Origin of the sequence: Bradyrhizobium sp. HKCCYLRH3099 (assembly GCF_051167855.1) — a bacterium.
Classification (GTDB): domain Bacteria; phylum Pseudomonadota; class Alphaproteobacteria; order Rhizobiales; family Xanthobacteraceae; genus Bradyrhizobium.
This window is the reverse complement of the sequence record NZ_JBNPTW010000017.1, coordinates 110,697-167,222: the sequence shown is the minus strand read 5'-3', so window position 1 is coordinate 167,222 and position 56,526 is coordinate 110,697. Positions and strand designations below refer to the sequence as shown.

The following is a 56,526-nucleotide window of genomic DNA, read 5'->3' as shown; positions in this document are numbered from 1 at the left end:
GCCCACTGCAGCGTCACCGGATCCGGCAGTAGCTCGACCTGCATGCGATGGGCGGCTTCGAGCTCCCGCGAGATGCGCTCGCGATAGTCGCGCAACTCGCGCAGCGAATTCCAGCGTTCGAGATGCACGACGACGCGGGCGATCAGCTCCGACGGATTGAGCGGCTTGGACAGGAAATCCGAGGCGCCCGCGGAGAACAGCTCCCCCATCTTCTTGCGGTCGACCGTCGCGGTCTGGACCAGGATCGGCACGTCGGCGAATTCAGGCTTGGCGCGGAGCCGGCGGCAGACGTCGAGGCCGCTGATGTCCGGCATCTGCATGTCCAGCAGCATCAGGTCGGGCCGAAAGCTGTGCACCTGCTCCATCGCCGACAAGCCGCCTTCGGCAAACTCGATGTTGGTGAATTTCTGCGCGCGCAGCACGCCGGCGACCAGGCGCCGACACAGCGGATCGTCGTCGGCAATCAGGATCCGCGCATTGGCAAGTCCCTCCGGCACGGCTCTCTCGTCGGCCGCGGGTTCGACCATCGTCATGACCGGACTCATCGGAGGAACTCCAGCCGCACCGCCGTTCCGCGATCGAGCACCGTCACGGCATCGGAGAACACCTGGAGAATCTCGAGACCGCGACCCGACGCGCCATCCTCCGCGGCCGGCCGGACGTTGCTGTAGTCGTAGCCACGACCGCTGTCACGGACCGTGACCTGCAGGGCGGCATCGGTCCACGACGCGGTCAGCCGAATCGGGGCGCATCCGACATCGCGGGAGTTCAGCCTGTCCTCGATCACGGTCTGAGCGGCGACGAGGCCGTCGAGACTGCCGCGCATCCGGCCATCGATCTGAAGGTTGCCGTGAAGCACCGCATTCATCAGCGCTTCCTGCACGGCGCTGCACACCCTGATCCGCAGATCCTCAGACAGCTCGATCCGGGATCGAATGGCCTGGACGAAGATCCTCACGACCGAATGACGGTAGGCCGCCCGCGTCGTGATGAGCAGATCGAGCCGGTCTGCGGCGGCGCCGTCGAGCACCACGTCCGCGTCTCCGGGCACAGGCAGGCCGGCCTGAACGCAAAGTGTCGCAGGCCGCGCCAAGGCGGCCGCCAGCGTCTCCTCCGAGATGCCGTCCCAACTCGCGCTTCCGGCGATCTCCACATCGGCCGAGACGGACATCGCGGATCACTCCTCGACGGTGAACAGCGCGTTGAACTTGGTGACGGAGAACATGCGCTTCACCTGCCCGATCGGCTTGCGCAGGATCAGCTCGCGATGATTCTTCTTCGCTTCGTCGCGCGCCAGGAGCAGCATTCCAAGCCCCGCGGAATCGATGAAATCCAGCTTCGAGAGGTCGATGACCACCGATTTGCCGGGCACGGCGAAGAGTTCCGTGACCATCTCCTTGAAGGGAACGTGGTCGGTGAAGGTGAACTCGCCGCTCATCGCAATCTGGCCGCCCGCGCGGTCGATCTGTATCTGCATGATGTCCTCCTAGAACAATTCGACGGTGCCGGTGTCCAACGGCGCGACCGCGGTTTCACCGGGATCAGCGGGCTGCCTGCCCTCCAGGATCTGCGCAACGAAGCGCGAGCGCATTTCCCCGAGCGTGAAGCGGTCCAGCATGGCCTTGACCCATTCATTGTCGGTCGACAGCTCGGCCACCGGCACGTCGAGCGTCTGCTCCGTCGTCGTCTTCAACTCGTCGAGGGCCTCATCGACCACACGCAGCGTGTCCACCACATGCTCGAGCCGCTGCCGCGTCCGGTCCTGGAACTGAATCCCGGTCACCATGCCCGCGACATCGGCGGAAATGGTCTCGGCCTCCTTCATCGCTTCGGCGACGACCTCGTTCAGGTTGCTGCTGCGCTGGATCAGCGCGTTCATCAGCAATTCGAGACGGTCCTTGGCCATCAGGTTCTGCGACATGTCGATGGTCGCGACGCGCTGCAGCGTCGCATGGCCGTTGGCAATGCCTTCGGTGACGGCCTTGAGCTCGGTATCCATGTCGACCGACAGCCGCTGCGTCGCGCCCGACAATTCGCGCACCTCGCCGGCGACCACACGGAAGGCCGCACCGGCCGCACCGGCCCGTTCCGCCTCGATGCGGGCGTTGAGCGCGAGCATGTTGGTTACGCGGTTGATCTTGTTGAGCTCCTCCATGCAGCTGTCGACGCGGTTGACGTTCGCGTTGAGCTCGCTCAGCGCATAGACCATCGACATCGCGTCCTTGGACAACAGCAGGATCTTCTCGACGACGTCGCTCAACGTCTCCTCGAGCAGGCCGGCGATCCGGTCGATCGCGACCGCCTCGCCATCGACCTCGATGCCAATCGCAAGCCGGCTCAGGCTTTCGACGCGCTCGGTCTGCTGTCCGGCGCACACGGCGAGCCGCTGGAAACGGCCGCTGAGGCTGTCCGCCTCGGTCTCGACGATCGCCGACGTCTGCTGGATTTCGCCGACCAATGTTCTGATCACGCGCTGCTGCATGCCGGCAAACGCGATCCAGCGGCGCAGCAGATCGTCCTGCTTGGATTGCTCATCCGGCGCGAGCGGCTGCGACGGCTCCGGATCCGGCGGCCTCGTCGCGGCTGCGCTGCTCTGCTTCCAACCAAACATGCGCTACACCCTGACGCCACGCGCCGCGAGGGTTTCGCACCGCTTGAGAACGTGTTCTGCAATCTTGTTGAGCGGCATTTCGGCTTCGACCGCGCCGCATTCCTTGGCGGCCTTGGGCATGCCGTAGACCACGCAGCTCGCCTCGTCCTGGCCAATGGTCGGCGCTCCCGCCGAGCGCATCTCCAGCAGGCCCATCGCGCCGTCGCGGCCCATGCCGGTCAGGATCACGCCGATCGCATTGGGGCCGGCCGCATGCGCGACGGAGCGGAACAGAACGTCCACCGAAGGGCGATGGCCCGAGACGGCCGGCTCGTCGTGAACGCGGCAGACGTAGTTCGCGCCGTTGCGCGCCAGCTCCATGTGGAAACCGCCGGGTGCGATGTAGACATGGCCCGGCAGCACGCGCTCACCGCTGACCGCCTGCTTCACCGTGACCGCGCAGAGCTGATTGAGACGGCTCGCGAACGACGCCGTGAACATCGCCGGCATATGCTGCGTGACGACCGCGGCCGGCGCGTCCGACGGAAACGCCATCACGAGTTCCTGCAGCGCCTCCACCCCGCCGGTCGACGCGCCGATCGCGATGATCTTCTCGGACGAATTATACGAGACACCCGGCCGCTGGATCGGCCGCACCTGCTCGCCGGACCGCGCGCGAATCTTTGCCGTCGAAGCCGCCTTCACCTTGCTGACGATCTCGTCGCGCATCGCCGGCAGGCCTTCGACCAGCCCGATCACCGGCTTTGCCACGCAATCGAACGCGCCCATCTCCAGCGCGCGCACCGCCGTATCGGCCCCCTTCTGGGTCAGCGACGAGATCATCAGCACGGGCATCGGCCGCAGCGCCATGATCTTGTCGAGAAACGCCAGGCCGTCCATGCGCGGCATCTCGATGTCGAGCGTGAGGACGTCGGGATTGAGGCTCTTGATCATGTCGCGCGCGACGATCGGGTTCGGAGCGGCGCCCACGACCTCGATTCCGGGATCGCTCGACAGGATCTCGGTCAGAACCTGGCGCACGAAGGCTGAGTCGTCGACGATCAGAACGCGAATGGCACTCATGTCTACTGCCTCAAAAGAGCTCGACGGATCCGGCGACAGGCTCGACCTGGATCTTGGATTTGTAGGATGTCTCGTTGCGGACCAGCGCCTCCTGCTCGATGCGCGGCAGCTCGAGCAGCATCACGCGGCCGGTCGCGGGGAAGTAGTGGACGCGGCGCGGCGATGAGCCACGCAGATGGCTTGCCGCGATCGGCAGATTTTCCGCCGCGAGATACTCCTCGACGAAATCCGCGTTGCGGTGGCCGACCTTGGCGACGCCGTTGAGGACGTTGGCGCCGCCAAACACCTTGATCTCGAGCCGGCGGCGCGCGCCACCGCGCGCGAGCACGTCGTTGATCAGCCGCTCCATCGCGACATTGCCGTAGCGCATGCTGTCGGACGCACTGCCCCAGGCGCCGAAATTCTCCGGCAGCATGAAGTGATTCATGCCGCCGACCTTGGTCTTGGGATCGCGGATGCAGGCCGCCACGCAGGAGCCGAGCACGGTGACCAGCATCTCGTCATCGGCATCGGTGACATAGTGCTCGCCAGGAAACACCTTGATGGCGACCGCGTCGAAACGGCTGTCGCGATAGCGCCGGCTGCCGGTGGAGACCTCATCTGTCGCCGCCCCCGCCGCCATTGTCCGCCGTCTTGTCCTGGTCTCGGTCATCGGATCCTCCGGTAGATCGTTCGGCCGACCAGTTCGAAACGGTCGGTGACGCCGAGCAGGTTCTCCGAATGGCCAATGATCAGCCAGCCGTCCGGCTTGAGGATATCCGCGTAGCGGTCGAACAGCCGCATCTGGGTCGGCTTGTCGAAGTAGATGACCACGTTGCGGCAGAAGATGACGTCGAACGGCCCCGACATCGGCCAGGGGCCGAGCAGATTGAGGTGCGCGAAGGTGATGAGATCGCAGAGCTCGTCGTTCATCACGACGTTGCCGTCCCGCATCCGCGTGAAGCGCTTGCGGTGGGTCTCGGGAATGCTCGTTGTCCGGTCCAGCTCATAGACACCCTCTGCGGCATGGGCCGTCACGTTGGTGTCGAGATCGGTGGCGAGGATCTTCAGGTCCCAGTCCATCAGGACCCGCGGGCCGGCCGCGACCGTCATCGCGATGCTGTAGGGCTCCTCACCCGTCGAGCAGCCGGCCGACCAGATACGCACGCGCTCGGTCTGCGCATTGCGGGTGACCAGGGCGGGAAGGATCACCTGCGACAGATAGTCGAAATGGTGGGCCTCGCGAAAGAAGTTGGTGTGGTTGGTGGTGACCGCGTTGATGAAATTGCGCAGCTCGTCGTCGCCCTTGGTGCTCTCGAGCAGACGGCAATATTGCGAGAAATTGGACATGCCGAGCGCGCGCAGCCGCCGCCCGAGCCGACCATGGATGAAGGCACGCTTGCGCTCACTCAGCACGATGCCGGCCGTGTCCATCACAAGCTTCGACAGCTTGCGAAAGTCCTTGTCCTCGAGCGCGTACTGTTCCTGCACCATGATCTCCCTGGCCTTCGGGGAGACGCCCCCGCGTGAACGGGGGCGTCTCTACGGCTCAGAATTCCTTCCAGTCCACATCGCCCGCCCCGACCACACGCCGGCGCGCGGTCTCGCCGTCAGAACTGCGAGGCGGAGGAGACGGCGCTCGCACGGGCGCCGGCTTGGCGGTCGCGCTGCGCATCGTTGCGAGCTTGTCCTTCCCGGCGCCGAGCGAGCGGTCGACCACCGGATTGCCGGTCTTGGCCGCGTAGGGCCGGCCGCGATCGAATTCGGGCAGCATCACGAAGCGATTGACCATCTCGGCCATCGTCTCGGTCTGCTCTTCCATCGACTTGGCGGCGGCGGCGGCTTCCTCGACCAGCGCGGCGTTCTGCTGCGTGACCTTGTCCATCTGGGTCACGGCGTTGTTGACCTGCTCGATGCCACCGCGCTGCTCCTGCGACGCCGCCGAGATCTCGGCCATGATGTCGGTGACGCGCTTCACCGACTGCACGATGTCCTCCATCGTCTTGCCGGCGGTGTCGACCAGGCGCGAACCGGACTCCACCTTGGACACCGAGTCGGAGATCAGTCCCTTGATCTCCTTGGCCGCATTGGCGCTGCGCTGGGCGAGGTTGCGCACCTCGGCTGCGACCACGGCGAAGCCGCGTCCCTGGTCGCCGGCACGCGCGGCCTCGACCGCCGCATTGAGCGCAAGGATGTTGGTCTGGAATGCGATCTCGTCGATGACGCCGATGATGTCGGCGATCTTGCGGCTCGCATGCGTGATGCCTTCCATGGTCTGTACGACCTCGGCGACCACGGTGCCCCCCTTGATCGCGACGTCCGACGCCGAGGACGCCAGCTTGTTCGCCTGCTGGGCATTCTCGGCGTTCTGCCGAACGGTCGAGGTGAGCTGCTCCATGCTGGCCGCGGTCTCTTCGAGGCTGGCTGCCTGCTCTTCGGTCCGCTGTGACAGATCGGTGTTGCCGTTGGCGATCTCGCGTGCAGCACTCGACAGCGTGTGGGAGCTCTCGGACACTTCGGCGAGCACGGCGGACATCGCGTCGAGCAGCCCGTTCACGCCTTCGCAGAGCTGGGCGATCTCGCCGCTCTTGCCCTCCATCGGGATGCGCTCACGCAGATCGTTGTTCTTGGCCGCATCGACGACGGCCTGCGTCTGCCGCACCGCGGCCTGCAGCGATTCCGACGCCCTCACCTGATCGGTGATGTCGGCGGCGTATTTGACCACCTTGAACGGCTTGCCGGATTGATCGAGAATCGGGTTGTAGCTCGCCTGGATCCAGATCTCGCGTCCGCCCTTGCCGAGCCGCTTGAACTGGCCGGCCTCATATTCACCGCGGCCAAGCTTGTCCCAGAACAGGCGGTATTCCGCGCTCTGACGGTGGGCCGGCTCGACGAACATCGAGTGATGATGGCCCTTGATCTCGGCCAGCGAGTACCCCATCGACGTGAGGAAGTTGTCGTTGGCGTCCAGGATCGTTCCGTCCAGCGCGAACATGATCATCGCCTGCGAGCGATCGATCGCGGCAAGCTGCGAGGCCTGGCTGCGGATGTCGGTCACATCGGCCCATTCGAGCATGAAGCCGTGGCTGCCCTGGGCGCCCCGCATCGCATTGACGCTCAGCGAGATCTTGAGCGGGCCGACCGAGATGTCGGTCTTGAATGGCAGATTGGCTGGGTTGGCCAGCATCGTCCGCTGGTGCGCCGGGTTGCGATGGAAGATGTCGATGCAGGTTCCGAGCATCCCGTTCGGATCGAAGCTTGGCCAGACCTTGCGGAACTCCGCGAGATGCTGGTTGAACAGCTGCTTCGAGGCGTGGTTGAGGTAGGTGATCTTGAGGTCGTTGTCGACCAGCATCACGGCGCTGGTGACGCGTTCGGCGACCATGGTCATCAGGTCGTCACGCGGGGCAGCGGGTTGCCTGGGAGCGGACGGCTTGGCGGCGGGCTGCGGCCGGCTGCTGCGCGAGCGCGAGCGCGCCTTCGGCTTTGCGCTGTCTTCGCCCGGAGCGCCGTCGGCTGTGAAGTCCTGCATGATGTTGTCCTCGTAAGTGTCGCTCATGACGATCTCGCAAAAATGTCCTGTGATGGGTTCAGGCGGCGGCCGCCGCATCGGCCGGAGCGGCCTTACGCTTGACTGACTCTGCCGACATTCCGAACAGGCCGGACAGCGACACCAACGTCACCATCCGCTCCTGAATCGCGACCAACCCCTCCAGGAACTGATCCTCGACCGGCATGCCCATCTCGGGCACGTCGCGGATCTCCTTGGGATCGACCGAGATGATGTCGGAGACGGTATCGACCAGGAGGCCGACGGTGCGCGTTCCCGCCGCAACGATGATGACCACGTGCATGCTGGTCGGCACGGTCACGCCGGTGCCGAACCGCGCGCGCAGATCAAAGATCGGCACGATGATGCCGCGCAGATTGATCACGCCGCGCACATGTGGCGGCGCGTTGGGGATCATAGTCGTTTCGGTCCAGCCCTTGATCTCGCGGACCACCATGATGTCGATGCCGTACTCCTCCGCGCCAAGCGTGAAGGTGATGAATTGCTGCACGTTCTCGCCGACGGCCGCGTCCAGGCCGAAACCGACGGCCGGCTTGTTGTCAGGCTGCATGGGTGAGGTCCTTTGCGAGTTCAGCTATCAATGGCTCCGGCGCGGGCAGCCGTCCCGGCGTGCCGCGGACGTCGATCTCGTGCAGCCGGGCGACGTCGAGGATCAGCGCAACGCGGCCGTTGCCGAGAATGGTGGCGCCGCTGATGCCCTCGACCGGCTCGTAGTTGGCCTCCAGGCTCTTGACGACGACCTGCTGCTGTCCGAGCAGCTCGTCGACGACGATGCCGACGCGGCCGGCGCTTTCGCTCTGCACGATGATCACGATGCCGCGGCAGGGATCGCCGATGGCATCGCCGATCGAGAACACGCGATGCAGATAGACCAGCGGCAGATATTCCCCTCGCAAGGCGAGGACGTGCCCGCGGCCGACCACGGGATGGATGTCGGCGGCCAGCGGCCGCAGGTTCTCGACGATCGCCACCAGCGGAATGATGAACGTCTCGCGCCCGACCGAAACCACCATGCCGTCGACCACCGCGAGCGTGAGCGGGAGCGACAAGATGAATGAGGAGCCCTGCCCGAAGCGCGAGCGCACCGAGATGCGGCCGCCGAGCGCCTGCACGTTGCGCTTGACCACGTCCATGCCGACGCCGCGGCCAGAGATGTTCGAGATCACGTCGGCGGTCGAGAATGCCGGCAGGAAGATCAGATTGTCGATCTCGTCGTCGCTCAGATTGGCGCCGGCCGGCACGAGATCGCGCGCCCTGGCCTTGGCCAGGATCTTCTCGCGGTTGATGCCGCGGCCGTCATCCGACACCTCGATAACGATGCGGCCGCTGCGCTGCGCGGCGGACAAATGGATCGTTCCCTGCCGAGACTTGCCCGCGGCGAGCCGCTCGGCCGGCGGCTCGATGCCGTGATCGAGCGCGTTGCGGATCATGTGGGTCAGCGGATCGTTGAGCTGCTCGATGACCGTCTTGTCGATCTCGGTCATCTCGCCGGAGGTGATGATGCGCACCTCCTTGCCGAGCGTGGCGGCGAGCTCGCGCACGATCCGCGGCATGCGCGCGAACACCGACTTCACCGGCTGCGCACGGATCGCCATCACGCTTTCCTGCAACTCGCGCGCGCTCTGGGCGAGCGCTTCGATACCCTGGATGAGCTGCGGATACTTGTCGGCAGGCAGCGAAAGGCCCTGCTCCGTCAGCATCGCCTGGCTGATCACGAGCTCGCCGACGAGATTGACCAGGCGGTCGACCTTGTCGACGTCGACGCGGATCGATTGCGCGACGCTGACGGCCGAAACGGCGGGAGCCGGTGCTCCGCCGGGCTCACCGGCCACCGTCTCGACCGCGCTTGCGGCCGATTCGAGCTGCTCGATCTCCAGATCGCAATCATCCTCGACGAATTCGAAGACATCCTGGATGGCGCCGCGCGGGACGGCCGTCTCCAACGTGAACGTCCAATTGAAGTAGGCCGCCTCGGGATCGAGCTGACCCAGCGCCGGAAGGCTGGAGCTGTCAACCACGGTCGTCAGCGTGCCGAGCTTGCGCAGCTGACGGATCAGCAGCAGCGGCTCGTTGGCCTTCTTCAGCATCTCCGTGTGCGGCCGGAACTTGATGCGATATCTCTGTTCGCCGAGCGACTTCGTCTCGACGGCGACATGGGCCGGAGCTGCACCAGAGGCCTGCCCGGCGCCCTGGAGCGCGTCCTGCATGGCCACGCTGATGTCGCTGGCGAAGTTCGGCGGCAGCTGCTGCTCCAGCCGCGCTGCCGTCACGATGTCCGCCAGCGCATCGCTGGCGCGCAGCAACAGCTGCCGGATCTCCTGGGACGCGGCGATCTTGTGGTCGCGCAGGGCGTCGAGCAGGCTCTCAAACGTGTGCGAGAACGCGACCAGGTCGGTACAGCCGAACGCGCCCGCGCCGCCCTTGATCGAGTGCACCGAGCGGAAGATCGCATGCAGCGTCTCGTCGTCCTCCTGCCCGGAGGACAGCAGCTCAAGATTGGACTGCAGCGCGTCCAGCAGCTCCGCACATTCCTCGAAATAGGTCTTGCGGAACTGCGCGACGGGATACGCTTCTTGGTCTGACGTTACGGACATACGCGGTTGACCGTCGCGATCAGTTGCTCGGGATTGAACGGCTTCACCAGCCATCCCGTCGCGCCCGCCGCCTTGCCGTCGGCCTTCTTGGCGCCATCGCTCTCGGTCGTCAGGATCAGGATCGGCACCGCACGATGCTGGCTGCCGGCCCTCACATTCTTGATCAGCGTGATGCCGTCCATGTTCGGCATGTTCAGGTCGGTGATGATCAGATCGAACTTGCCGCCGCCCAGAACGTTGAGCGCCGCCTTGCCGTCCTCGGCTTCCGCCACGTCGAAGCCAGCCTTCTTCAACGTGAAGGAGACCATGTCGCGCATGGTCTTCGAGTCGTCGACTGCGAGAATTCGCTTGGTCATGTCACTCCATCCAATGATCTAATTCGTCGCCAAGTCCCAGCTCGGTCACCGCCGTTCGGAACAGCTCGGATGCCTGCGTGATCTTGAAAGATTTGTGGGCCGCGCCCGCACCGCGTGCGGCGGCGAGCAGGATCTGCACGCAGGGCGTGGACATCCGCTCGACGCCGCTCGCGTCGAGCACGATATCGCCAGCGCTCGCGAGCCGGACCATCTCGTCGCGCAGCTGGGAGGCTTGCGTGAGATCCAGCATCTGCGGCAGCACGTAGGCGCCGTCGGCTACGTGGTTGGTCAAGCCAAGGGCTGTCGAGTTCGCGTCCGTCATGCTCGAAATTCCATGGAGCTTTTGAGCTCCGGCCGCGGCGCCAACGCGTCACGGACTAAAAAACGATCTTTGAGTTCACCCGACAGACACAGCCCTTGCGCGTCAACTCGTTCAAACTTCGCGGAAAGCGATTGTTGGATTGTTAAATATGAGAGCCGTATTAGTACGGCTCATCTACCCTGGCGTGTTTCTCTTTCCCGAAGTGAGGTGGAACACGCGCCACCCTCGCGACGGCACAAATGCTTCCGAACGTGCGCAGCAGCCGTCGGCGCTGCGTTGAAATGGGTGAAGAGTGAGACATGCGTGATCGCCCCGGCCGTTTCGCCAAGCGTTAGCAACGCGGGTGTTAATGGAATCCGTGCTGATTGCTGAACGGATGGTCCGGACGATTACGGGTCCGGCGCAGCAATGACCGGGATCTTACGGGCCGGCGACGGATGCACGCTGATGTGCAAAAGGCCAGCGTCGGTGACGCTGGCCTTTTTACGTCTCTCGTGATCGCCGAAACGGAAGCGTCGGCGCGGTGCGTTGGCCGTTATCGGCGCTGGTTGTAGACGTCGATGCAGACGGCGCCGAGCAGCACCAGGCCCTTGATGACCTGCTGATAGTCGATGCCGATGCCGAGGATGGACATGCCGTTGTTCATCACACCCATGATCATGGCGCCGATGACCGCGCCGCCGACCCGGCCGACGCCGCCATAGGCCGAGGCGCCGCCGATAAAGCAGGCCGCGATGACGTCGAGCTCGAAGCCGAGACCCGCCTTCGGGGTTGCGGTATTGAGCCGCGCCGCGAAGATCAGGCCGGCCAGCGCCGCCAGCACGCCCATGTTGACGAAGGTCAGGAACACCAGCCGCTCGGTCTTGATGCCGGACAGCTTGGCGGCCTTGGCATTGCCGCCGACCGCGTAGATCTGCCGGCCGACCACGGTGCGGCGGGTCATGAAGCCGTACAGCGCGATCAAGGCGACCATGATCACCAGCACGTTGGGCAGGCCCCGATGCGAAGCGATCAGGTAGGTGAAGTACATCAGTACGCCGGCGAGCACGACGTTCTTGGCGGCGAACACGCCGAACGGCTCGACGTCGATGCCGTGCTCGACCTCGCGCGCGCGACCCTTGACGCTGGCATAGACCAGGATGAGCGTGAGCACCGCGCCGATCGCGAGCGACGTCGGATTGAGATTGCCGGCGCCGGAGATCAGCTCCGGAATGAAACCGGACGACAGCTTCTGAAAGGTCGCGGGGAACGGACCGACCGACTGGCCCTGCAGCAGCGCCAGCGCCAGGCCCTTGAACACCAGCATGCCGGCGAGCGTCACGATGAAGGACGGAATGCCGAAATACGCCACCCAATAGCCCTGCGCCGCACCGATCGCCGCGCCGACGATCAGGCAGGCGATGATGGCGAGCGGGAAATCGATGTGGTAGCGCACCATCAGCACGGCCGCGACGGCGCCGACGAAGCCGGCGACCGAGCCGACCGAGAGGTCGATATGCCCGGTGACGATCACCAGCAGCATGCCCAGCGCCATGATGACGATGTAGCTGTTCTGCAGCACCAGATTGGTGAGGTTGAGCGGCTGCAGCAGGGTGCCGTCGGTCATGATCTGGAAGAACAGCATGATGACGAACAGCGACATCAGCATGCCGTAGCTGCGCAGATTGTTCTTCAGGAAGCCGGCGTGGGGCTTCTCTTCCGGGAGTGAAACCGTCTTGTCGGTCATGGCTGGTGTCCTCCCGGCCGCTTAGGCGGCCGTCTCCTGGTTCTTAAGGGCTTCGTTGCGCATGATGGCGCGCATGATCTTTTCCTGCGTCGCGTCCGGGCCCGCGAACTCGCCGACGAAGGCGCCGTCGTTCATCACGCAGATCCGGTCACAGATACCCAGCAGCTCGGGCATCTCCGACGAGATCACCACCACACCCCGGCCGGCGTCCGCAAGCTCCTGGATGATACAGTAGATCTCATATTTGGCGCCGACGTCGATGCCGCGGGTCGGTTCGTCTAGGATCAACACCTTGGGATCGGTCATCAGCCATTTCGACAGCACCACCTTCTGCTGGTTGCCGCCGGAGAGCTGGCCCGCTTCCTGATAGACGTCCGAGCAGCGGATGCGCATGCGACCGCGGTAACCGGAGGCCGCCTTGAGCTCGGCGATGTCGTCGATCACGCCCTTCGGCGCGACTTGGGAGAGGCTGGCGAGCGTGATATTCTTGCGGACGTCGTCGGCCAGGATCAGGCCGAGCTGCTTGCGGTCCTCGGTGACATAAGCGAGGCCGGCATCGATCGCAGCGGGCACGCTGGTGAGGTTGACATCCTTGCCCTCGAGCCGGGCGCGGCCCGAGATGTTCACGCCCCAGGAGCGGCCGAACAGGCTCATCGCGAACTCGGTGCGGCCGGCGCCCATCAGCCCGGCGATGCCGACGATCTCGCCGCGGCGCACCTGGAAGTCGACGTTCTTGATGACGCGGCGGTCCGAGTGCTGCGGATGGAACACCGTCCAGTTCTCGACCGTGAACACCGGCTCGCCGATCTTCGGCTGGCGCTCCGGGAAGCGGTGCGCCATGTCGCGGTTGACCATGCTCTTGATGATGCGGTCCTCGAGCACCGGCTCGGCGCGGCAGTCGATGCCGTCGACGCTGCGGCCGTCGCGCAGCACGGTGATGCGGTCGGCGACGCGGGAGACCTCGTTGAGCTTGTGGGTGATCAGGATCGAGGAGATGCCCTGCTCGCGGAAGGCGACGAGGCGGTCGAGCAGCGCGGCGCTGTCGGCCTCGTTGAGGCTGGCGGTCGGCTCGTCCAGGATGAGAAGCTTGACTCGCTTGGACAGCGCCTTGGCGATCTCGACCAGCTGCTGCTTGCCGACGCCGAGATCGGTGATCAGGGTGTCCGGGGATTCCTTCAGGCCGACCTGCGCGAGCAATTGCTGCGTCCGGCGATAGACCTCGTCGCGGTCGATGACGCCGAAGCGCGACGGCGCGTGCGACAGGAAGATGTTCTCCGCGATCGACATCAGCGGGATCAGCGCAAGCTCCTGGTGGATGATGATGATGCCGAGCGCCTCGGAATCATTGATGTCGCGGAACTTGCGTTCCTCGCCCTCGAAGATGATCTGGCCCTCGTAGCGGCCGTGCGGATAGACGCCGCTCAGCACCTTCATCAGGGTCGACTTGCCGGCGCCATTCTCGCCGACCAGCGCGTGGATTTCGCCGGGCTCGACGGCAAAGCTGACGTCGCGCAGAGCCTGCACGTTGCCGAAGCTCTTGCTGACGTTGCGCATTTCCAGGATTGCGGTCATCGTGTCATGTCTCTGTTCTGACGCCACTCAGTTCTAGCGCCACTCGCCCCCGCCGCGCGAGCTCCAATAAGATGTCCCTCCCCCCGGAAGACCGGGGAGAGGGCTGCTTGTCTGTTAGACCGAGATCACTCGAACTGCGACTTCTTGTAGTAGCCGCTCTCGACCAGGACCTTCTCCCAGTTGCTCTTGTCGACCACGACCGGCTTGAGCAGGTAGGACGGCACGACCTTGACACCGTTGTTGTAGGTCTTGGTGTCGTTGACCGGGACTTCCTTGCCGGCCAGCGAGGCGTCGACCATGTCGGCGGTCACCTTGGCGAGATCGCGGGTGTCCTTGAAGATGGTCGAGTACTGGTCGCCGCGCAGCATCGCCTTGATCGACGGCACCTCGGCATCCTGGCCGGAGATCACCGGCATCGGCTGATCGGCGCTGCCATAGCCCACGCCCTTCAGCGAGGAGATGATGCCGATCGAGAGGCCGTCATAGGGCGACAGCACCGCGTCGACGCGCTTCTTGCCGTAGAAGGCGCTCAGCAAATTGTCCATGCGGGCCTGGGCGGTGGCGCCGTCCCAGCGCAGGGTCGCGACCTTGTCCATGCCCTTCTGGCCGGACCCGATCACCAGCTTGCCGGAGTCGAGATAGGGCTGCAGCACCGACATCGCGCCGTTGTAGAAGAAGTAGGCGTTGTTGTCGTCGGGCGAACCGCCGAACAGCTCGATGTTGAACGGACCCTTGCCGTCCTTCAGCCCGAGCTTGTCGACGATCGACTGCGCCTGCAGCACGCCGACCTGGAAGTTGTCGAAGGTCGCGTAGTAGTCGAGGTTCGGCGTGTCGCGGATCAGGCGGTCATAGGCGATCACGGTGATGCCCTTGGCCTTGGCCTGCTTCAGCACGTCCGACAGCGTGGTGCCGTCGATCGCGGCGATGACCAGCACCTTGGCGCCCTTGGTCACCATGTTTTCGATCTGCGAGAGCTGGTTCGGAATGTCGTCCTCGGCATATTGCAGGTCGGTGGCGTAGCCGCGATCCTTCAGCACCTTGACGATGTTGTTGCCGTCGTCGATCCAGCGCGCCGAGGACTTGGTCGGCATCGCGATGCCGACGGTGCCCTTGCTCTGCGCCATGGCGGCGCTGGACAGCGCCAGGGCGCCGAGGCCGGCCAACGCGGCAGCCATGATGGTCTTGAAATTCAGCATGCTTCACTCCCTCTTGGATTTTCGAACTCTTGAACTTTTCGAACTCTTGGATTTTCGATTTTCAACGAGACTACGCGATTGCGTATCGTGATACCAGTTAGCTGTTAGGCTGAACGACGCTCGACTGATTGTTCCTCCTCTCAGATCGACAGCACGACGTCGGGCTCGGCGCGTCCCCTTGCGCCGACATCGAGAAGAAAGGTCTGGCCGTGGCCGGGGTCGGCCGCCTTGGCCGCCGTGTCCATGTCCTGCCAGGCCGATGTGACCAGCAGGCGCGACAGATCGGGGCCAACGAAGGCGGGACAACTGGCCTGGCTGGCGGGAACCGCGACGCTGCGCAGATGCTCGCCCTGCGGGCTGTAGACGTCGACACAACCGCCGCCCCAGCGCGCGTTCCAGATCCGCCCCTCGGCATCGACCACCGCGCCGTCGAGCCCACCGATCCCGGTATGGCGCAGCAGCACCTCCGGCTCGCCACGTGGCAGCCCGGTCTGTGGATCGAGCGCGACGCGGTAGAGCACGTTCTCGTCGGTGTCGGCGAAATAGCCGGTCGCGCCATCAGCGGTGAAGCAGATTGCGTTCGGGATGGTGACGTTCGGAAAGAGACGGACGATCTCGCCGCGATGCAGCGCATAGATCGCGCCCAGCCCGCGCTCGGCCTTGCGGCCCATGGTGCCGATCCAGAACGTGCCCGAGGGATGCACGCGCGAGTCGTTCGACCGCGTCGCCGGATTGTCGGCCTCGAGCGGGAGATACAGCGACAGCGCGCCGTCGGCGATGGTTCGGATAAAGAGCCCGTCCTCGGCCACGATCAGTTGCCGCTTCGCATCGATCCGGCCGAGCGCGCTCGCCATCTTGCCCAGGACATGACGGCGAACCTCGCCGCCGCCGATCTTGGCCTCGAACAGCAGGCCTTCGCGGATGTCGAACCACCAGGCGGTGTCGGTCGCGCGATCGTAGGTCGGTCCCTCGCCGAGATGGCAATGCTCGGCGCAGAGGATCGTGGTCGGCACCTGCTCCATCATCATGTCGACGCTCCCGTGGTCGAGAAGCGATAGATGGTCTCGTGCTTGTAGACCTCGTCGGGCGCCAGCCGCGCGCTTGGAAAATCCGGACGGTTCGGCGTGTCCGGCCAGACCTGCGGCTCCAGGCAGAGCGCATCGGACTGCCGGAACACCCTGCCCTTGCCGCTGACGGTCGCGTCGATGTAGTTGCCCGAATAGACCTGCAAGCCGGGCTGATCGGTGTGCAGCTCCATGACGCGCCCCGAGCGCGGCGACTCCAGCCGGGCCGCGAAGCGCACGCCGTCGCCCGCGCGCAGGCAGAAATTGTGGTCGTAGCCGCGGCCGCATTTGATCTGCGCATCGTCGGCGCGGATGCGCGCGCCGATCGCCTGCGCGTCGCGGAAATCGAACGGCGTGCCGGCAACGTCGTGCGGCGGTCCCGGCAGCGGAATCGCCGTCTCGTCGATCGCGAGATAGTGGTCGGCCGCCAAGGTCAGTCGATGATCGAGAATGCCGGTGCCGGCCGCGAGGCCATCAAGATTGAAGAAGCTGTGGTTGGTCAGGTTGACGATCGTGGTGCGGGTCGTCCGCGCCGCGAAGGTCACCGACAATTCCATCGGCCCAGTGAGCTGATAGGTGACGCGGACGTCGAGCCGTCCCGGATAGTTCGCCTCGCCGTCCGGGCTGACATAGAGCAGCGTCACCGAGGGCTGCTCGCCGTCCTCGATGGCGACGATCTGCCAGAGCTTGCGGTCGAAACCGTCGGGCCCGCCATGCAGCGCATGCGCGCCGTCATTGGCCTCCAGGCGCACGTCGTCGCCATCCAGCGTGAAGCGCGCGCCGGCGATGCGGTTGGCGTAGCGTCCGACCGTGGCGCCGAAGAACTTGCGGAGCTTGACGTAGCTCAAGAGGTCGTCATGGCCGAGCACGACATCGTCGACGGCGCCGTTCGCGTCCGGCACCAGCAGCGCCTGCAGCGCGGCGCCGAAGGTGATGATCCGCGCCTCGAAGCCGCCGGCGCCACGCAAGGTGACGCGCTCGACCTCGCGGCCATCAGGCAGGCTGCCAAACACATCCCTGGTGATCCGGGTCTCGGCCATGGCTTAGTCCTCGAACGGCTCGACGATGTTGCGGCGGCCGAGCAGGAAGGAATCGGCCACCAGTCGGAGCGGCGCCAGATCGACGTCGCTGGCGCCAGTCTTGGTCAGTTCGACGAAGCGGCGATAGAGGCCGGGATATTCCCGCTCCTTCTCGTCGATCATCACCTGATCATCCGCGGTCATGCGCGCGCCGCCGAGCGACAGCTTCAGCTGCCCTGCATCGGTCTCGATGCGGATGTCCCAGCTCTGCGGCCCGGTCTGACGGAAGTCGAACTCGGCCGCGATCGGCAGTTCGCTCGCCGTGGACATCGAGAGATTGGCCGCGATCGGCGCCTGGCAGTTCGACGGGAACGACAACTCGGCCTCGGTGACGAACACCGGCTCCGGCAGGATGCGCGTCAGGATCGACAGCGCGTTGATCCCTGGATCGAACACGCCGAGCCCGCCCGGCTCCCAGATCCAGGCCTGACCCGGATGCCAGACGCGGACGTCCTCCTTCCAGTCGATGCGCACACTGCGGATCTCGCGCTGCGCCAGCCACGCGCGCGCAGGCTCGACGGCCGGCGCGTAGCGAGAATGCCAGGTGGCGAACAGCGTGCGCTGCTTCTTCGCCGCGAGCGTGACCAGCGGATCGAGCTCGCTCACGGCGGCGCCCGGCGGCTTTTCCAGCATGACGTGCTTGCCGGCCTCGAGCGCGACCAGGGCCTGGGCGCGGCGGACCTGCGGCGGCGTGCACAGCGACACCGCGTCGATCTCCGGCCCGTCGCGCAGCAGTTCCTCGATCGAGCCGAAATGCGGCAGGCCCGGCAGCGAGGCGTTGCGGCTCGCCACGGCGGTCAGGGTCACGCCCTCGGTGGCGGCGATCGCCGGCACGTGCTGGTCTTTGGCGATCTTGCCGAAGCCGACGATGGCGACACGAAGCTCGCTCATGGCTCAGCGTCCCCAGCGCAGCACGAGCGGATCGAGCCGGCGCGCGATCTCGATCAGGCCCTTCTGCGTCGCCGGATGGATCGGCGGCTGGGGCGCGCGCAGCGTATCGTGCTTGATCACGCCGCCCTCCTTCATCAGGATCTTGCAGGTCGCAAGGCCGCACTGGCGGTTCTCGTAGTTGATCAGCGGCAGCCAGCGCTCATAGGCCGCGGCCGCCGCGTCACGATCGCCCGCGAAATACGGATCGATGATCTTCCTGATGCCGTCCGGATAGCCGCCGCCGGTCATCGCACCAGTGGCGCCGGCGTCGAGATCGGCCATCAGGGTGATCGCCTCCTCGCCGTCCCACGGGCCCTGGATGTCCGCGCCACCCGCCTCGATCAGCGCGCGCAGCTTGTCGGCGGCGCGCGGCACCTCGATCTTGAAATAAGCGAGGTTCTCGATCTCCTTGGCCATGCGCGCGAGCAGCGGCACCGACAGCGGCGTGCCTGCCACAGGGGCGTCCTGCACCATGATCGGAATCGAGATCGCGTCCGACACGCCGCGATAGAACTCGTAGATCGAGCTGTCGGGCACGCGGAAGGTTGCGCCGTGATAGGGCGGCATCACCATCACCATCGCGGCGCCCTTGTCCTGCGCGCGGCGCGAGCGCTCGGCGCAGACGAAGGTCGAGAAATGCGTGGTCGTGACGATCACCGGCACGCGGCCGGCGACATGCTCCAGCACCGTGGTCATGACGAGATCGCGCTCGTCGTCGGTGAGTACGAACTGCTCGGAGAAGTTGGCGAGGATGCAGATGCCGTGCGAGCCGGCATCGATCATGAAGTCGATCGCGCGCTTCTGGCCCTCGAGGTCGAGGCGGCCGTCGGCGTCGAAGATGGTCGGCGCGACCGGGAAGACGCCCTTGTAGAGCTTTTTGGCGGAAGCGGTCATGGGCCCCTCTTTAGTGATTGTCGCGCGGCACCGGCGAGCCGGTGCGGCCGACCAGGAAGTCGAAATCCACGCCGCGATCGGCCTGCAGCACGTGATCGATGTAGAGCTTCTGATAGCCGCGATCGGCATGCGGCTTCGGCGGCGTCCATGCGGCGCGGCGCGCGGCCAGCTCCTCGTCGCTGACATGCAGATGCAGCCGGCGGCCGGGAACGTCGAGCGTGATCATGTCGCCGTTCTTCACCAGCGCCAGCGGTCCGCCGACGGTGGCTTCGGGCGCGACATGCAGCACCACCGTGCCGTAGGCCGTACCGGACATGCGCGCGTCGGAGATGCGGATCATGTCGCGCACGCCCTGGCGCAGCACCTTGGCCGGCAGCGGCATGTTGCCGACCTCGGCCATGCCCGGATAGCCCTTCGGGCCGCAATTCTTCAGCACCATGATGCAGGAGGCGTCGATGTCGAGATTGTCGTCGTCGACCGCGTCGTGCATCTCCTCGACGCTCTCGAACACGACGGCGCGGCCGGTGTGGTTCATCAGCTCGGGCGAGGCCGCCGACGGCTTGATGACCGCGCCGTTCGGCGCCAGGTTGCCATTGAGAATCGCGATGCCGGCTTCCGTCTTGAACGGCGTCTCGAACGGCGTGATCACCTCGGCATTGTAGTTCGGCGCTTCCGCCACGTTGTCCCACAGCGTCTTGCCGTTGACGGTGCGCGCGTCCTTGTGCAGCAGGCCACGCTCGCCGAGCGCGCGCAGCACCGCCGGCAGGCCGCCGGCGTAGTAGAAGTCCTCCATCAGGAAGCGTCCCGACGGCATCAGGTCGACGAGGCAATGCACGTCGCGGCACAGCCGGTCGAAATCGTCCAGCGTCAGCTCGACGCCGACGCGGCCGGCGATCGCGAGCAGATGCACCACGGCGTTGGTCGAGCCACCGATCGCCGCCAGCGTGCGGATCGCGTTCTCGAACGCCTGGCGCGTCAGAATGTCCGACGGCTTGAGGTCCTCGTTGACCATCTCGACGATGCGCCGGCCAGCCATGCGGGCCAGCAGATTGCGGCGAGCGTCAGCGGCTGGGATCGCGGCGTTCTCAGGAAGGCCGATGCCGAGCGCCTCGACCATCGAGGCCATCGTCGAGGCCGTGCCCATGGTCATGCAGCTGCCGGCCGAGCGGTTCATGCCGGCCTCGGCCTCGTGGAATTCCTTCAAGGTGATCTCGCCGGCGCGCAACTGCTCGCTCATCGAGATGATGTTGGTGCCGGAGCCGATGATCTGGCCGCGATAGACGCCGCGCAGCTGCGGACCGCCGGAGACGCCGATCGCCGGCAGGTCGGCCGAGGCCGCGCCCATCAGGAGCGCCGGGGTGGTCTTGTCGCAGCCCATCAGCAGCACCACGCCGTCGAGCGGATGCGCGCGGATCGCTTCCTCGACGTCCATCGAGGCGAGGTTGCGGAACAGCATCGCGGTGGGGCGCATCGTCACCTCGCCGAGCGAGGAGACCGGGAATTCGAGCGGATAGCCGCCGGCATCGAGCACGCCCTGGCGGACGTGCTCGGCAATGACGCGGAAATGCGCGTTGCAGGGCGTCAGCTCCGACCAGGTGTTGCAGATGCCGATGACAGGCCGGCCTTCGAAACGGTCCTGCGGCGTGCCGCTGTTTTTCAGGAATGAGCGATAATAGAAGCCCATCTTGTCCTGGCGGCCGAACCACGCCTGGCTGCGCAGCTGCTTGTCTGATTTGTCGTTGCTCATTCCTGGTCCGTTCGTGCAGCCGATTGCGCATGACGCCGCCGGCCGTTGTAGATGACTTCGATCATGGCTTCCGAGGCACCCTCGGGGTCTCCATTGGCGATCGCATCGATGATGCGCTGGTGCCAGACCAGCACGGTGTCGCGATCGGCGGTCTCGACCGGTGCGCTCAACACGAAGGAGGCACGCAGTGCCGCCTCGATGACCGCGCCGATCGAGCGCATGAAGGGATTGCCGGACGCGTTGGCGATCGCGATGTGCAGGGCGAGGTCGGCGTCGGCGAAGGCGACCGAGGTCGACGGCTCGCGCTCCATCTTTGCCATCGCCGTGCGCATGGCTGCGACGTCGTCCTCGCTGCGGCGTTCGGCCGCGAGCGCCGCCGCGCGCGGCTCGATCGCCAGCCGGATCTCGGCGAGGTCGGCGAGGAAGCGTTTGTCGATCCCTGCGTCGAGGTGCCACGCCAGCACGTCCGGATCGAACATGTTCCAGGCGGAGCGCTCGCGCACCACGGTGCCGACGCGGGCCTTGGTCGAGAGCAGGCCCTTGGCCACCAGCGTCTTGACGCTCTCGCGCAGCACCGGCCTGGACACGCCGAACGTCGCGGTCAGTTCGGCATCGCCGGGCAGCCGCGCACCTTCGCCAAGACGGCCCGAGATGATGTCGATACCGATGCTGCGGGCGACTTCGGCGTGATTGGAATGTGCCCGCCGCGTCGGAATCGAGACGATGTGCGACGACGTCATGTCGGCGCCCCTGCAGGCTTGACCTCAGCGGGCTTGACGCCCGCCAGCTTGGCCCCTGCGGGCTTGACGGATGAGCGGCGCGCAAGCGCCATCAGACCTTGCTGCAGCGCAATGAAGACGAACAACAGAACCCCCGTGGCGATCTTGGTCCACCAGCTCGACAGCGTGCCGTCGAAGTTGATGTAGGTCTGGATCATGCCCTGGATCAGGACGCCAAGGAAGGTGCCGATGACCGAGCCCTGCCCGCCGGTCAACAAAGTTCCGCCGATCACGACGGCCGCGATGGTATCGAGCTCGACACCGACCGCCGACAGCGAATAGCCGGCGGCGGTATAGAAGGAGAAGACGATGCCGGCGAGGCCCGCGAGCACGCTGGACAGCATATAGATGCGGATCGTCATCGGCCCGACCGGGATGCCCATCAGCGCGGCCGCCGCGCGGTTGCCGCCGAGCGCATAGACATTGGCGCCGAACCGTGTCAGGTGCAGCATCAGCGCGCAGAGCACCAGGATCACCAGCATCGCGATCGCGATCGCGGTGAGCCGCCCGCCACCCGGCAATTTGATCGCAAAATCCGAAACGGCGCTGTAGATCGGCGCGGTGATCGGGATCGACTCGGTGGACAGAAGGAAGCTGATGCCGCGCGCCAGGAACATGCCGGCCAGCGTCACGATGAAGGGCGGCAGCTCGAAGACGTGGATGACCGTGCCCATCGCGGCGCCGAACAGCGCGCACAGCACCAGCACCAGCGCGAACGCGGCAAACGGCGGAATGCCCCAGCGCTCGATCGCGAGCGCGGTGAACACCGTGGTGAAGCCGATCACCGAGCCGACCGAGAGGTCGATGCCGCCGGAGATGATGACGAAGGTCATGCCGGCTGCGACGATGCCGAGGAAGGCGTTGTCGGTGAGCAGATTGGCGACGACGCGGGTCGAGGCGATGTTCGGGAATTGCAGCGCGCACATCGCGAAGCCGGCGACCAGCACGAAGGCGGTGATCGCAACCGAGGTCGAGGCCTTCATCACTTCGTCCTCCGCCAGCGCGCGGTGAAGCGCGAGAGATCGCCGAGCCGCGGCGACTGCGCCAGCAGCACGGCCAGCACGACGACGGCCTTCACCAGCAGATTGAGCTCCGGCGGATAGCCCGACAGCAGAATGCCGGTGTTCATGGCCTGGATGATCAGCGCGCCGGCCACCGCCAGCACCAGGCTGAAGCGGCCGCCGAACAGCGAGGTGCCGCCGATCACGACCGCCAGGATGGCGTCGAGCTCGAGCCACAGACCCGCATTATTGGCGTCGGCGCCCATGATGTCAGCCGCGGCGATCACGCCGGCGAGCGACGCGCACAGCCCGCACCAGACATAGACCGAGAGGATCATCGCGCGCGTGCCGACGCCCGAGAGCTCACTGGCGCGAGCATTGCCGCCGGTCGCCTCGATCAGGAGCCCGAGCGCGCTGCCGCGCACGACCGCCGCCGTCACCAGCAGCATGCCCAGGGCGATCACCACGGGGGTCGGCAGGCCGAGCACGGCGCCATTGCCCATCCACACCAGGTCCGGCGAGGTGAAGGTGACGATACGGCCTTCGGTGATCAGCTGCGCGATGCCGCGGCCCGCGACCATCAGGATGAGTGTCGCGACGATCGGCTGGATGCGCAGCACGGCCACGAGGATGCCGTTCCACAGCCCGCAGGCCAAGCCGACGGCGAGCGCCGAGGCCAGCACAACCGGGAGCGAATGGGTATCGGCGAGGCTCGCCGCGGTGGCGCCCGCGATCGCCATGACGGCGCCGACCGACAGGTCGATGCCGCCGGTCGCGATCACCAGCACCATGCCGAGCGACAGCAGCGCCACCGGCGTGCCGCGGTTGAGCACGTCGATCACGCTGCCGAAGAGACGGCCGTCCTGCAGATGCAGGTTGAAGAACTGCGGCGACACCAGGCGATCGATCATCAGGATGATGATCAGCGCCAAGGCCTGCGCCATGCCGCGGCGGGGAATGCGGAGCGTCATGATGCGGCCTCGTGCGCCGGCGCGGTGTCGGCGGCGATCGCCGCGAGAATGCTGGAGACCTCGATGGCGTCGCCCTTCAGCTCCTCGACATGCTCGCGATCACGCAACACCACGACGCGGTTCGAGTAGGTGACGATCTCGTCGAGTTCCGAGGAGATGACGAGCAGCGCCAGGCCCTGGTCGCACAGCTCGCGGACCAGACGGATGATCTCGGCATGGGCGCCGACATCGATGCCGCGCGTCGGCTCGTCCAGCACCAGCAGCTTCGGCGACGTCGCCAGCCAGCGGGCGAGCAGCGCCTTCTGCTGATTGCCGCCGGACAACAGCCCGATCGGCCGTTCCGGATCCGGCGGGCGGATGTCGAGCATGCGGATGTAGCGCATCGCGATCTCGTCCTGCTCGCGCCGCGACAGCGGACGGTGCAGCCCGCGCCGCGCCTGCAGCGCCAGCACGATGTTCTCGCGCACGGTGAGATCGGCGACGATGCCCTCGGTCTTGCGCTCCTCCGGGCAGTAACCGAAGCCGAAGCCTGCGCCGTCGCGCGGCGAATTCAGCTTGATGACTTTGCCGTCGATCGTGGCCTCGCCGCTGTCGGCGCGCTCGGCGCCGAACACCAGCCGCGCCGTCTCGGTCCGGCCCGAGCCAAGCAGGCCCGCGAGTCCGACGACCTCGCCGCGGCGCAGCTCCAGATCGAACGGCGCGACATAGCCCTGCTTGCCAAAGCCCTTGAAGCTGACGCAGACCTCGCGCGCCGTGTCGGGCTGGCTCGCAGCGCGCTCATGCGTCGTTTCGGCAAGCTCGCGGCCGAGCATCATGCGGATGAGATCGAGCCGCGGCAGGTCGGCGATGTCGCGCGACCCGATCAACCGGCCATTGCGCAGCACGGTGACGCGATCGCAGATCTCATAGACCTGATCGAGGAAATGGCTGACGAAGACGATGCCGATGCCGCGATCGGCCAGCTTGCGCATCACGCTGAACAGGATCTCGACCTCGTGACGATCGAGGCTCGCGGTCGGCTCGTCCAGGATGAGCACGCGCGCCGACAGATCGACGGCACGCGCGATGGCCGTGATGTGCTGGACCGCAACCGAAAAGCTCGCAAGCGGCGCGCCGACGTCGATGTCGAGACCGTAATCGAGCAGAAGCGCACGCGCCCGCCGCTTCATCTCGCCCTCGCGCACGACGCCGAAACGCGTCGGCTGGCGGCCGAGAAACAGATTCTGCGCCACCGACAGGTTCGGCAGCAGATTCACTTCCTGATAGACGGTGGCGATCCCGGCATCGACGGCGTCCTTGGCCGAGCGCGGCGCAATCTCGCGATCTGCGAGCCGCACAGTGCCGGCGTCGCGCGCGAACACGCCGGTGACGACCTTGATCAGGGTCGACTTGCCGGCGCCATTCTCGCCGAGCAGCGCATGGATCTCGCCTTCACCCAGTGTGAAGTCGACGCCATCGAGCGCTTTCAGCGTACCGAAGCTCTTCGACAGGCCACGGATGTCCAGGAGCGAGGGACGCGTCGCCGGCGGAGCTGAAGGATCAGACATCATGGACTACTTGGCGAGACGATTGGAGATCAGCCAGAAAGCTGACGTCCGCTTAGAATGCGGACGCCAGCACCTATTTTCGTCGTCCCGGCGAACGCCGGGACCCATACCGCGGATGGGTTGATTGAGGCACTTGGCCAATACCGTGCGCCTCATCAGCTTCGGTGGCTATGGGTCCTGGCTCCAGGTGCGCAATTGCGCACAAGGCCAGGACGACGGCAACAGCACAGACCGGGACTTAGTAGCCCAGGCCCTTCTTGCTGTCGTAGACCTTCATCGGCTCGTCGGCCGACGTATAGAGCTTCGATTCGGTCTGGATCCACTTCGGCGGCACCGTGCCCTTCTCCTTGAAGGCGACGATCGCATCGAAGGCAGGACCAGCCATGTTTGGCGTCAGCTCGACGGTCGCATTGGCCTCGCCGGCGGCGATCGCCTTGAAGATATCCGGCACCGCGTCGATCGAGACGGTCAGGATGTCCTTGCCCGGCTTCAGGCCGGCTTCCTTCATCGCCTGGATCGCGCCGACCATCATGTCGTCGTTGTGGGCGTAGACGGCGCAGATCGACTTGCCGCCGTTCTCGGCCTTGATGAAGCTCTCCATCACTTCCTTGCCCTTGGCGCGGGTGAACTCGCCGGTCTGGCTGCGCACGACCTTCAGGTTGGCGTTCTTGGCGACGACGGAGTCGAAGCCCTTCTTGCGGTTGGTGGCGACGCTGGCGCCGACGGTGCCCTGCAGCTCGACGACGTTGCAGTCCTTGCCGCCGACGGTCTTGGCGAGCCACTCGCCGGCGACCGCGCCTTCATGCACGCTGTCGGAGGTGACGGCGGTCAGATAGAGGTCCTTGCCCGCGGGATCGATATCGCGGTCGAGCAGCACGACCGGGATCTTGGCTTCCTTGGCTTCCTTCAGCACGGCGTCCCAGCCCGAGGCCACGACCGGCGCGAGGAAGATGGCGTCCACGCCCTGAGCGATGAAGGAGCGGATCGCCTTAATCTGGTTTTCCTGCTTCTGCTGGGCATCGGCGATCTTCAAATTGATCTTGCGCTTGGCGGCTTCCGACTTCGAGACCGAGGTCTCGGCGGCGCGCCAGCCGGACTCCGATCCGATCTGCGAAAAGCCGACGGTCAGCTCAGCGGCGCTGGCGGAGGTAGCAAGCAGCAGGGCGGCCGTTGCCGAGGCCGCAAACAGGGCTTTCAGGGTCATCAGACGTTCTCTCCCACACAATAAAATCTGTTTTCGATGCGCCACCGCGATCCGCGGTGTCTTCGCACCGTTTCACCGGCCTCAACGGCCGACGGGGTCCGTTATTCCACGGAACCTCGGGGCTGACTAGTCATATTATTTGACTGTAATACTTTTTATGGGAGCAAATTGGCGCGCCGAAGCACCGCCTGGGAGCGGCGGCAATGCGGTTGATATTTGAAGTTGTAGCTACGGACGTTCAGCGCAGGGTCGCCGCCTCGCGGGCCCGCTGCTCGATCGCGGCCCAGGCCCCCGCCTTGATGTCGGATGCCGGAGCGACCCAGGAGCCGCCGATCGCGACGACCTTCTTGTGCGCGAGCCATTGCGCGGCATTGCCGGCGTTGATGCCGCCGGTGGGGCAGAAGCGCACGTTGGGGAACGGACCGGCCAGCGCATCGAGCGCGGCAAGTCCACCGGCCGGCACGGCAGGAAAGAACTTCACCAGTCCATAGCCGCGCGTCACGCAGGCGATCAGATCCGACGGCGTCTGAATGCCCGGCGCGAATGGCAGCTCGCCAGCGTTGGCCGCGTCCAGCAGTTCGATCGACATGCCCGGACTGATCGCAAATGCCGCGCCAAGCCTGGCGGCGCGCTCGTAGTCCGCCGGTGTCAGCACCGTGCCGATGCCGACCTTCGCCTCGGGTACCTCATCGATGATGGCACGCGCGGCATCAAAGCCGGCCTGCGTGCGCAACGTGATCTCGATGACGCGGAGGCCGCCTGACACCAGCGCGCGCGCCAGCGGCACGGCGCGGCCAGCGTCCTCGATCGTGATCACCGGGATCACCGGCGCCAGTGCGAACACCGCCTCGAGCTTCGCGCGCTTGTCCTGATTGTTCATCACGCCTCGCTGAGTGCCAAAATGTCCGTGGGCATCGCCGCAGCCGGGATCACCGCGCCCGGCGACATGATCACAGCGCCTGCGAGCCGGTGGCCGGCCAACGCCGCCTTGCGCGGCGGCGCGCCGTTGATGCGCGCGGCGAGATAGCCGGCATTGAAGGAATCGCCGGCCGCCGTCGTGTCGACCGGCTGCAGCACGGCGGGCGGCGCGATATCGACTAGCACGCCATCGGCATGGATCAGGCAGCCGCGCGGGCCGCGTTTGATCACGACCTCGCTCACCCCGGCATCCCTGAAGCGACGCAGGCAAACTGAGGCATCGGCGTCGTCGAACAGCATCTGCTCGTCCTCGAGCGTCGGCAGCGCGATGTCGACCAGCGGCAGGATGGCGCGGAAGGCGCGCTGCGCGACCTCCCGGCTGGCCCAGCCGCGCGGCCGGTAGTTGCCGTCGAACACCACGCGCGCGCCGCGCTTGCGCGCCACCGTCAGGAGCTCGCGCAGCTTGGCCTTGCCGGTCTCGCCATACAGCGAGAGACTGATGCCGGAGAGATAGATCACGTCGAAGCGCGACAGACGGTCGAGCATCGCCGGATCGGCGCGATCGAACAGCTCGCGCGCCGGAGCCCGGTCGCGCCAGTACAGGAAACTACGCTCGCCCTTGGCGTCGCGCTCGATCATGTAGAGGCCTGGCACCCGGCCCTCGACCCGCAGCACTTGCGAAATATCGATGCCCTCGGCCTGCCAGGCCGCCAGCATCATCGCGCTGAGCGGGTCGTCGCCGAGCGCCGTGACGTAGGACGTGGGCACGCCGAGCCGGGACAAATAGAGCGCCGTGTTGAGCGTATCGCCGCCGAAGCCGCGCCTGAACAGGCTGCCGTCCTCCTGCGCGAACTCCACCATGCACTCTCCGATGCAGGCGACTCTCATCGGCGTAATCCCACGATCAAAACGTCAAATGAACCTTCATCGCGCGGCTTCGATCGCTGGCGAGCTCGAAGGCCGAAATTGCCTCCTGGAACGGCAGCGTGGCGGAGATCAGCGGCTTCACGTCGAGCAGCCCCTCGCCCATCAGCCGCACCGCCAGATCGAATTCACGGTCGAACCGGAACGTGCCGCGCAATTGCAGCTCCTTCGTGACCAGCGTGTTCAGCGGCAGGGTCATTTCGCCGCCGAGCCCGAGCTGCACGATCACGCCGCCCGGCCTCATGACATCGAGCGCCGCGCGCAGCGCGGCCTGGTTGCCGGAGGCCTCGAACAACACGTCGAACGTGCCCTTGCCGGCGCGCCACGGATCGAGCGCTGCGGGTTCGGCACCGACATTGAAGGCGTGGCTCGCGCCGAGCTTGCGGGCCACCGCGAGCGGGGCCTCGGCGACATCGGTCGCGACGATCTCGGCCGCCCCGCCGTAACGCGCGACCAGGATCGCCAGCGCGCCGATCGGTCCGCACCCGGTGACCAGCACACGCTTGCCGAGCAGCGATCCCGCCTGATGCGCGGCGTGCAGGCAGACCGACAGCGGCTCGGCCATCGCCGCCTCTCCGAGCGACAGCGACGGCGCGATCGGCACCGCCTGCGAGGCATGAACGGTGATGAATTCGCGAAAGCCGCCCTGCACGTGCGGATCGCGCATCGCACTGCCCATGAAGCGCATGTCCAGGCACTGGTTGCGCAGCCCCTCGCGGCAATAGGCGCAGTGGCCGCAGGGCAGGCTCGGATTGACGGCAACGCGGGTGCCCTCGGCGATCCCTGTCACCCCAGCCCCCACCGCAGCGACCACGCCGGCGATCTCGTGCCCAAGCGCCATCGGCTGCTTGATGCGGACCGTACCGAAGCCGCCATGATGGTAGTAATGCAGGTCCGAGCCGCAGATGCCGCCGGCCGCGATCTTGACCCGGACCTGCCCCGCGTCCGGCGCCGGGTCGGGTAAGCTGTCGATGCGCAGGTCCTTGGGCGCATGTATCACGACGGCACGCATCAGCCGGGTCTCCCTGTCTTTCTCTTATCCGCCGATCCTAGACCACGAGGAGCCGGGGCCGGCAAGCGCTTCGTTGCGAGGACTGCCCGCCTCAACCGCCCGGCCGGCGCGCCAGCCTGAACAGCCGCGACAACATTGGACCAGAAAGTTAAGGTTGTTTGCCAATCACGGGGTCTCGTCTCAATGCGCCACTTCAGTCTGTTTCTTCTCGTTCTGCTGTCGATATCCGGCACGGCGTTCGCGGACGAGATGGCGTTCAAGCGGCAGCTTCAACAGCACCTCTTGGAAAACAGCTGGGTCATTCCGAGACGGTTGCAGACCAAGGCCGTTGATGTCGGCGTTGTGTTCTCGATCGGCCGGGACGGGAAGCTCTTGGATGCGACTGTCGATCAAAGCTCCGGCTCGCCCGCCGATGATGCGGACCTTCTCGCCAGCGTCAGGCGCATCCGCGCGTTTCCGCGGGTTCCTGACGAGCTGAACGCCCCCTATGAAATCAAGACAACGTTCAATCTGGGGATGCAGCGGCGGATCGGCCACGTCGACCTGCAATGGCCTCCGACCGGTCAGACACCGGCTCGGGAGCTCGCCTATCGCAGCGATGTCCAACACCATTTGCGGCTTCATCTACGCACCTTGCCAGACGGCGCCAATATCCCCGGGGAATCGCATTCGACCATCGCCTTCTCACTCGATCGCGACGGCCACCTCGTCGAGGCCAAGGTCACCAAGAGCTTCGGACGGAAAGCGTTCGATGATCAGACCCTCGCCTGGCTCAGGTCGATTGAACCCTTCCCCCACATGCCCTCGGAGCTGATTTCACCGATCAAACTGACAGCCGAATTGGTATTCGCTCCCAGGGGTGTCTGGAACGACGAAGACGCCCGACGAAAGGTCAACGGCGTCTGCCGGGGCTGCTGATCCGCGCGAAGGTCCGTCTTAAGCCTCGGGCAGCAGCTTGCCCGGGTTCATCAGCCGGTGCGGATCGAGCGTGCGCTTGAGCTGAAGCATCAGCTCGAGCTCGAGCGGCGGCTTGCACAGCGGCATCTCGGAGGTGCGGAGCTGGCCGATACCGTGCTCGGCGCTGATCGAGCCGCGGCGGCGGGTGATCTCGTCGTGGACGAGGCGGGTGATGCGCGGGCCGCGCTCGTAGAACTCGGCTTCGGTCATGGCGAGCGGACGCATCAGATTGTAGTGCAGATTGCCGTCGCCGAGATGGCCGAACACCATCGGGCGGATACCGGGCAGCGCCGCGCCGACGGCGGCATCCATCACATCGACGAAGTCGGCGATCTCGGCGACGGGCACGGCGACGTCGTGCTTCAGCGCCTTGCCCTCGCGCACCAGCGCCTCCGAGACGCTCTCGCGCACGCGCCAGAAGGCCTTGGCCTGGGTGCCGTCCTGCGCGATGACGGCATCGGCGACGAGTCCCTCGGTCATGGCGTCGGTCAACGTGGTTTCGAGCCTCGCCGTCAGCGCGGCCTCCTCGCCGATGTCGCTGAGCTCGATCAGCACGGCCGCCTCAGGGATTGACGCGAACGGAAGCCGCGCATCCGGGATCTGCCGCGTGATCATTTCGAGCGTCGCCGCGGTCAGGAATTCGAACGCGGTGAGGCGATCGCCGCAACGGGCGCGCGAGCGCTGCAGCAGCTTCAGCGCGGCGGCGGCATCGGCGACGGCGACGAAGGCGGTGGCGCGCGCGGTCGGCTGCGGGAACAGCTTCAGCACCGCGCCGGTGATGATGCCGAGCGTGCCTTCCGAACTGATGAAGAGATCGCGCAGCGCATAGCCGGTGTTGTCCTTGCGCAGGGAGCGCAGGCCATCCCAGACGCGCCCGTCCGGCAGCACGACTTCGAGCCCGAGGGTCAGCTCGCGCATCACGCCATAGCGCAGCACGGCGACGCCGCCGGCATTGGCCGCCAGATTACCGCCGACGGTGCAGCTGCCCTCGGACCCCAGGCTGAGCGGGAAGAACAGGCCCGCTTCGCGCGCGGCATCCTGCACCTTGGCGAGCACGACGCCGGCGTCGACCACGATGGTCTGTCCGATCGCATCGACCGCGCGGATGCGGTTCATCCGCGACAGCGACAGCACGATCGCGCTCCCGCTCGCATCCGGCGTGGCGCCGCCCGACAGGCTGGTGTGACCGCCCTGCGGCACCACGGCGACGCGCGCCTCGGCGCAGGCCGCCATCACGGCCGCGACCTCGGCCGTCGATCCGGGCCGTACCACGGCAATCGCTGCGCCATGATACTTGCCGAGCCAGTCGCGCAGATAGGTCGCCTGATCCTGCGGCGCGGTCAGGACATGAGAGGCACCGACAAGACCCTGCAAATTGGTGATCAGCTTCGTCATGACGCGCGCGGAGACCTTTGTCGGTGATCGTTTTGCGATTTTCGCAAACTAACAGGATGGGCGGCGCAGCCCCCAATACCAAGTTGTCCGCCGTCCATAATCGATTGTTATGGGTCCGGACTCAGGCCGTCGCCAGCGCCATCGGCGGGGCGATGTGCGGGACCGCGTCGACCAGCTCGCGGGTGTAGTCGGTCTGCGGATTGGCGAACAGCGCCCGGCTCTCGCCCTGCTCGACGATGGCGCCGGTGCGCAGCACGATGGTGCGGTCGCACATCATGCGCACGACGTTGAGGTCGTGGCTCACGAACAGGAAGGCGAGATTGTCCTCGCGCCTGAGCTTGTTGAGAAGCTGCAGCACCACCGCCTGCACGGAGACGTCGAGCGCCGCGGTCGGCTCGTCGAGCACCAGCAGGCGCGGCTTGCAGGCAATGGCCCTGGCGATGCCGACGCGCGCTTTCTGCCCGCCCGAGAGCTGGTGCGGAAAGCGCTGCAGCAACTCGCGCGGCAGGCCGACGCGCTCGGCGCATTCCTCGACCCGCTGTCGCATCGTGTCGCCCGAGCGCATATTCATCAGCCGGTACAGCGGATGCGCGATGCAGTCGAACGCGGTGTAGCGCGGATTGAGGCTGTCGTTCGGATCCTGGAAGACGATCTGGATGTCCTTGCGCAGCTCGGAGCGGTGGAAGTCCCGCGCCGGAATGCCGCCGATCGATTGGCCGTCGAACAGGATCTCGCCTTCGCTGGGATCGAGCAGCCGGCAGATCATCCGCGAGGTCGTGCTCTTGCCCGAGCCGCTCTCGCCGACCAGGCCGACGCTCTCGCCGCCGCGCATCGTCATCGAGAAGTCGGCGACGCCGATGGTGCCGTCATCAAAGCGCTTGACGATGTTCTTGACGTCGAGCAGCAGTGGCGTGCCGTGCGGCGCAGGCGGCAGCTCGGTCACCTCGACCAGCGGAATCCTGTCGCCGTCCGGCACGAGATCCTCGATGCGCGAGGTCGCGGTCGGGGATGCTGCGACCAGCCGCTTGCTGTAGGGATGTTGCGGCCGGTGGAACAAGGTCAGCGGCTCGGCCTCCTCGACCAGCCTGCCCTGCTCCATCACCACCACGCGCGCGCAATAGCGCGCGGCGAGGCCGAGATCATGCGTGATCAGGATCGTCGCCATGCCGCGGTCGGCCGCGATCTTGGCGAGCAGGTCCATCACCACCTTCTGCGTGGTGACGTCGAGGCCGGTGGTCGGCTCGTCGGCGATGAGCAGCGACGGATTGCAGGAGATCGCGACCGCGATCATCACGCGCTGGCACATGCCGCCCGACAGTTCGTGCGGATAGGCACTCATGCGCCGCTCGGGATCGCGGATCTGCACCGCCTTGAGCAGGTTCAGCGCCTCGGCCAGCGCCTCCTGCCGCGACAGCCGCCGATGCGCGAGGATCGCATCCGCGACCTGCTGGCCGATGGTGCGGATCGGGTTCAACGCCGCGCGCGGGTTCTGAAAAATCATCGACATCGCAGCCCCATGCAGGCTGCGCAGATCGGCGCCGCCAGCACGGGTGATGTCCTGGCCCTTGAAGCGGATGCGGCCGTCGGTAATGCGGCCAGCCTTGTCGAGCAGATGGGTGACGGCAAAACCCGTCACCGACTTGCCGGAGCCGCTCTCGCCGACGAGGCCAAGCATCTCTCCCGGCTGCAGCGACAGCGACACGCCGCGCACGGCCTCGACGAGGCCGCGACGCGTTGAGAAGGAAACCTTGAGGTTCTCGACCTCGAGCAGCGGCGACTGGCTTGCAGATGCGGTCACGTGCGCATCCTCGGGTCGAGAATATCACGCAGCCCGTCACCCAGCAGGTTGAAGCACAGCACCGCGCTCATCAGCGCCAGGCCCGGGAACGCCACCAGCCACCAGCGCCCCGTCGAGATGAAGCGCGCGCCCTCGGCGACCATGATGCCCCATTCCGGCGTCGGCGGCTTGACGCCGAGACCGATGAAGGAGAGGCCCGCGGCATTGAGGATCGCCCAGCCGAGATTGAGCGACATCTGCACCGCCATCGCCGGCAGCACGTTGGGCAGCAGGAAGCGCAGCACCACCGCGACATGGCTCTCGCCGCAGGCGCGCGCGGCCTCGACCCAGCCGAGATTGCGGCGGATGTTCACCTCGGCGCGCGCGAAGCGGATGTAGAACGGAAGGTTGATGATCGCGGTCGCGATCACGATGTTCTCGACGCGGTTGCCGAGCGCGGCGACCATCGCCATCGCCAGCACGAACAGCGGGAACGCCATCAGCACGTCGACGAAACGCCCGACCGCCTTATCGAGCCGGCCGCCGGCATAGCCGCAGAGCGCGCCGATCACCGAGCCGATCGAGAACGACACCGCGACCGCGGTCACCGCGATGGTGAGGTCGAGCCGGCTCGCCACGATCAGGCGGCTCAGCACGTCGCGGCCGAGCTGGTCGGTGCCGAACCAATGCGCCGCGCTCGGCGGCTGCAAGGCGGCCGGCACGTCGGAGGCAATGGGGTCGTAGGGCGCGAGCCACGGCGCGAAGATCGCCATCAGCGCCAGCAGCACGGCACCGCCGGCTGCGATCGCGGTAACGGGGTTGCCGCGCAGCACGAAGGCGGTGTGGCGAAGGGTCGATGAGGTCTCGATCGTGGTCATGCTCATGCCACCGTCGCGCGGGGATCGGCCATGCCGTAGAGCAGATCGACCAGCAGATTGACGATCACGAAGATCGTCGCCATCAGCAGCACGAAGCCCTGCACCGGCGCGTAGTCGGAGACCAGCAGCGCGTCGAGCGCGTAGGACGCGACGCCGGGCCAGGAGAACACCTTCTCGACCAGCACGTTCGCGCCCAGCATGGTGGAGAACACGATGCCGGCGATGGTAATGACGGGGAGGATCGCGTTCCGCAAGGCGTAGGTCACGACGATGCGCCACCACGATAGCCCGACCGAGCGCGCGGTGCGGACGAAATCGCTGCCGAGCGAGACCAGCATCGACGCGCGGGTGATGCGCGCCAGCGGCGCGATCACGAACAGCGCCATCGTAACGGCCGGCAGCATCAGCTGCCGCGCCGCCGCCCACCAGCCCTCGATATCGCCGGCGAGCAGGAAGTCGATGATCAGGAAACCGGTGCGCTGCGGCGGCAGGCTCGCGAAGATGTCGATGCGCCCCGTCGGGTCGGGCGCGAGGCCGAACAGATAGTAGAACACGTAGATCAACAACAGACCGGAAACGAAGGTGGGCACGCAGACACCAAGCGAGCAGAACAGCCGCACGCCGTGATCGATCAGCGATCCCGGCCTGAGCGCAGCGATGACGCCGAGCGGCACCGCCGAAACCAGCGCGATCAGCAGCGCCGTCAAGGTCAGCTCCAGCGAGGCCGGCAGGCGCTCCTTGAGATCCTTGGCGACCGCCTGCCCCGTCATCATCGAGCGGCCAAGATTGCCGCGGGCGACGTCGGTCAGATAGATCACGAGCTGGTTCGGCAGCGGCTTGTCGAGCCCGAGCTGCTTGCGGATGACCTCGATCTCCTCCTTGCCGGCATTGGGACCGGAGGCGAAGAACACCGCCGGATCCCCGGGCAGGACGCGCATCAACAGGAAGGTGAAAACCAGGACGCCGAACAGCGCCGGCAGCGACGAGACGAAGCGTCGTCCCGCCCGCAGCAGAGTTGCGCCGATCGTGTTCATGGGTCTTCCGTCTCCTAAAACAATCCATCGTGAGCGAGGCGCACCGGTCCGCCGGGGCTCGGGATCACCTCTCCCCGCTTGCGGGGAGAGGTCGGATTGCATCGACAGATGCAATCCGGGTGAGGGGGTACAGGTCTCACCACGTGCACTGCCCGTGCGTCTGCCCCTCACCCCAACCCTCTCCCCGTAAGAACGGGGAGAGGGGGCGCAGTTGCAGCGCGGCACGAGCTTTAGTCCAACTTCAGAAGAGCGAAGCTTTCTCTCCCGATGGAAACATCCTGAGCCGCCTGATCGCCCTACTTCCGGCTCAGGTTACGATAATCGACCTGCCGCGTGAACTGGTAGACGTAGCCATCCACCGTCGGCTGCATCACCGCGTCCTGCGCCGCCTGCCAGATCGGGATCTGGAACATCTGGTCAAAATGGATCGCGTTGAGCGCCTTGCCCTCGGCCTCGTATTTCGCCTTGTCGGCCTCGAAACGCGCCTCCTGGGCGATCTTCTCCAGTTCGGCATTGTCGGTCGAGGAATAGTTCCAGCGCTGCTTTCCGGTGTAGAAGTTGCGGTAGAAATAGTCGGTCGACGGCAGCCAGGCGACGATGCCCTCGATGAAGAACGGCAGCTTCTTCTCGTTGATCGCGGTCGACATCTGCGCATCCGGCAGCTTCTGGATATCGACCTTGATGCCGATCTTGCCGAGCGATTCCTTGACGAGCGCGGCCATCGGCTCGGCGGTCGCAGCCTGGCCGACGTTGAAGCTGAACGTCGTGGAGAACCCGTCCGGCATGCCGGCGTCCTTCAGATAGGCCTTCGCCTTCTCCAGGTCGAGCTTGATCGGCTGCGGGATCGGATAGCCGCCGCTCGGCGGCTTGCCGTCGGCCCAGGTCGCGCCGTACAGCGGCGCGCCGCGGCCGAACAAGGCGGCCTTGAACATGTCGTCATAGGGCAGCGCGTAAGCAATGGCGCGGCGCACATTGACATTGTCGAACGGCGGAATGGTGTTGTTCATCGAGATGAAGGTCACCGCATTGTATTGCGGGGTCGAGATCACCTTCAGCTTGCCCTTGCCTTCGAGCGACTGCACGTCGCTGGCCTGCAGATCGATCACCAGATCCGCGTCGCCGCGCTCGACGAGGTTGGCGCGCGTCGCCGGCTCCGGCACCGACTGGATGATCAGCCGCTTGAACGCCGCCGGCTTGTCCGGCGTGCCGCGATTCCAGGCGTCGTTGCGCTTGGCGATCACCTGCTCGCCGGGCTTGAATGTCTCGACGATGTAGGCGCCGCTGCCCGCCGCGTTCTCCTTGGTCCAGTTCAGCGCCCACGGATCTTCAGCGGTGGCATGCGCCTTGGCGAGCTTGGAGTTGATGATGATCGGATAGACGGTGGCGAGGTTCGGCAGCGCCAGCTTGTCCGGCTTCGGCAAGGTGACTTCGATGGTCAGGGGATCGATGACCTTGAACTGATCGGCCGAGGTCAGCGAGCCCGTCAGCAGCTGCGCCTTGCCGAGGATCGGCGCGGTGACGCAACGGTCGAGCGACCATTTGACGTCCTCGGCGGTGACCGGCGAGCCGTCCTGGAACTTGGCATCGGGACGCAGCTTGAAGGTGATCTTCAGGCCGTCGGCGCTGACGGAATAGGATTCGGCGAGCTCGCCGGTGATCGTGTCGAGATCAAACACCCACTTACCATTGAGCTGCTTGCGGCCGAACGACACCAGGCGGTCGTAGCTCGACATCGACAGCGCGAAGGCTTCGCGCGTCGAGCCCGGAATGTTCGGATCGAGCGTATTGACGGTCGCGCCGGTGACATAGCGCAACGTCTCCGCGCGGCTCTGCGCATGCGCCGCAGGCGCCGCGAGTGTCACCGCAAGCAATGCGGTCGCCGCAAACAACGAACGTTTGGACATTTCGAAACTCATCGCCCTTGTTCCCTCATCAGTCTCAAAATCCGGGACTAAAAACATCTGCCGCCAGTCACCGACACTGCCGGCTCATCTGATGCACGCGCATGGTTCACGCGCAGCAGCAAATCACGTGCCACGACGAACCTCGGCCTGTCTCACATCATAGGCCTGGAAGTTGGCCCAATGCTTGTCGATATCAGCCGTGAACAATCCACGCGTCAGTCCATGCACGAGTTTCGGCACCGCCGTCGTCATCGCGTTGATGGACGATCCCGATGCGCCGAAGCTCATCGTCGAGGCGATGGCGAACACATGGATATCGCGGATCCACGGCGTCTCGCCTGCCTTGCGCTCTGATAGCGCGTAGTCGTCAGCGAGATAGGGGAAGGCGCCGAGCCGGTCGTTGCGCTCGCTCTCATCCGGCGTGTAGCGGTCCGACCAGCGCGCGATGTTCGTCGCGAAGCGACGCAGCTCCGGCCGCTTGGTGAAGTCCATCAAGATCCCGGTCGCGCTGATCACGAAGTCCGCCGTGATCTCACCCTTCGCCGTCTGCAGCACGACGCCATCGGAGGTCTCGCGCGCAGCGACCAAGGGCGCTCCTTCATGCAAATGGAACGCGGCGTGGCGGGCGCAGCGATCATAGGTGTGCTGCGGAAACCCTTCGCGCAGCCCCAGGACCGCGTTCATGAAGCGCCAGCGCCAGGCATCGTCGAGCTCGGAGAAGTGCCGCAGGAAGCCGCGGAACGTCAGCCAGCGGTACGGCTGGATCAGCTGGATTTCCGCGCGACGGCACAACAGATCGACGCTGTCAGCACCGGCCTCGAGGGCAACGGCCGCATTGTCGAACGCGGAGGCGCCGGCGCCGATCACCGCGACGCGGCGGCCGCGCAGAGCATCGAAGTCGATCTCGGCGCCGGAATGCGCGCAGCGCGTCGCGGGGAGACTGCGAAGCGGCTCCGGGATGCTCCAATCGCCCATGCCTTCCTGGCCGGTCGCGAGCACGATCTTGCGCGCATAGAGCGCGGTGTCGCCGCCCTTGCTGCGCACCGTCGCCTTGAGCAGTCCATCAGCCGCCGGCGCGATGTCGACGACCTCGCAGCCGTTGCGCATGGGAAGGTCGAGCACCTCACGATACCAGGCGAGATAGTCTGCCCAATATTCGCGCGGGATCAGGTTAAGATCGCGCCAGCTGTCACTGCCGTATTTCGCCTCGTGCCACGCCTGATAGGTCAGGCACGGAATATCGAGATCGGGCCCGGTGAAATCCTTCGGGCTGCGCAAGGTCGGCATGCGCGCATAAGTGAGCCACGGCCCTTCGCGGCCTTCCTCGGCCTTGTCGAGCACGAGGATGTTGCTGACGCGCGAGCGCAGCAGCGCGAACGCGGTCGCAAGACCCGACTGGCCGCCACCGACGATCAGCACGTCGAGTGCAGCCCGGCCGTCGAGACCGGTGACGGGCGTCAACCATGGCATGGTGGGATGGGCGATCTTGGCAAGATCGCTGCGAACCTGGGCTGTCAGCCTGGCGAGACCGTCGCTCATGCTGGCCACCGGATGAAACACGCGCAATCGCGGTCGACACGCTTGCTGTCGCTCACGCTCTCTCCATCAGTCATGTCACCCGGCACATGAAGCTTAGCAAAGCGGACCTGAAGCCTTCCATACCGATTTGTCCGCTGCCCATAACAGCTTGTTATGGGAGGGCCGGCGCGGCTACAGTTGATCCGCACCCGCAGCGAGACAAGAGGTCGCATGCCGCTCAACCTGCGCCAGATCGAGGTCTTCCGCGCCATCATGATCACCGGCTCGATCAGCGGCGCCGCGCGGCTGTTGTCGGTGTCACAGCCCGCCATCAGCCGGCTCTTGGCCTACACCGAGGACGGCCTGAAGCTGAAGCTGTTCGAGCGCATCAGCGGCCGGGTGCAGCCGACGCCGGAAGCGAAGCGGCTGTTCGCCGAGGTCGAGCACATCCATCGCGGCGTCGCGCGCATCAACGATCTCGCCGACGAATTGCGTGCCGGCGGCACCGGCACCATTCGCGTCGTGGCCAGCCCGAGCGCGGGATACGGCATGGTGCCGGACGCCCTGGCGCGGCTGCGCAGCCGCTTTCCCGACCTGCGCGTCGAGTTCGAATCGCTGACGCTGCTGGAGATCGTCAACCGTGTCGGCACCGCGCGCGCCGATGTCGGCGTCACCGTGCTGCCGGTCGACGAGCCCACGGTGGCGGTGGAGACCATCGCGGAAGGCGCGCTCCACGTGATCATGCCGGCGGATCATGCGCTGGCAAAACTGCGCAGCATCCGGCCGAAGGATATGCTGCCCTATCCATTGGTCGGCTTCGGCCCGCAGACGCCCTACGGACACATCGTGACATCAGCGCTCGCCGGCGGCCCCGAGCCCACGACGATCGTGCGCTACACCCCCGATGCCTGCGCCATGGTCCGCGCCGGCGCTGGCCTTGCTGTCGTCGACGAATTCGTCCTCCGCGGCCGCGCCTGGCCCGACCTCATTGCGCGGCCGCTGCTGCCGAAGACCCCGATGCGCGCCTATCTGCTGACGCCGCGCTTCGAGCCGCTGTCACGCAATGCCGCGGCGCTCGCGGATATCCTGCGCGGACGCGATCGGAAGGCGACAGCGGGGAAGCGCTAATTGACTTTGCCTATTGGGATCCGTCCTCTCTCCGCGCAACCGGTGAGTTCCCCTCCCCCTTGCGGGGAGGGGTCGGGGGTGGGGGTTCCACGAGTCCCGCTCGATGCGAGGTGCTCGAACAAATACTGACGATTGAAGACCGCGGAAAGGAGCCCCTCCGCTCTCAGTCCAACTCTGGATGAGCCGCGAATCCACGAAGGCCAGCGCCCGGAGACCCCCCACCCCCAACCCCTCCCCGCAAGGGGGAGGGGAGCCGACCGCCGCCGGAATGATGTCCGCGCTCAATCGAAAAAGCAGACGGGCAGATCTCGAACTCTGCCGCCTATTTCTACGCCGCCAGCCACCCACCATCCACCGGCAGCACGATGCCCGTCGTGAATGACGCCTCGTCGCTCGCCAGAAACAGCACCGCCGCGGCCACCTCATCCGCCTCGCCGAACCGCTTCATCGCATGGCGCTGGCGCGAGGCGTCGCGCACCGGCTCGGGATCGGCATGGCGCGCGAAGCTCCGGCGCAGCAGCGGGGTATCGATGGCGCCTGGCGCCAGCGCGTTGACGCGGATGCCGTCGGTGGCGAAATCGACCGCCATGGTGCGGGTCAGGCTGATGATCGCGCCCTTGGCGGCGATATAGGCACTGTTGCCCTTGCCGCCGGCGACGGCGAGTTGCGAAGCGACAGTGATGATCGATCCCGCCTTCTGCGCCTGCATGATCGGCACCGCGACCTTCGCCCACAGCCAGGTGCCGCCGACATTGGCGCGAAACACCGCGTCCCAATCGGAAGGATCGGTCGTGACCACCGTGCCGCCACAGGAGAAGCCCGCCGCGGTCATCAGCACGTCGAGCCGGCCACGCGCCGCGGCCACGCCTTCAATGGTCGCCTTGGCGAACGCGGCATCGCCGACATCGCCGACATGGACGCTGCCGTTCCCGCCGGCATCACGGACCAGCGCCAGCGTCTCATCGGCGCCGGCGGCATCGCGATCCACCACGGCGAGGAACGCGCCTTCGCGCGCGAACATCACGGCGCTGGCGCGGCCGATGCCCGAGCCGCCGCCGGTGATGACCGCGACCTTATCCTTCAGCCTCATGTCAGTCTCTCCCGTACTGATCGAACCAGCGGCCGAAATGCTCGGCCGAGGCCGCACAGTCGAACCGCGCGCGCCAGCCGAATTCATCGGCCAGCCGCGTCGTCGACAGCCGCCCGCGCACGGGCGCGAACACCGGCACCGTCGGCGTCTCGCCGGGCTCCGCGAGCCGGCACGTAAATCCAGTCCGGCCGGTCGCGAAAGCGCGGCCCCACGCCTCGGCCGTGAACGTCGCCTCGTTCGAAATGTTGTAGAGCGTCTGCTGCGGCTTCTCGGCCTCCAGCAGCAGGCAAACAGCATCGGCGACGTCGACGGCGTAGACCCAGTCCTTGTCGCCCGGCTCATTCAGCAACGCCGCCTCGTTGCGCACGCAACAGGCCGCGATCAGCGCCTGCGGCGAGGGCGTGTCACGCACGCCGCCGCCGCGCTCGAACGGGCCGAACACCGCGGACAGCCGCACGCTGATCACGTCGGTCTTCCAAAGATCCGACAGCCGCGCGGCGACGCGCTCGGAGGTGAATTTCGTGATCGCATACAGCGACACCGGTTCGCACGGCGTCGTCTCCTCCAGCACGGCAAAGCGCTGGCCGCTGGCGCCGTAGGATGCAGCGGACGACAGATTGATCACGCGCCGGACACCGCTGAGCCGCGCCGCCTGCAGGATCGGCACTTGCGCCAGCAGATTGACCGCCAGGATGCGCTCGGGATCGGACGCATCGCGCTCGGGACCGGCGGTGATCGCAGCGCCCATGACGACGGCATCGCAGCCGGAGCCGACCGCCGTCGCGACGGCAGCCGCATCGGTCACATCGCCTTTGATAACTTGCAGCCGCTCACCATGAGAAGCGAAGGCGCGTTGCGCGGCACTCGGCAGCGGCGCCGCATCGAACACGGTCACGCGGTGTCCGCGCTCCAACAAGCCTTGCGCGATATTGAGCCCGACGAAGCCGGCGCCGCCGAAGATCAGGACATGCATGCGAGAAGCCTCTCCATCGGGGCCTCATGGTTCGAGACGGCTGCTGGCGCAGCCTCCTCACCATGAGGACAAGCAGCGTGCGTGCGGCGCGTCTTGCTCTCTCCCCTCATGCTGAGGAGGGCGCGAAGCGCCAGTCTCGAAGCACGAGGCCGCGCTCTCCCCACGCCGATCACAGCAGCGTCGCCCCGAAATTCTGCGCGGGATCCATGTCCGCCACCAAGCGCCCCGTCGGCTTCGCCGCCTCGCCGCCGCTGCGGGCGAGGAACTGGCCGGAGCCGGGCTGCACCGAGACCTTGCCGTCGTCGACGATGACGCGGCCGCGCGACAGCACGGTCACCGGCCAGCCTTGCACGCTGCGGCCAACGAACGGCGTGTAGCCCGCGAGGTCGTGCATGCTCTCATCAGCAATGGTGACGCGCTTGTCCGGATCCCACAGCGCGATGTCGGCGTCGGCACCGATCGCGATGGCGCCCTTGCGCGGATGCAGATTGTAGATCTTGGCCGGCGCCGTCGACGTCAGCTCGACGAACTTGTTGAGGCCGAGCCGGCCCTTCGACACCATCGCGTCGAACAGCAGCGGCAGCCGCAGTTCCAGGCCCGGCAGGCCGTTGGCGATCTGCTTGAAGTTCGGGTTGGGACCGGCGCGCAGCTTGCCGGTCTCGTCGAAGCGGTACGGCGCGTGATCCGACGAGATCGTCTGCAGGTCGCCGAGCGACAGCGCCTGCCACAGCGCCTCCTGGTCCGGCGCGCGACGCGGCGGCGGGCTGCACATCCACTTCGCGCCTTCGATGCCCGGCTTGTCCAGATCGTCGGCCGTCATGAACAGATATTGCGGACAGGTCTCCGCGAACACCTTCAACCCCTGCCCGCGCGCGTCGCGGATCACTTTCGCGCCTTCGGCGGTCGAGACGTGGAAGATCATGATCGGCTGATCGACCAGCGCTGCCATGCCGATCAGGCGGTTGAACGCCTCGGCTTCGGAGAAGCGCGCGTGGCTGATGGCGTGATATTTCGGCGCAGTGTAGCCGCGCGCCAAGAGCCGCTTCACCATCCAGGAGATGATGCCGTGGTTCTCGGCATGCGCGCACAGCATCGCGCCGCCCTCGCGCGCGGCGACGAGGATGTCGAGCAGCGGCTCGTCGTCGATCTTGAGCCGGTCGTAGGTCATGAAGATCTTGATCGAGCCGTGGCCCTGCCGGATCAGCGCCGGCAGATCGCGCTCCAAGGTCTCCTTGGTCGGATCGGCGATGATCATGTGGAACGCGTAGTCGATGACCGCGCCCTTGCGCGCCAGCGCGTGGTAGTCCTCGAGCACCTGCGGCAGCTGCATACCGACATGCTGCGCGGCGAAGGAGATCACTGATGTGGTGCCGCCGTACGCCGCGGACGTCGTCGCGCTCTCGAAGGTATCGGCATTGACGATGCCGGCGGCGGAGAGCTGCTCGATGTGGCAATGGCTGTCGACGCCGCCGGGCAGCACGTACTTGCCGCGCGCATCGATCTCGCGCTTCGCCGGCCCGAGGCCGCGGCCGATCGCCGCGATGGTCTCGCCGGTGATGGCGACATCGGCCTCGAACGTATCCGTCGTGGTGGCGACGCGCCCTCCCCGGATGATCAGGTCATAGGCCGGCTCGGTCATCGCGATCTCCTAGTTCTGCCAGATGGAACGGCGTGGACGCGCGGAGCAGTTGAGGCCCGCTTGCGTCCGCGGTGGCATAGTGGTTGCCTGTCGGACGACGTCAACTCCGAAGAAGCAGGTAACACCCATGTCCCGCCCGCGCATCACCGTGATCAACCCGAACTCCAACCAGGTGGTGACCGACGGCCTCGCGGCAGCGCTCAAGCCGCTGATATTCGCGGAAGGACCGGAGATCGTCTGCGAGACCTTGAAGGAAGGACCGTACGGCGTCGAGAGCCAGAAGGATGCCGACAGCGTCGCGCTGCCGCTGCGCCGCTTCGTCGAGGGCGACAATGCGTCGAGCGCGTTCGTCATCGCCTGCTACAGCGATCCCGGCCTGCACGTCTGCCGCGAGGCGACGACGCGGCCGGTGCTCGGCATCGCCGAATGCGGCGTGCTGACCGCGCTGACCCGCGCCGACACCTTCGGCGTGCTCGCTATCGCGCAACGCTCGATCCGCCGCCACATCCGCTACCTCCGCCAGATGGGCCTGATGGACCGGTTGGCCGCCGAGCGGCCGCTGGACATGACGGTGGCGGAGACGGCCTCGGGCGAAGGCACGTTGGCGAAGATGATTTCCGTCGGCCGCGCGTTGAAGGAGGAGGACGGCGCCGGCTCCATCGTCATGGGTTGCGCCGGCATGGCGCGGCATCGCAAGAATCTGGAGGATGCGCTGGGCATTCCGGTGATCGACCCGACGCAGGCCGCGGTGACCATGGCGCTCGGCGCGGTGGCGTTTAGCAGCTGATTGCTTCGCAAATCTCGCGGCGCCGCCTGCGCTGCTCTGCCCGACCTACCCTCCGCTGTCGTCCCGGCCTCCGAGCCGGGACCCATAGCCACCGGACGGGATGAGGCAGGCAACTAGCAGTGACGTCCCTCGACAGCTTCCGCGGTATGGTAGCATCGCAAGATGCAATCCGACTGAACGGGACCCTCCGCACGGTCGGTGGGCGTGTGTCCGACCGGGCTGATCCCTGACATTTTAGACCGGGCTGATTCCTGACAATATTCCATCATTGGTGGGATGTCTCCGCCGTTTCCTGCGCGACGCGGAGCCGCGCACGCGGCGGAGCAAAGCGCAGGAAACGGCGGTCGCGATCGATAATCCCGAGGTCGCGGGCCGAGAAGCGGACAATGTGGCCGCCGGTCTCGTGCTTGGTAAGGCCGATGAGTTCGCCAGCGAGCGCCTCGCCGACGAAGACGAACTCACCGCGCCATTTGATGACGCCGTTGGGACGCACGCGGCGGACTTGGTGATCGGCGTCGTACCAGGGGTCATCGAGGCGGCTCGGCATGGAGCGCTGTGGCGAGCGCCAGAGCTTGATGGGTGCCACTTGGCCGAGCGCCTCGTGCGGCCGCTCCTCGTTGAAATGGCGCCGAAAGGCGTCGAAGCGACGCTGCTGCTCGGCGGCGGTGCCTGCCGGCGGCTTCGATGTCTCGGCCTTCAGCGTACGATGCATGCGCTCGTGCCGGCCGTTGTCCTGCGGGCTGGATGGTGGGATGTAGCGCGGCTCGATGCCGAGCTTGAGCCACCAGACCGAGAGCGTCGAGAGGCCGCCGGCGCCCGTCGATCCGAACGGTACGCCATTGTCGGAGCGGATCGCGCGCGGAAGTCCGATCTCCTTGAAAACAAGCTCCATCGCGTTCTTCACACCGGTCGCGGTCGGATCAACAATGCGCACCTCGATCAGGTAACGGCTCGCCGCGTCGGTGATTGTCAGTGGATCACAGCGTGTTCCATCCCGGGTGCGAAACCAGCCCTTGAAGTCGATCGCCCATTCGTCATTGGGACCTTCCGCCGGCGTCACCAGTTCGCCTTGCGCAATCGCCCGACGCCGGCGCGGTCGCGCTTGGACCAAGCCTTCGCGCTTGAGAATGTCGCCGATCGTCGAGGCCGCCGGCCAGCCGACCTGGGGCCGCTCGGACCCCAGCCAGGCCTTGATCTTCTTCGGGCCAAAATGCGGAAACCGTTGCCGGGCTGCGATGATCTGCTGGACCAGCCGGTCCTCTGTCGCATGCGGACAGTTCTGCACCGCATGGCTCTTCTCCTCGAACCACTGCGGATCCCCGCTCGCGCGGCGGCGCTCCCATACGTAGAACGTCTCCCGGCTGACGCCGTGCCGCGCACACAGCTCCGTCACCGTAAAGACCCCCGTGTCGTACTCCCGAAACAACCCAATACGCTGCTCCACAGGACTGCTCTCCCTGAAAGGCATCGTCCGATTCTCCTTCGAATCAGACGAAATTGGCCTGTCAGGAATCAACCCGGTCTAAAACGTCAGGAATCAGCCCGGTTCATACCGTGGCGGCCCCTCACCCCAACCCTCTCCCCGTGAAGAACGGGGAGAGGGAGCGCATTGCAGTCGGGGCAAGAGCGCTCGCCGACAAACTGATAGCGCTCAACATCTCACTCCGGCGGCACAGCACCCGTGCGGCTGGTGATCAACCCGTAATGCTCCACCCGGCGATGCCGGGCGAAATCGAAGATCGTCTGCTTGCCGAACCGCGTCGCATCCATATCGCACGGCGCGACCAGCACCTCGTCGCCCTCCGTCACAGCTTCCGCAACGATCTCGCCGTCGGGATTGACGATCAGGCTGCCGCCGATCAGATGATGGCTATCTTCCAACCCGGCCTTGGCCACCGAGACCACCCAGCACGAATTCTGATACGCGCCGGCCTGCGCGGAGAGACGATTGTGGAACAGCCGCTGCTGCAGTCCCTCCGCTGATTTCAGCGAGTTCACCGACGGCGTGTTGTAGCCGATCAGCACCAGCTCGACGTCCTGCAGGCCCATCACGCGATAGGTCTCCGGCCAGCGGCGGTCGTTGCAGATCGCCATGCCCATGATCCCGCCGAGATTGCGCCAGACCGGAAAGCCGAGATCGCCCGGCTCGAAATAGCGCTTCTCCAGATGCTGATGGCTGCGCTCCGGCTCGAATTCTTCGTGGCCGGGCAGATGCACCTTGCGGTACTTGCCGACGATGTTGCTGGCGCGGTCGGTGAGAACAGCTGTGTTGTAGTGGTGCCCATCCGGCGTCAGCTCCGCATAGCCGAGATACATCGCGATGCCGTGCTGCGCGGCGCGATCGAACAGCGGCTGCACCGCGGCGTTCGGCATGTCGCGCTCGAACCATGTATCCACCTCGGCCTGATCCTCCATGTACCAGCGCGGAAAGAACGTCGTCAGCGCCAGCTCCGGATAGACGATGAGATCGGCGCCTTTGCGCTTGGCCTCGTCCATCAGCGCGATCATGCGCGCGACGACGGCCTCGCGGCTCTCGGCCCGCTGGATCGGCCCCATCTGGGCGGCGGCAACGTTGATGATGCGCATGAAGTAACTCCTGTAGTAACTCCGCCGTCATTGCGAGCGAAGCGAAGCAATCCAGGGCCGCGCAAGGACTCTGGATTGCTTCGCTTCGCTCGCAATGACGCGTTGATAGACCATCACATTGTAACAACTAGATCATCCTGGCCGATGCAGCACCGGCCGCGTGCGTGAGAACGACGGGCGGCCGCGCTTGAGGCCCCACAGCGGCTGCGCCAAGGTCGCGACGGCTTCGGTGGGATCGCGGGCATCGATGCAGACGAGATCGGCGGGCGCGCCCACCCTCACGCCGTAATCCTCCAGCCGCATCAGCTTGGCCGCGTCATGCGTCACCATGTCCAGGCAGCCGGCGAGATGATCCGGGCGCGAGACGTGGCAGACATTGGCGTAGAGATTGGCCATGCGGATTAGCGAGCCGTCGCCATAGGGCGTGAAGGGATTGAGCACGTTGTTGGTCGACAGCGAGCAGGTCACGCCGTGCTCGCGCAGCGGCTCAAGCGGCACCACGCCGCGCGGGATGGCGTGATCCTGCCGCCGTCCCATCAGGTGCAGATCGGTCGAGGGCAACACGGTCACGGCGACGCCGGCGTTAGCGAGTTGCACGGCGATCGCGTTGAAGCGCTCCGGCGGCAGCAGCGACAGCTGCGTGACATGGCCGACCGCGACGCGCCCGCCCCAGCCGTACTCCTCGGTCTTGCGGCAGACATATTCGATCTGCATGTGATCGAGCGTCTCGGCGAGGTCGAGATGCATGTCGATGTCGACGTCGTGCTCCCTAGCGATCGCGAAGATGCGATCGATCTGCGCCGGCGGGTCGGTGTCGAAATACGGCGCGGCGCCGATCGTGCGCGCGCCGCGGCACAGCCCCTCGATCAGCAGCTCCTCGGTGCCCGGATAGTTTGTCAGCCCTTCCTGCGGGAACACGCAGATCTCGAGATCGAGCGCCCAGGCGTAGTCGCGCGCGAGCTGCTGGATCGCCTCGAAGGCGATGAAGCCGATGCCGGGATCGAGCTCGACATGGGTGCGCATCCGCATCGTGCCGTGGCTGATGCAGCGCTCCACGGTCTGCTTCGCCCTGGCGTAGACATCCTCCGCCGTGAAGTTGCGCTTCGCCGCCGCCGTCTCGCGCACGGCCTCGGCCACCGTACCTTCCCGGATGGTGCAGCGATCGAGGATGCAGGTCTTGTCGAGATGGATGTGCGTCTCGATAAAGCCGGGAACGACGAGACAGTTGTCCGCGTCGCGCTCCTCGCCGTCGGCCTGAAGCGCGGCCTCGATCGCCACGATCCGGCCTTTGGAAATTCCGATATCGGCGCGGCGCAGCTCCCCCTGCTGCGCCAGCACCGCGTTGCGAATGATCAGGTCCATGCCGCCTTTGCCGTCGAGGAATCCATGCGCGCCAAGCTGGCGGCGCCGCGCTCAAAAGGCAAGCGCCATGCCAGCGGCCGAAGCCGCGCTGCATTGCAAGCCGTGCTCGTCACCATTCGTTTACGAATGGGCGGCACGGCCGAACCACTTGTTTGCTGCGGAAAAACTGCTATATTGGTGCATGGAAAACGTGAACTCGTTCTGCTCAGGCCCGTCGTCAAGGCGGGCCGTTGCCGTTTTGGGGGTGGCTGTCCGATGACTCGCTCCAACCGCACGGATCACATCCGCCTGACCTCGCACCCGGTGCCAGGCGCCAAACATAACTTCCCGCTCCACTGGGGCGCCGAGGCCGCGCGCGAGCGTGGGCCGATCATCGGTACCGTGTCGCGGCCGCAAGACCGCAACGTCATCGGCAGCCATGGCGGCTCCTACACGGTGTACCGCGCGCTCGCGGTGTCCTCCGGCGCGCTCGATCCGATCCGCCGCCCCGATCTCACCAACACCCATCCCGCCGCCACCATCGGCCCGTTCGGCCAGTGGCGCGATCCCGCCAAGATCGTCGCGCTCGATCCCTGGGGTCACCTCGTCGCCGAGAACTTTGGCGGCGAGATCGCCGAGGGCATCGACATCCGCCCCTCCATCGCGGTGACCAAGGCGCGCATCGAGCTGCCGGAGCTGCACGCCGCGCTGGCCGCCAAGCGCCTCGTCCATGACGGCGAGGTCGTGCATGCCAATGGCAGCGTGTCGGTGGTCAAGATCGCGATCGATCCGGTGTGGTACCTGCCCGGCGTCGCCGCGCGCTTCGGCACCAGCGAGACCAATCTGCGCCGCGGCCTGTTCGAGCAGACCGGCGGCATGTATCCGGAGCTGGTGACGCGGCCCGACTTGCAGGTGTTCCTGCCGCCGATCGGCGGCACCACGGTGTATCTGTTCGGCGACGTCACCAAGCTGAACGACTCCAGGACGAAGATCACCTGCCGCGTGCATGACGAGTGCAACGGCTCCGACGTGTTCGGCTCCGACATCTGCACCTGCCGCCCGTATCTGATCCACGGCATCGAGGAATGCGTCGCCGCGGGACAGAACGGCGGGCTCGGCATCATCGTCTACAACCGCAAGGAAGGCCGCGCGCTCGGCGAGGTCACGAAGTTCCTCGTCTACAATGCGCGCAAGCGCCAGGAGGACGGCGACGCCGCCGCGGCCTATTTCGAGCGCACCGAATGCGTCGCCGGCGTGCAGGATGCGCGCTTCCAGCAGCTGATGCCCGACGTGATCCACTGGCTCGGCATCACGCGCATCGACCGCTTCATCTCGATGAGCGACATGAAGCATGATGCGCTGGTGGGACAAGGCGTCGACATCGTCGAGCGGGTGCCGATTCCCGACGAGCTGATCCCGGCCGACGCGCATGTCGAGATCGCGGCCAAGAAGGCCGCCGGCTATTTCTCGCTGGAGCCGCAGAAGCCCGAGGCGCTCGGCGACACGGTCGGCCGCCCGCTCGAGAAGTACTGAGCAAAGCGGCCGATCATGACCGACGTCTCATCCCTTCTGTCCGCCCGCGCCGTGCGCGAGCGGGCGCATCAGCTGCTTGCCCTCGGGCTCGACGACAAGCTGCCGCATTTTCGTACCGATCTCGGCAAGCTCGAGGGAATCGCCGATCTCGTGCTGGACGTTACGAACAAGGCGTATCCGAGCGGCGAGGTGCCGTTTCATTCGCGCTGGCGGCACTTCGTATTCGGTGGCGTCGATCGCTGGGCTGCAATCGCTGACAAGGTGGAGTGGCCGGATGCCGCGGCGCGCGCGCGCGCCGAATTCGATCTCGCCATCACCAGCGTGCTGCTCGACGCCGGCGCCGGCGCCGCTTGGCGCTATCAGGATGCCGTCACCGGCGCGAAGATCGGCCGCTCCGAGGGACTTGCGCTGGCGAGCCTCGACATGTTCGCGCGCGGCGCTTTCTCGGCCGATGTGCGCGATCCGCTGCGCGCTGATGCGGCGAAGCTGCAAGCGCTCTCCGTTGCCGATCTCGAACGCGGGTTTCAGGTGAGCCCCGACAATCCGCTGGTCGGATTGGACGGCCGCGTCGCCCTGCTGCGGCGGCTGGGCGAGGCAACGGCGGCAAAGCCGGAGATCTTCGGAACACAGGATGCTCCGCGTCCCGGCGGTCTGTTTGATCAGCTCGCCGCCGGCGCGTCCGGCGGTCATCTGCAGGCCGCCGACATCCTGCAGCAGGTGCTGCTGCAGCTCGGCCCGATCTGGCCGTCACGCCTGACGCTGCAAGGCATCGCGCTCGGCGACTGCTGGCGGCATGAATCGCTTGTTACGGCCGATGAGACCACCGGTCTCGTTCCGCTGCACAAGCTGTCGCAATGGCTGAGCTATTCGCTGATCGAACCGCTGCAGCGCGCCGGGCTGGTGGTCGACGCCATCGACGGCCTCACCGGCCTCGCCGAATACCGCAATGGCGGCCTGTTCGTCGACGGCGGCGTGCTGGTGTTGCGCGATCCCGCCGATGCCTCGCGCGCGCACGAGGTCGACTCCCCGCTGGTGGTGGAATGGCGCGCGCTCACCGTCGCCCTGCTCGACCGGCTGGCCGCACTGATCCGCCAGCGTACCGGCCAGACCGCCGAACAACTGCCCTTGGCCCGCATCCTCGAAAGCGGCACCTGGGCCGCAGGCCGCAAGCTCGCTTTCGCCCGCCGCCCGGACGGCTCTCCGCCGCTCACCATCATCAGCGACGGTACGGTGTTTTAAGGGGTTTGGACCACACTTACCGACCTTGCGGCTCCGTCATTGCGAGCGAAGCGAAGCAATCCAGGGCCCCGAAGAAAGTCTGGATTGCTTCGTCGCTTCGCGCCTCGCAATGACGAACCCATGAGGTATCCGTAGGGTGGGCAAAGCGCAGCGTGCCCACCGCTCCAGTCTGAGCTAACATCGCGGTGGGCACGGCGCGTCGCGCCTTTGCCCACCCTACGTGTCGGAGATGAAAGCCATGGAAGGCGTCACGGTCGTCGATCATCCGCTGGTGCAGCACAAGCTGACCCTGATCCGCGACAAGTCGATCTCGACCAAGTCGTTCCGCGAGCTCTTGAAGGAGATCGGCATGCTCCTCTGCTACGAGGTCACGCGCGACCTGCCGCTCACGGAAGTCGAGGTCGAGACCCCGCTGGCGCGGATGCAGTCGGCCAAGATCGCCGGCAAGAAGCTGGTGTTCGTGCCGGTGCTGCGCGCCGGCGTCACCTTCGTCGACGGCATGCTCGACCTCGTGCCGACCGCCCGCGTCGCCCATATCGGCCTCTATCGCGAACCGCAGACCTTCACCGCCGTCGAGTACTTCTTCAAGGCCCCGTCCGACCTGCAGGAGCGTCTCGCCGTCGTCGTCACGCCGGTGCTGGCGACCGGCAACAGCGCCGTCGCCGCGGTCGACCGCCTGAAGGAGCGCGGCGCCAAGGACATCCGCATGGTCTGCATGATCGCCGCCCCCGAAGGTGTCGAGCGCGTCCGCGGCCTGCATCCCGACGTCACGCTGTGGACCGCCGCCATCGACGAGGGCCTCGACGACGACGCCTTCATCGTCCCCGGCCTCGGCGACGCCGGCGACCGCGCGTATGGGACGCGGTAGGAACTGCTGGTCTCTGTGCCGCGGATGCTTCACGACGTTTTCGCGAACAAATAGGCTACGCGGAAACGAACTCCTCATGATGAACACGCCTCTCGGCGTTTGAATGGTCTGGGGTGAAGTGCCTCGTCGGCTTTCGACCCTCTTCATGAAAACGCCTCTCGGCGTGTTCATGGTCCGGTGTGCAGAGCCGCCCCGGCTGTTGAACCTCATGGTGAGGAGCGCCGCACGCCGGATTGAGCCGTTGCAACCAGCTGAGATGGCGGCGCGTATCGAACCATGAGGCCAAGGTCGGGGCCTCGCCCTTCGAGACGCCCGCCAGGGACGGGCTCCTCAGGGTGAGGAGCAACACCGCTCGAAAGGCGTCAAACGCCAACATCAATTCGAGCGTAGCTGGCAGAAACTCTGATTTGCCCGACGGGCGCGATCTGTCGATTGATCGCACCGACTTTGTCGGCAGCTTTGGTCGATCTGCTCCGTGCGAAAATGCTATTATCACCAGCAATTCCAACAACAAGCTCGAGTTCAAGAGCTAGCGCGAAAATAAATCACTTCCAACAATCCGAATATTCGGTTTATCCTCCCCGCCGTTCCGGTCCGGATGAGGGGCGTACGCGTCGTCACGAAACGTTGGATCGGCAATGCGGTGGACGTCGGAGCATCGGATGCGCTTGCGCGGACGAGCGGTGCTCTGCGGACGGCGAAGTCGCGTGGTTCTGATACCCCGAAGCTGGTATCAAGTCGGCCGGTGTGACGCATCGGATCGATGACGGCGGCCAACGAGCCGGGCGCCGGGGAGATCGCGTATAAGCCGTAAACCATCGCGCAGGGAAGGCCGGATGCTCCGGTTCGTACCTGTGGTTCTGCCGCGTGCTTTTTTTCTGCACGCGGACCGCGGGTGCGATCGGCACCCGGCCTTCCCTGCGCCCTCATCACTTCAAGAGGGCACGACCGCAACATAAACCGGGCGCATGCGCGCCGCGGCAACGATGCGGCCTGCCCGGTTGTTTGACAAGGTTCAGTGAGATGAAGGAACGCGCGAAGTCAGCCCGCGAACGCGGCCTGCGCCTCCGGCAACGCCCAGATCTTCTCGATCGCCGCCGCACCTGCCGCCGTGATCGCCGCCTCGTCGCCGTGCAGATAGCGGCCGTCGTGGATCAGCAGCCGGCCGTCAACCATCACCTGGTCGATGTTGGCGCGGTTGGCGAGCGCGATCAGGCCGCGACGCGGATCGTGCATCGGCTGGAGATGCGGATGCGTCATGTCGACGACGGTGAGATCGGCGGTGGCACCCGGCGCGATCACGCCGAGATCGTCGCGCTTGATCATTGCGGCCGCCGTCGCGGTGACCGCATCGATCAATTCCGGCGCGCTCGCGGTCTCGGCACTGCCGAGCGCGACCTTCGAGATCAGCGACGCCGCGTTGAGCTCGCCGAGCAGGTCCATGTTGTAGCCGTCGGTGCCGACAGCGGTGCGCACGCCATGCGCGGCGAAGCGGCCGAAGGCGGCGGTGACGCCAGCACGGGCGAAGACGCGCGGGCAGTTCAACACGCCGGCGCCGCGCGCCGCCATCAGCTTCAGATCCGCATCGGTCGAGGCGTGGCAATGCGCCGCGAGCAGGTCGGGCCCGAGCAGGCCGAGCCAATCGAGATATTCGGCCGGCGTGCGCCCGCCATAGCGCTGCCCGATGGTGGCGACCTCGCCGGCGCTCTGCGCCATGTGCGTCGTGATGGGAACGTCGAGCTCGCGCGCCCGGGCCGCGGCAGCCCGCAACAGATCAGGTCCGCAGGTGTCGGTCGCATGCGGGCTCATCGCGAGACGGACGCGTCCCTCCCCCTGCCCGTGCCAGCGCCGATGCAGCGCGTTCCAGGTCGCCATGTCGGCCTCGCCGTCGTCGCCGGCATAGTGCACGACACCGGAGGCATCCGCCTTGGCATCCGACGTCGAGAACAGATAGGGCGCGCCGTAGAAGCGCAAGCCCATCTCGAGCGCGGCGTCGAACAGCTCCGGAATTGTATTACGGAACGGCTCCATCACCGTCGTCGCGCCGCCCTTCAGCAGCTGCAGCACGCCCATGCGGCCGATCGCCAGCCGCTCTTCGACAGTCAGGATCTCCGCTCCGCGCTTGGAGAGCGGCAGCAGCACCGTGTAGACGATGCTCTTGTTGTTGCGGCGGCCGTTGCCGTCCTCGGTGAGCGTCCGCGCGATCGCCTCGCTGAAGATGTGGTTGTGCAGGTTCAACAGGCCCGGCAGCACGAAGCGGCCAGGGCGGTCGAACACCGCGTCGGCCGCGGGCCGGTCGCGCGTCACCGCCGCGATGCGCTTGCCCTCGACCAGCACCCAATGATCGCGCAGCACATGCTGCGCGCCGTCCTTGCGCGTCAGCACATAGCTGCCGAAGATCGCAATGGTGCTCATGCGTTTTTCGCTTCCGCCGCCTCATGACGCTGATAGTTCGCCGCAATCTCTGCGCCGGTGGTGATCCAGACGTCCTGGCACGCCTTGGCGTAGTTCAGGAAGTCGCGCAGCAGCCGGAAGCGCATCGGCCGCCCCGAGACCTGCGGATGCAGGACGGTCGTGACCATGGCGCCCCAGTCGCGGACCTCGTCGAGCTCGTCCTTCCACATCGACAGCACGTGCTCTTTGGGGAAGATCGAGCGCGGCGAGAACCGCGCCGACAGACCGTGCATCCAGTCGTCATAGCTCGACGTCACCGGGATCTCGATCGTGCCGGGCGAGCCGGAGGCCAAGCGGTGGCGATAGGGCCTGACGTCGTCGCGGAACGACGAGGTGTAGACGATGCCCTGGCGCACGAGCGCGACGCGCAGCTCCTCGCAGAACTCGCCGAACGGCGCGCGGTAGCCGATCGGGCGGACGCCGAGCCGGCGCTGCAGCGTCTCGAAGCCACGCTCGATCTCCTCGATGATGAAGGGATCGCCGGGATCGGGCAGCAGATGATGATAGCCGTGATGACCGATCTCATGGCCGGCCTTCAGCACCGCCTCGGCCATCGCCGGATGCGCATCGACCGCCCATCCCGTAATGAAGAACGTTGCCTTCAGGTCGAGCTCGGCGAGCAGCTCGAGCAGCTTCGGCGTCCCGACGCGGGCCTCGAAGCCGCCGAAGCTCATCGTGACCAGACGCGCGGCATGCGCCGGGTCCTTCGACGTCCAGGCGCTCTCGGCGTCGATGTCGAACGACAGGAACATCGCCGCCTTGTACGGCGCGGGCCAGGGATAGTCCGGCGCCGGCGGCGCCGTGTTGGAGGGAATGAGCGGGATGCCTGCGAGCGCCTTACTGTCCGGCATTGATCGTCACCTTCTCGATCGCGTTATCGCTGAGCTTCCACTTGGCCAGCAGCGCCTTGTAGCTGCCGTCGGCGATCAGCGCCTCCAGGGCGGCGCGCAGGGACTCGCGCAACTCCTCCGCCTTCACCGGCGTCGCAAGGCCCGTATATTGAAAGGCGATCGGCGTTCCGACCGGCACATAGGTATTGGGCTCGAGGTCCATGATGTAGGGCAAGGTCTCGTTGCCCTGCACGGCGGCATCGATCCGGCCCTGCTTGAGCTGCGTGCGCGCATCGGCCGAGCCTTCGGTGCCGACGAATTCGATCGGAGTCGCGCCGCAGTTCTTGTCGCTCCAGGCCGCGATGTCCTTCGGGAACATCGTGCGCCTGGAGGCGCCGACCTTCTTGCCGCACAGCGCCGCCGGCTCCTTGAACTCGGCGGCGCGCGAGGCCTGCACGAAGAAGCGCGGGCCGCTACGCAGATAGTCGATGAAGCTCGCGGTCTCCTGCCGGCTCTTGAGGTCGGTCATGCCGGTCAGGATGATGTCGAAGCGTTGCGTGGCAAGCCCCGGCATCAGCTGGTCGAAGCTGGTCTCCTGCCACACCGCCTTGACGCCGAGCTTCTTGGACAGCGCCTCGCCGAGCTCGACATCGAAGCCGGTCAGGGTCGCGGTGGCCGGATCCTTGAACTCCATCGGCGGATAGTTCGGCACCACCGCGATGCGCAGGCCGTTCTGCTTGATCTCGGGCGGCAGCTCGGCCGCAGCACTTGCCACCACCATCGCCGCGCTCGCGACGGCGGCCAACAGGATCGACTTGAACTTCATGATCTCACCCCACTTCAGCTGCCAAAAATGCCTTGGTCCTCGCCTCGCGCGGCGCGCGCAGCAACTCGCCGGCCGGACCGCTCTCCACGATCACGCCCTGGTCCATGTAGACCACGCGGTCGGCGACCTCGCGCGCGAAGCCGAGCTCATGCGTGACGACCAGCATCGTCATGCCCGAGGTCGCGAGCTCTTTCATCACGCCGAGCACCTCGCCGACCAATTCCGGATCGAGCGCCGAGGTCGGCTCGTCGAACAGCACCAGCCGCGGCGTCATCGCGAGCGCGCGTGCGATCGCGACGCGCTGCTGCTGGCCGCCGGACAATTGCGACGGATAGGAGCCGGCCTTGTCAGCCAGCCCGACGCGGCGAAGCAGCGCCATCGCCGCATCCCTGGCCTCGGCCGGCTTGCGGTTCTGCACCTGCACGGGGCCCTCGATGATGTTCTCCAGCGCCGTCATGTGCGGGAACAGATTGAAGCGCTGGAACACCATGCCGCAGGCGAGCCGCTGCCGCGCGATCTCGCGCTCCGAGAGCCGATGCAGCCGGCCATCCTGCTCGCGGAAACCGAGCAGTTCGCCGTCGAGCCAGATGCCGCCGCTATCGGCGGTGGTGAGCTGGTTGACGCAGCGGAGCAAGGTGGTCTTGCCGGAGCCGGACTGCCCGATCAGGCAGACCACCTCGCCTTCGAACACGTCGAGCGAGACCTGCTTC

The 56,526-nt window shown here is 66.2% G+C and carries 50 protein-coding genes (2 of these 50 running past the window's edge); 6 read left to right on the top strand and 44 right to left on the bottom strand.

The features are described 5' to 3' along the window. The 28 genes from ACQR1Y_RS27080 to ACQR1Y_RS26945 all read right to left on the bottom strand — a co-directional run. A protein-coding gene (locus ACQR1Y_RS27080; protein WP_434857193.1) for a PP2C family protein-serine/threonine phosphatase crosses the window boundary here: on the bottom strand, positions 1–533 show its 5' end (the start). The gene continues 748 nt to the left of window position 1, outside the view; only the first 533 of its 1,281 coding nucleotides appear in the window; it begins with the start codon at positions 531–533; its stop codon lies off the left edge, out of view. 8 nt (positions 534–541) lie between these two features. After that, positions 542–1,171 (bottom strand): ATP-binding protein, encoded by a 630-nt coding sequence (locus ACQR1Y_RS27075; RefSeq protein ID WP_434877036.1) that lies wholly within the window; start codon positions 1,169–1,171, stop codon positions 542–544. A gap of 6 nt (positions 1,172–1,177) precedes the next feature. Then, entirely contained in the window at positions 1,178–1,477 is a 300-nt protein-coding gene (locus ACQR1Y_RS27070; RefSeq protein ID WP_434857195.1) for an STAS domain-containing protein, read from the bottom strand. A 9-nt stretch (positions 1,478–1,486) separates the two neighbouring features. After that, positions 1,487–2,611 (bottom strand): methyl-accepting chemotaxis protein, encoded by a 1,125-nt coding sequence (locus tag ACQR1Y_RS27065; RefSeq protein ID WP_434857196.1) that lies wholly within the window; start codon positions 2,609–2,611, stop codon positions 1,487–1,489. Between the two features lie 3 nt (positions 2,612–2,614). Continuing rightward, the gene (locus ACQR1Y_RS27060; protein WP_434857197.1) at positions 2,615–3,673 is read right to left on the bottom strand and encodes a protein-glutamate methylesterase/protein-glutamine glutaminase; all 1,059 of its coding nucleotides are present in this window, start codon (positions 3,671–3,673) and stop codon (positions 2,615–2,617) included. Positions 3,674–3,683: 10 nt separating this feature from the next. Beyond that, positions 3,684–4,295: a chemoreceptor glutamine deamidase CheD gene (cheD, locus tag ACQR1Y_RS27055; protein ID WP_434877164.1), complete on the bottom strand. Its 612-nt coding sequence runs from the start codon at positions 4,293–4,295 to the stop codon at positions 3,684–3,686. A gap of 26 nt (positions 4,296–4,321) precedes the next feature. Then, positions 4,322–5,146, bottom strand: coding sequence for a CheR family methyltransferase (locus tag ACQR1Y_RS27050; protein WP_434877037.1), 825 nt, complete (start codon positions 5,144–5,146; stop codon positions 4,322–4,324). A gap of 55 nt (positions 5,147–5,201) precedes the next feature. After that, entirely contained in the window at positions 5,202–7,211 is a 2,010-nt protein-coding gene (locus ACQR1Y_RS27045; protein WP_434877038.1) for a methyl-accepting chemotaxis protein, read from the bottom strand. A gap of 31 nt (positions 7,212–7,242) precedes the next feature. Continuing rightward, positions 7,243–7,773 (bottom strand): chemotaxis protein CheW, encoded by a 531-nt coding sequence (locus ACQR1Y_RS27040; RefSeq protein WP_434857201.1) that lies wholly within the window; start codon positions 7,771–7,773, stop codon positions 7,243–7,245. Next, positions 7,763–9,817: a chemotaxis protein CheA gene (locus ACQR1Y_RS27035; RefSeq protein ID WP_434877039.1), complete on the bottom strand. Its 2,055-nt coding sequence runs from the start codon at positions 9,815–9,817 to the stop codon at positions 7,763–7,765. The genes ACQR1Y_RS27040 and ACQR1Y_RS27035 overlap by 11 nt, the downstream gene beginning before the upstream one ends. Further along, positions 9,808–10,173: a response regulator gene (locus ACQR1Y_RS27030; protein WP_434857203.1), complete on the bottom strand. Its 366-nt coding sequence runs from the start codon at positions 10,171–10,173 to the stop codon at positions 9,808–9,810. Before ACQR1Y_RS27030 ends, ACQR1Y_RS27035 begins: the two co-directional genes overlap by 10 nt. Position 10,174: 1 nt before the next feature. Then, a complete protein-coding gene (locus ACQR1Y_RS27025; protein WP_434877040.1) occupies positions 10,175–10,495 on the bottom strand; it encodes an STAS domain-containing protein in 321 nt (106 codons plus the stop codon). A 535-nt stretch (positions 10,496–11,030) separates the two neighbouring features. Next, positions 11,031–12,221, bottom strand: a complete 1,191-nt coding sequence (gene mmsB, locus ACQR1Y_RS27020; protein WP_434857205.1) for a multiple monosaccharide ABC transporter permease — start codon at positions 12,219–12,221, stop codon at positions 11,031–11,033. A 21-nt stretch (positions 12,222–12,242) separates the two neighbouring features. After that, positions 12,243–13,793, bottom strand: coding sequence for a multiple monosaccharide ABC transporter ATP-binding protein (mmsA, locus tag ACQR1Y_RS27015; RefSeq protein ID WP_434857206.1), 1,551 nt, complete (start codon positions 13,791–13,793; stop codon positions 12,243–12,245). Positions 13,794–13,918: 125 nt separating this feature from the next. Beyond that, on the bottom strand, positions 13,919–14,989 hold the full coding sequence (gene chvE, locus ACQR1Y_RS27010; RefSeq protein WP_315721474.1) for a multiple monosaccharide ABC transporter substrate-binding protein: 1,071 nt from the start codon (positions 14,987–14,989) through the stop codon (positions 13,919–13,921). Positions 14,990–15,129: 140 nt separating this feature from the next. Beyond that, the gene (locus ACQR1Y_RS27005; protein ID WP_434877165.1) at positions 15,130–16,011 is read right to left on the bottom strand and encodes an SMP-30/gluconolactonase/LRE family protein; all 882 of its coding nucleotides are present in this window, start codon (positions 16,009–16,011) and stop codon (positions 15,130–15,132) included. A gap of 2 nt (positions 16,012–16,013) precedes the next feature. Beyond that, positions 16,014–17,093, bottom strand: a complete 1,080-nt coding sequence (locus tag ACQR1Y_RS27000; RefSeq protein WP_434877041.1) for an aldose epimerase family protein — start codon at positions 17,091–17,093, stop codon at positions 16,014–16,016. Positions 17,094–17,096: 3 nt separating this feature from the next. Next, positions 17,097–18,023 (bottom strand): Gfo/Idh/MocA family protein, encoded by a 927-nt coding sequence (locus tag ACQR1Y_RS26995; RefSeq protein ID WP_434877042.1) that lies wholly within the window; start codon positions 18,021–18,023, stop codon positions 17,097–17,099. 3 nt (positions 18,024–18,026) lie between these two features. Continuing rightward, a complete protein-coding gene (locus ACQR1Y_RS26990; protein ID WP_434877043.1) occupies positions 18,027–18,956 on the bottom strand; it encodes a dihydrodipicolinate synthase family protein in 930 nt (309 codons plus the stop codon). Positions 18,957–18,966: 10 nt separating this feature from the next. Continuing rightward, positions 18,967–20,703, bottom strand: coding sequence for an IlvD/Edd family dehydratase (locus ACQR1Y_RS26985; protein ID WP_434857210.1), 1,737 nt, complete (start codon positions 20,701–20,703; stop codon positions 18,967–18,969). After that, positions 20,700–21,443 carry a FadR/GntR family transcriptional regulator gene (locus ACQR1Y_RS26980; protein ID WP_434857211.1) on the bottom strand — a complete coding sequence of 248 codons (744 nt, stop codon included), beginning with the start codon at positions 21,441–21,443 and terminating at the stop codon, positions 20,700–20,702. The genes ACQR1Y_RS26985 and ACQR1Y_RS26980 overlap by 4 nt, the downstream gene beginning before the upstream one ends. Then, complete coding sequence (yjfF, locus tag ACQR1Y_RS26975; protein ID WP_434877044.1) at positions 21,440–22,465, bottom strand: galactofuranose ABC transporter, permease protein YjfF; 1,026 nt, start codon at positions 22,463–22,465, stop codon at positions 21,440–21,442. Before yjfF ends, ACQR1Y_RS26980 begins: the two co-directional genes overlap by 4 nt. Continuing rightward, positions 22,465–23,454 carry an ABC transporter permease gene (locus ACQR1Y_RS26970; protein WP_434857213.1) on the bottom strand — a complete coding sequence of 330 codons (990 nt, stop codon included), beginning with the start codon at positions 23,452–23,454 and terminating at the stop codon, positions 22,465–22,467. Before ACQR1Y_RS26970 ends, yjfF begins: the two co-directional genes overlap by 1 nt. Then, positions 23,451–25,001, bottom strand: coding sequence for a sugar ABC transporter ATP-binding protein (locus tag ACQR1Y_RS26965; RefSeq protein WP_434877045.1), 1,551 nt, complete (start codon positions 24,999–25,001; stop codon positions 23,451–23,453). Before ACQR1Y_RS26965 ends, ACQR1Y_RS26970 begins: the two co-directional genes overlap by 4 nt. A 238-nt stretch (positions 25,002–25,239) precedes the next feature. Further along, positions 25,240–26,205, bottom strand: coding sequence for a galactofuranose ABC transporter, galactofuranose-binding protein YtfQ (gene ytfQ, locus ACQR1Y_RS26960; RefSeq protein ID WP_315721483.1), 966 nt, complete (start codon positions 26,203–26,205; stop codon positions 25,240–25,242). 238 nt (positions 26,206–26,443) lie between these two features. Then, positions 26,444–27,088: a bifunctional 4-hydroxy-2-oxoglutarate aldolase/2-dehydro-3-deoxy-phosphogluconate aldolase gene (gene eda, locus ACQR1Y_RS26955; protein ID WP_434877046.1), complete on the bottom strand. Its 645-nt coding sequence runs from the start codon at positions 27,086–27,088 to the stop codon at positions 26,444–26,446. Continuing rightward, positions 27,085–28,011 (bottom strand): sugar kinase, encoded by a 927-nt coding sequence (locus ACQR1Y_RS26950; protein WP_434877047.1) that lies wholly within the window; start codon positions 28,009–28,011, stop codon positions 27,085–27,087. The genes eda and ACQR1Y_RS26950 overlap by 4 nt, the downstream gene beginning before the upstream one ends. A 16-nt stretch (positions 28,012–28,027) precedes the next feature. Beyond that, positions 28,028–29,059 carry an L-idonate 5-dehydrogenase gene (locus tag ACQR1Y_RS26945; protein WP_434877048.1) on the bottom strand — a complete coding sequence of 344 codons (1,032 nt, stop codon included), beginning with the start codon at positions 29,057–29,059 and terminating at the stop codon, positions 28,028–28,030. 183 nt (positions 29,060–29,242) lie between these two features. Between ACQR1Y_RS26945 and ACQR1Y_RS26940 the strand changes: the two genes are divergently transcribed. After that, the gene (locus tag ACQR1Y_RS26940; protein WP_434877049.1) at positions 29,243–29,977 is read left to right on the top strand and encodes a TonB family protein; all 735 of its coding nucleotides are present in this window, start codon (positions 29,243–29,245) and stop codon (positions 29,975–29,977) included. Between the two features lie 18 nt (positions 29,978–29,995). Here the strand turns inward: ACQR1Y_RS26940 and ACQR1Y_RS26935 are convergent, their stop codons facing one another. From ACQR1Y_RS26935 to ACQR1Y_RS26910, 6 genes are all read right to left on the bottom strand, one after another. Next, positions 29,996–31,411: an FAD-binding oxidoreductase gene (locus ACQR1Y_RS26935; protein WP_434877050.1), complete on the bottom strand. Its 1,416-nt coding sequence runs from the start codon at positions 31,409–31,411 to the stop codon at positions 29,996–29,998. 121 nt (positions 31,412–31,532) lie between these two features. Then, positions 31,533–33,209, bottom strand: a complete 1,677-nt coding sequence (gene nikE, locus ACQR1Y_RS26930) for a nickel ABC transporter ATP-binding protein NikE (RefSeq protein WP_434877051.1) — start codon at positions 33,207–33,209, stop codon at positions 31,533–31,535. Beyond that, a complete protein-coding gene (locus ACQR1Y_RS26925) occupies positions 33,206–34,066 on the bottom strand; it encodes an ABC transporter permease (protein ID WP_434877166.1) in 861 nt (286 codons plus the stop codon). The genes nikE and ACQR1Y_RS26925 overlap by 4 nt, the downstream gene beginning before the upstream one ends. A 2-nt stretch (positions 34,067–34,068) precedes the next feature. Next, a complete protein-coding gene (locus tag ACQR1Y_RS26920) occupies positions 34,069–35,100 on the bottom strand; it encodes an ABC transporter permease (RefSeq protein ID WP_434877052.1) in 1,032 nt (343 codons plus the stop codon). Between the two features lie 296 nt (positions 35,101–35,396). Then, positions 35,397–37,016 (bottom strand): ABC transporter substrate-binding protein, encoded by a 1,620-nt coding sequence (locus tag ACQR1Y_RS26915; protein ID WP_434877053.1) that lies wholly within the window; start codon positions 37,014–37,016, stop codon positions 35,397–35,399. A 111-nt stretch (positions 37,017–37,127) separates the two neighbouring features. Then, on the bottom strand, positions 37,128–38,543 hold the full coding sequence (locus tag ACQR1Y_RS26910; RefSeq protein WP_434877054.1) for an FAD/NAD(P)-binding protein: 1,416 nt from the start codon (positions 38,541–38,543) through the stop codon (positions 37,128–37,130). A gap of 210 nt (positions 38,544–38,753) precedes the next feature. Between ACQR1Y_RS26910 and ACQR1Y_RS26905 the strand changes: the two genes are divergently transcribed. Further along, the gene (locus ACQR1Y_RS26905) at positions 38,754–39,650 is read left to right on the top strand and encodes a LysR family transcriptional regulator (protein WP_434877055.1); all 897 of its coding nucleotides are present in this window, start codon (positions 38,754–38,756) and stop codon (positions 39,648–39,650) included. A gap of 328 nt (positions 39,651–39,978) precedes the next feature. Here the strand turns inward: ACQR1Y_RS26905 and ACQR1Y_RS26900 are convergent, their stop codons facing one another. From ACQR1Y_RS26900 to hydA, 3 genes are all read right to left on the bottom strand, one after another. Further along, positions 39,979–40,740: an SDR family oxidoreductase gene (locus ACQR1Y_RS26900; protein WP_434877056.1), complete on the bottom strand. Its 762-nt coding sequence runs from the start codon at positions 40,738–40,740 to the stop codon at positions 39,979–39,981. Between the two features lies 1 nt (position 40,741). Next, positions 40,742–41,713 carry an NAD-dependent epimerase/dehydratase family protein gene (locus ACQR1Y_RS26895; protein ID WP_434877057.1) on the bottom strand — a complete coding sequence of 324 codons (972 nt, stop codon included), beginning with the start codon at positions 41,711–41,713 and terminating at the stop codon, positions 40,742–40,744. Between the two features lie 169 nt (positions 41,714–41,882). Continuing rightward, positions 41,883–43,352, bottom strand: a complete 1,470-nt coding sequence (gene hydA / locus ACQR1Y_RS26890; protein WP_434877058.1) for a dihydropyrimidinase — start codon at positions 43,350–43,352, stop codon at positions 41,883–41,885. A gap of 127 nt (positions 43,353–43,479) precedes the next feature. Here hydA and ACQR1Y_RS26885 point away from each other — a divergent pair, with 127 nt between their 5' ends. After that, complete coding sequence (locus ACQR1Y_RS26885) at positions 43,480–44,139, top strand: aspartate/glutamate racemase family protein (RefSeq protein WP_434877059.1); 660 nt, start codon at positions 43,480–43,482, stop codon at positions 44,137–44,139. Positions 44,140–44,404: 265 nt separating this feature from the next. Here ACQR1Y_RS26885 and ACQR1Y_RS26880 read toward each other — a convergent pair whose 3' ends face one another. The 3 genes from ACQR1Y_RS26880 to ACQR1Y_RS26870 form a co-directional block, all read right to left on the bottom strand. Next, positions 44,405–45,532, bottom strand: a complete 1,128-nt coding sequence (locus ACQR1Y_RS26880) for an integrase core domain-containing protein (protein ID WP_434862474.1) — start codon at positions 45,530–45,532, stop codon at positions 44,405–44,407. Between the two features lie 266 nt (positions 45,533–45,798). Next, positions 45,799–46,725: an N-carbamoyl-D-amino-acid hydrolase gene (locus tag ACQR1Y_RS26875; protein WP_434877060.1), complete on the bottom strand. Its 927-nt coding sequence runs from the start codon at positions 46,723–46,725 to the stop codon at positions 45,799–45,801. A gap of 132 nt (positions 46,726–46,857) precedes the next feature. Next, the gene (locus ACQR1Y_RS26870) at positions 46,858–48,087 is read right to left on the bottom strand and encodes an amidohydrolase family protein (RefSeq protein ID WP_434877061.1); all 1,230 of its coding nucleotides are present in this window, start codon (positions 48,085–48,087) and stop codon (positions 46,858–46,860) included. A gap of 255 nt (positions 48,088–48,342) precedes the next feature. On the opposite strand from ACQR1Y_RS26870, the gene ACQR1Y_RS26865 reads away from it, so the two are divergent. From ACQR1Y_RS26865 to upp, 3 genes are all read left to right on the top strand, one after another. Then, positions 48,343–49,599 carry a GTP cyclohydrolase II gene (locus ACQR1Y_RS26865; protein WP_434877062.1) on the top strand — a complete coding sequence of 419 codons (1,257 nt, stop codon included), beginning with the start codon at positions 48,343–48,345 and terminating at the stop codon, positions 49,597–49,599. A gap of 15 nt (positions 49,600–49,614) precedes the next feature. Then, on the top strand, positions 49,615–50,838 hold the full coding sequence (locus tag ACQR1Y_RS26860; RefSeq protein WP_434877063.1) for a URC4/urg3 family protein: 1,224 nt from the start codon (positions 49,615–49,617) through the stop codon (positions 50,836–50,838). A 238-nt stretch (positions 50,839–51,076) separates the two neighbouring features. Beyond that, the gene (gene upp, locus ACQR1Y_RS26855) at positions 51,077–51,706 is read left to right on the top strand and encodes a uracil phosphoribosyltransferase (RefSeq protein WP_257169913.1); all 630 of its coding nucleotides are present in this window, start codon (positions 51,077–51,079) and stop codon (positions 51,704–51,706) included. Positions 51,707–52,747: 1,041 nt separating this feature from the next. On the opposite strand, the gene ACQR1Y_RS26850 is transcribed toward upp, so the two are convergent. The 4 genes in view from ACQR1Y_RS26850 to ACQR1Y_RS26835 are tightly spaced (at most 4 nt apart) and all read right to left on the bottom strand, a layout consistent with a single transcriptional unit that may run on beyond the window. Then, positions 52,748–54,121: an amidohydrolase family protein gene (locus ACQR1Y_RS26850; RefSeq protein WP_434877064.1), complete on the bottom strand. Its 1,374-nt coding sequence runs from the start codon at positions 54,119–54,121 to the stop codon at positions 52,748–52,750. Next, positions 54,118–55,011 (bottom strand): polysaccharide deacetylase family protein, encoded by an 894-nt coding sequence (locus ACQR1Y_RS26845; protein ID WP_434877065.1) that lies wholly within the window; start codon positions 55,009–55,011, stop codon positions 54,118–54,120. The genes ACQR1Y_RS26850 and ACQR1Y_RS26845 overlap by 4 nt, the downstream gene beginning before the upstream one ends. Next, positions 54,998–55,816, bottom strand: a complete 819-nt coding sequence (locus ACQR1Y_RS26840) for an ABC transporter substrate-binding protein (RefSeq protein WP_434877066.1) — start codon at positions 55,814–55,816, stop codon at positions 54,998–55,000. The genes ACQR1Y_RS26845 and ACQR1Y_RS26840 overlap by 14 nt, the downstream gene beginning before the upstream one ends. Before the next feature lie 4 nt (positions 55,817–55,820). Beyond that, positions 55,821–56,526, bottom strand: the 3' portion of a protein-coding gene (locus ACQR1Y_RS26835) for an amino acid ABC transporter ATP-binding protein (protein ID WP_434877067.1). Its footprint extends 62 nt past the window's final position; 706 of the gene's 768 nt are visible here — the last part of the coding sequence; its start codon lies beyond the right edge, outside the window; its stop codon occupies positions 55,821–55,823.

What these genes read in the sequence shown, in the direction of transcription:
- ACQR1Y_RS27075 (WP_434877036.1), bottom strand. Translation starts at nt 1,171, where the DNA reads ATGTCCGTCTCGGCCGATGTGGAGATCGCCGGAAGCGCGAGTTGGGAC.
- ACQR1Y_RS27070 (WP_434857195.1), bottom strand. Translation starts at nt 1,477, where the DNA reads ATGCAGATACAGATCGACCGCGCGGGCGGCCAGATTGCGATGAGCGGC.
- ACQR1Y_RS27065 (WP_434857196.1), bottom strand. Translation starts at nt 2,611, where the DNA reads ATGTTTGGTTGGAAGCAGAGCAGCGCAGCCGCGACGAGGCCGCCGGAT.
- ACQR1Y_RS27060 (WP_434857197.1), bottom strand. Translation starts at nt 3,673, where the DNA reads ATGAGTGCCATTCGCGTTCTGATCGTCGACGACTCAGCCTTCGTGCGC.
- cheD (WP_434877164.1), bottom strand. Translation starts at nt 4,295, where the DNA reads ATGGCGGCGGGGGCGGCGACAGATGAGGTCTCCACCGGCAGCCGGCGC.
- ACQR1Y_RS27050 (WP_434877037.1), bottom strand. Translation starts at nt 5,146, where the DNA reads ATGGTGCAGGAACAGTACGCGCTCGAGGACAAGGACTTTCGCAAGCTG.
- ACQR1Y_RS27045 (WP_434877038.1), bottom strand. Translation starts at nt 7,211, where the DNA reads ATGAGCGACACTTACGAGGACAACATCATGCAGGACTTCACAGCCGAC.
- ACQR1Y_RS27040 (WP_434857201.1), bottom strand. Translation starts at nt 7,773, where the DNA reads ATGCAGCCTGACAACAAGCCGGCCGTCGGTTTCGGCCTGGACGCGGCC.
- ACQR1Y_RS27035 (WP_434877039.1), bottom strand. Translation starts at nt 9,817, where the DNA reads ATGTCCGTAACGTCAGACCAAGAAGCGTATCCCGTCGCGCAGTTCCGC.
- ACQR1Y_RS27030 (WP_434857203.1), bottom strand. Translation starts at nt 10,173, where the DNA reads ATGACCAAGCGAATTCTCGCAGTCGACGACTCGAAGACCATGCGCGAC.
- ACQR1Y_RS27025 (WP_434877040.1), bottom strand. Translation starts at nt 10,495, where the DNA reads ATGACGGACGCGAACTCGACAGCCCTTGGCTTGACCAACCACGTAGCC.
- mmsB (WP_434857205.1), bottom strand. Translation starts at nt 12,221, where the DNA reads ATGACCGACAAGACGGTTTCACTCCCGGAAGAGAAGCCCCACGCCGGC.
- mmsA (WP_434857206.1), bottom strand. Translation starts at nt 13,793, where the DNA reads ATGACCGCAATCCTGGAAATGCGCAACGTCAGCAAGAGCTTCGGCAAC.
- chvE (WP_315721474.1), bottom strand. Translation starts at nt 14,989, where the DNA reads ATGCTGAATTTCAAGACCATCATGGCTGCCGCGTTGGCCGGCCTCGGC.
- ACQR1Y_RS27005 (WP_434877165.1), bottom strand. Translation starts at nt 16,011, where the DNA reads ATGGAGCAGGTGCCGACCACGATCCTCTGCGCCGAGCATTGCCATCTC.
- ACQR1Y_RS27000 (WP_434877041.1), bottom strand. Translation starts at nt 17,093, where the DNA reads ATGGCCGAGACCCGGATCACCAGGGATGTGTTTGGCAGCCTGCCTGAT.
- ACQR1Y_RS26995 (WP_434877042.1), bottom strand. Translation starts at nt 18,023, where the DNA reads ATGAGCGAGCTTCGTGTCGCCATCGTCGGCTTCGGCAAGATCGCCAAA.
- ACQR1Y_RS26990 (WP_434877043.1), bottom strand. Translation starts at nt 18,956, where the DNA reads ATGACCGCTTCCGCCAAAAAGCTCTACAAGGGCGTCTTCCCGGTCGCG.
- ACQR1Y_RS26985 (WP_434857210.1), bottom strand. Translation starts at nt 20,703, where the DNA reads ATGAGCAACGACAAATCAGACAAGCAGCTGCGCAGCCAGGCGTGGTTC.
- ACQR1Y_RS26980 (WP_434857211.1), bottom strand. Translation starts at nt 21,443, where the DNA reads ATGACGTCGTCGCACATCGTCTCGATTCCGACGCGGCGGGCACATTCC.
- yjfF (WP_434877044.1), bottom strand. Translation starts at nt 22,465, where the DNA reads ATGAAGGCCTCGACCTCGGTTGCGATCACCGCCTTCGTGCTGGTCGCC.
- ACQR1Y_RS26970 (WP_434857213.1), bottom strand. Translation starts at nt 23,454, where the DNA reads ATGACGCTCCGCATTCCCCGCCGCGGCATGGCGCAGGCCTTGGCGCTG.
- ACQR1Y_RS26965 (WP_434877045.1), bottom strand. Translation starts at nt 25,001, where the DNA reads ATGTCTGATCCTTCAGCTCCGCCGGCGACGCGTCCCTCGCTCCTGGAC.
- ytfQ (WP_315721483.1), bottom strand. Translation starts at nt 26,205, where the DNA reads ATGACCCTGAAAGCCCTGTTTGCGGCCTCGGCAACGGCCGCCCTGCTG.
- ACQR1Y_RS26950 (WP_434877047.1), bottom strand. Translation starts at nt 28,011, where the DNA reads ATGAGAGTCGCCTGCATCGGAGAGTGCATGGTGGAGTTCGCGCAGGAG.
- ACQR1Y_RS26945 (WP_434877048.1), bottom strand. Translation starts at nt 29,059, where the DNA reads ATGCGTGCCGTCGTGATACATGCGCCCAAGGACCTGCGCATCGACAGC.
- ACQR1Y_RS26940 (WP_434877049.1), top strand. Translation starts at nt 29,243, where the DNA reads ATGCGCCACTTCAGTCTGTTTCTTCTCGTTCTGCTGTCGATATCCGGC.
- ACQR1Y_RS26935 (WP_434877050.1), bottom strand. Translation starts at nt 31,411, where the DNA reads ATGACGAAGCTGATCACCAATTTGCAGGGTCTTGTCGGTGCCTCTCAT.
- ACQR1Y_RS26925 (WP_434877166.1), bottom strand. Translation starts at nt 34,066, where the DNA reads ATGACCACGATCGAGACCTCATCGACCCTTCGCCACACCGCCTTCGTG.
- ACQR1Y_RS26920 (WP_434877052.1), bottom strand. Translation starts at nt 35,100, where the DNA reads ATGAACACGATCGGCGCAACTCTGCTGCGGGCGGGACGACGCTTCGTC.
- ACQR1Y_RS26915 (WP_434877053.1), bottom strand. Translation starts at nt 37,016, where the DNA reads ATGAGTTTCGAAATGTCCAAACGTTCGTTGTTTGCGGCGACCGCATTG.
- ACQR1Y_RS26910 (WP_434877054.1), bottom strand. Translation starts at nt 38,543, where the DNA reads ATGAGCGACGGTCTCGCCAGGCTGACAGCCCAGGTTCGCAGCGATCTT.
- ACQR1Y_RS26905 (WP_434877055.1), top strand. Translation starts at nt 38,754, where the DNA reads ATGCCGCTCAACCTGCGCCAGATCGAGGTCTTCCGCGCCATCATGATC.
- ACQR1Y_RS26900 (WP_434877056.1), bottom strand. Translation starts at nt 40,740, where the DNA reads ATGAGGCTGAAGGATAAGGTCGCGGTCATCACCGGCGGCGGCTCGGGC.
- ACQR1Y_RS26895 (WP_434877057.1), bottom strand. Translation starts at nt 41,713, where the DNA reads ATGCATGTCCTGATCTTCGGCGGCGCCGGCTTCGTCGGGCTCAATATC.
- hydA (WP_434877058.1), bottom strand. Translation starts at nt 43,352, where the DNA reads ATGACCGAGCCGGCCTATGACCTGATCATCCGGGGAGGGCGCGTCGCC.
- ACQR1Y_RS26885 (WP_434877059.1), top strand. Translation starts at nt 43,480, where the DNA reads ATGTCCCGCCCGCGCATCACCGTGATCAACCCGAACTCCAACCAGGTG.
- ACQR1Y_RS26875 (WP_434877060.1), bottom strand. Translation starts at nt 46,725, where the DNA reads ATGCGCATCATCAACGTTGCCGCCGCCCAGATGGGGCCGATCCAGCGG.
- ACQR1Y_RS26870 (WP_434877061.1), bottom strand. Translation starts at nt 48,087, where the DNA reads ATGGACCTGATCATTCGCAACGCGGTGCTGGCGCAGCAGGGGGAGCTG.
- ACQR1Y_RS26865 (WP_434877062.1), top strand. Translation starts at nt 48,343, where the DNA reads ATGACTCGCTCCAACCGCACGGATCACATCCGCCTGACCTCGCACCCG.
- ACQR1Y_RS26860 (WP_434877063.1), top strand. Translation starts at nt 49,615, where the DNA reads ATGACCGACGTCTCATCCCTTCTGTCCGCCCGCGCCGTGCGCGAGCGG.
- upp (WP_257169913.1), top strand. Translation starts at nt 51,077, where the DNA reads ATGGAAGGCGTCACGGTCGTCGATCATCCGCTGGTGCAGCACAAGCTG.
- ACQR1Y_RS26850 (WP_434877064.1), bottom strand. Translation starts at nt 54,121, where the DNA reads ATGAGCACCATTGCGATCTTCGGCAGCTATGTGCTGACGCGCAAGGAC.
- ACQR1Y_RS26845 (WP_434877065.1), bottom strand. Translation starts at nt 55,011, where the DNA reads ATGCCGGACAGTAAGGCGCTCGCAGGCATCCCGCTCATTCCCTCCAAC.
- ACQR1Y_RS26840 (WP_434877066.1), bottom strand. Translation starts at nt 55,816, where the DNA reads ATGAAGTTCAAGTCGATCCTGTTGGCCGCCGTCGCGAGCGCGGCGATG.